This window comes from Kitasatospora sp. NPDC097691 (assembly GCF_040302665.1).
GTDB lineage: Bacteria > Actinomycetota > Actinomycetes > Streptomycetales > Streptomycetaceae > Kitasatospora.
On the sequence record NZ_JBEORY010000018.1, the window covers coordinates 1 to 56878 of the forward strand.

The 56878-nt window shown below is 74.1% G+C and carries 49 protein-coding genes (1 of these 49 cut by a window edge); 27 read left to right on the forward strand and 22 right to left on the reverse strand.

The annotated features are described in order from the left end of the window. The 3 genes from ABTY56_RS15280 to ABTY56_RS15290 form a co-directional block, all read left to right on the forward strand. On the forward strand, positions 1 to 2293 hold a 2293-nt coding region (locus ABTY56_RS15280), incomplete at its 5' end, for a DUF5682 family protein (RefSeq protein ID WP_350629236.1). Further along, positions 2290 to 4272, forward strand: coding sequence for a hypothetical protein (locus ABTY56_RS15285; RefSeq protein ID WP_350629237.1), 1983 nt, complete (start codon positions 2290 to 2292; stop codon positions 4270 to 4272). The genes ABTY56_RS15280 and ABTY56_RS15285, both read left to right, overlap by 4 nt. A 104-nt stretch (positions 4273 to 4376) precedes the next feature. Further along, a complete protein-coding gene (locus ABTY56_RS15290) occupies positions 4377 to 4829 on the forward strand; it encodes a MarR family winged helix-turn-helix transcriptional regulator (RefSeq protein WP_350629238.1) in 453 nt (150 codons plus the stop codon). A 152-nt stretch (positions 4830 to 4981) separates the two neighbouring features. Here the strand turns inward: ABTY56_RS15290 and ABTY56_RS15295 are convergent, their stop codons facing one another. From ABTY56_RS15295 to ABTY56_RS15315, 5 genes are all read right to left on the reverse strand, one after another. Then, entirely contained in the window at positions 4982 to 5557 is a 576-nt protein-coding gene (locus ABTY56_RS15295; protein ID WP_350629239.1) for a GTP-binding protein, read from the reverse strand. A 149-nt stretch (positions 5558 to 5706) separates the two neighbouring features. Further along, complete coding sequence (locus ABTY56_RS15300; protein WP_350629240.1) at positions 5707 to 6090, reverse strand: DUF742 domain-containing protein; 384 nt, start codon at positions 6088 to 6090, stop codon at positions 5707 to 5709. Further along, a complete protein-coding gene (locus ABTY56_RS15305) occupies positions 6087 to 6518 on the reverse strand; it encodes a roadblock/LC7 domain-containing protein (protein ID WP_350629241.1) in 432 nt (143 codons plus the stop codon). The genes ABTY56_RS15300 and ABTY56_RS15305 overlap by 4 nt, the downstream gene beginning before the upstream one ends. Next, on the reverse strand, positions 6518 to 8800 hold the full coding sequence (locus ABTY56_RS15310; RefSeq protein WP_350629242.1) for a sensor histidine kinase: 2283 nt from the start codon (positions 8798 to 8800) through the stop codon (positions 6518 to 6520). The genes ABTY56_RS15305 and ABTY56_RS15310 overlap by 1 nt, the downstream gene beginning before the upstream one ends. 474 nt (positions 8801 to 9274) lie before the next feature. Then, positions 9275 to 10543, reverse strand: a complete 1269-nt coding sequence (locus ABTY56_RS15315) for an acyl-CoA dehydrogenase family protein (RefSeq protein WP_502893123.1) — start codon at positions 10541 to 10543, stop codon at positions 9275 to 9277. 419 nt (positions 10544 to 10962) lie between these two features. Between ABTY56_RS15315 and ABTY56_RS15320 the strand changes: the two genes are divergently transcribed. From ABTY56_RS15320 to ABTY56_RS15330, 3 genes are all read left to right on the forward strand, one after another. After that, the gene (locus ABTY56_RS15320; protein WP_350629243.1) at positions 10963 to 12039 is read left to right on the forward strand and encodes a GAF domain-containing protein; all 1077 of its coding nucleotides are present in this window, start codon (positions 10963 to 10965) and stop codon (positions 12037 to 12039) included. 298 nt (positions 12040 to 12337) lie between these two features. After that, on the forward strand, positions 12338 to 13924 hold the full coding sequence (locus tag ABTY56_RS15325) for a lipase maturation factor family protein (protein ID WP_350629344.1): 1587 nt from the start codon (positions 12338 to 12340) through the stop codon (positions 13922 to 13924). A 206-nt stretch (positions 13925 to 14130) separates the two neighbouring features. Next, the gene (locus tag ABTY56_RS15330) at positions 14131 to 16368 is read left to right on the forward strand and encodes a hypothetical protein (RefSeq protein WP_350629244.1); all 2238 of its coding nucleotides are present in this window, start codon (positions 14131 to 14133) and stop codon (positions 16366 to 16368) included. A gap of 96 nt (positions 16369 to 16464) precedes the next feature. Here ABTY56_RS15330 and ABTY56_RS15335 read toward each other — a convergent pair whose 3' ends face one another. Further along, positions 16465 to 17310, reverse strand: a complete 846-nt coding sequence (locus ABTY56_RS15335; RefSeq protein WP_350629245.1) for a helical backbone metal receptor — start codon at positions 17308 to 17310, stop codon at positions 16465 to 16467. 317 nt (positions 17311 to 17627) lie between these two features. On the opposite strand from ABTY56_RS15335, the gene ABTY56_RS15340 reads away from it, so the two are divergent. Next, positions 17628 to 18023 carry a TroA family protein gene (locus tag ABTY56_RS15340; RefSeq protein ID WP_502893124.1) on the forward strand — a complete coding sequence of 132 codons (396 nt, stop codon included), beginning with the start codon at positions 17628 to 17630 and terminating at the stop codon, positions 18021 to 18023. Between the two features lie 21 nt (positions 18024 to 18044). Here the strand turns inward: ABTY56_RS15340 and ABTY56_RS15345 are convergent, their stop codons facing one another. Next, positions 18045 to 18608, reverse strand: coding sequence for a sigma-70 family RNA polymerase sigma factor (locus ABTY56_RS15345; protein ID WP_350629246.1), 564 nt, complete (start codon positions 18606 to 18608; stop codon positions 18045 to 18047). Between the two features lie 55 nt (positions 18609 to 18663). Between ABTY56_RS15345 and ABTY56_RS15350 the strand changes: the two genes are divergently transcribed. Beyond that, positions 18664 to 18957, forward strand: a complete 294-nt coding sequence (locus tag ABTY56_RS15350) for a zf-HC2 domain-containing protein (RefSeq protein WP_350629247.1) — start codon at positions 18664 to 18666, stop codon at positions 18955 to 18957. Between the two features lie 279 nt (positions 18958 to 19236). Here the strand turns inward: ABTY56_RS15350 and ABTY56_RS15355 are convergent, their stop codons facing one another. After that, positions 19237 to 20154: a hypothetical protein gene (locus ABTY56_RS15355; RefSeq protein WP_350629248.1), complete on the reverse strand. Its 918-nt coding sequence runs from the start codon at positions 20152 to 20154 to the stop codon at positions 19237 to 19239. Positions 20155 to 20634: 480 nt separating this feature from the next. Here ABTY56_RS15355 and ABTY56_RS15360 point away from each other — a divergent pair, with 480 nt between their 5' ends. Next, positions 20635 to 21822 (forward strand): cytochrome P450, encoded by a 1188-nt coding sequence (locus tag ABTY56_RS15360; RefSeq protein WP_502893132.1) that lies wholly within the window; start codon positions 20635 to 20637, stop codon positions 21820 to 21822. 134 nt (positions 21823 to 21956) lie between these two features. On the opposite strand, the gene ABTY56_RS15365 is transcribed toward ABTY56_RS15360, so the two are convergent. Then, positions 21957 to 22643: an N-acyl homoserine lactonase family protein gene (locus ABTY56_RS15365; protein ID WP_350629345.1), complete on the reverse strand. Its 687-nt coding sequence runs from the start codon at positions 22641 to 22643 to the stop codon at positions 21957 to 21959. 339 nt (positions 22644 to 22982) lie between these two features. On the opposite strand from ABTY56_RS15365, the gene ABTY56_RS15370 reads away from it, so the two are divergent. Both ABTY56_RS15370 and ABTY56_RS15375 read left to right on the forward strand, forming a co-directional pair. After that, positions 22983 to 24461, forward strand: coding sequence for a CoA transferase (locus ABTY56_RS15370; protein WP_350629250.1), 1479 nt, complete (start codon positions 22983 to 22985; stop codon positions 24459 to 24461). A 175-nt stretch (positions 24462 to 24636) separates the two neighbouring features. Further along, on the forward strand, positions 24637 to 25275 hold the full coding sequence (locus ABTY56_RS15375; protein ID WP_350629251.1) for a DUF6461 domain-containing protein: 639 nt from the start codon (positions 24637 to 24639) through the stop codon (positions 25273 to 25275). A gap of 89 nt (positions 25276 to 25364) precedes the next feature. On the opposite strand, the gene ABTY56_RS15380 is transcribed toward ABTY56_RS15375, so the two are convergent. Continuing rightward, a complete protein-coding gene (locus tag ABTY56_RS15380) occupies positions 25365 to 25964 on the reverse strand; it encodes an HdeD family acid-resistance protein (protein ID WP_350629252.1) in 600 nt (199 codons plus the stop codon). Positions 25965 to 26116: 152 nt separating this feature from the next. Between ABTY56_RS15380 and ABTY56_RS15385 the strand changes: the two genes are divergently transcribed. Continuing rightward, positions 26117 to 27934: an NAD-binding protein gene (locus ABTY56_RS15385; protein WP_350629253.1), complete on the forward strand. Its 1818-nt coding sequence runs from the start codon at positions 26117 to 26119 to the stop codon at positions 27932 to 27934. Positions 27935 to 28089: 155 nt separating this feature from the next. Here ABTY56_RS15385 and ABTY56_RS15390 read toward each other — a convergent pair whose 3' ends face one another. From ABTY56_RS15390 to ABTY56_RS15420, 7 genes are all read right to left on the reverse strand, one after another. Further along, entirely contained in the window at positions 28090 to 28875 is a 786-nt protein-coding gene (locus ABTY56_RS15390) for an enoyl-CoA hydratase (RefSeq protein WP_350629254.1), read from the reverse strand. Between the two features lie 138 nt (positions 28876 to 29013). Next, the gene (locus tag ABTY56_RS15395) at positions 29014 to 30114 is read right to left on the reverse strand and encodes an enoyl-CoA hydratase/isomerase family protein (protein WP_350629255.1); all 1101 of its coding nucleotides are present in this window, start codon (positions 30112 to 30114) and stop codon (positions 29014 to 29016) included. Positions 30115 to 30483: 369 nt separating this feature from the next. Further along, positions 30484 to 31704 (reverse strand): fumarylacetoacetase, encoded by a 1221-nt coding sequence (gene fahA / locus ABTY56_RS15400; RefSeq protein WP_350629256.1) that lies wholly within the window; start codon positions 31702 to 31704, stop codon positions 30484 to 30486. Further along, positions 31701 to 32591: a hypothetical protein gene (locus tag ABTY56_RS15405; protein WP_350629257.1), complete on the reverse strand. Its 891-nt coding sequence runs from the start codon at positions 32589 to 32591 to the stop codon at positions 31701 to 31703. Before ABTY56_RS15405 ends, fahA begins: the two co-directional genes overlap by 4 nt. After that, positions 32588 to 33790 (reverse strand): homogentisate 1,2-dioxygenase, encoded by a 1203-nt coding sequence (locus ABTY56_RS15410; protein ID WP_350629258.1) that lies wholly within the window; start codon positions 33788 to 33790, stop codon positions 32588 to 32590. Before ABTY56_RS15410 ends, ABTY56_RS15405 begins: the two co-directional genes overlap by 4 nt. A 42-nt stretch (positions 33791 to 33832) precedes the next feature. Next, positions 33833 to 35047: a 4-hydroxyphenylpyruvate dioxygenase gene (hppD, locus tag ABTY56_RS15415; RefSeq protein WP_350629259.1), complete on the reverse strand. Its 1215-nt coding sequence runs from the start codon at positions 35045 to 35047 to the stop codon at positions 33833 to 33835. 241 nt (positions 35048 to 35288) lie between these two features. Beyond that, complete coding sequence (locus tag ABTY56_RS15420) at positions 35289 to 36773, reverse strand: phosphoribosyltransferase family protein (protein ID WP_350629260.1); 1485 nt, start codon at positions 36771 to 36773, stop codon at positions 35289 to 35291. Between the two features lie 424 nt (positions 36774 to 37197). On the opposite strand from ABTY56_RS15420, the gene ABTY56_RS15425 reads away from it, so the two are divergent. From ABTY56_RS15425 to ABTY56_RS15440, 4 genes are read left to right on the forward strand one after another with little or no spacing between them, the layout of a single operon-like run. Further along, a complete protein-coding gene (locus ABTY56_RS15425) occupies positions 37198 to 37626 on the forward strand; it encodes a hypothetical protein (RefSeq protein ID WP_350629261.1) in 429 nt (142 codons plus the stop codon). Next, a complete protein-coding gene (locus ABTY56_RS15430) occupies positions 37623 to 38030 on the forward strand; it encodes a pirin family protein (protein WP_350629262.1) in 408 nt (135 codons plus the stop codon). Before ABTY56_RS15425 ends, ABTY56_RS15430 begins: the two co-directional genes overlap by 4 nt. A gap of 48 nt (positions 38031 to 38078) precedes the next feature. Further along, positions 38079 to 38744: a hypothetical protein gene (locus ABTY56_RS15435; protein ID WP_350629263.1), complete on the forward strand. Its 666-nt coding sequence runs from the start codon at positions 38079 to 38081 to the stop codon at positions 38742 to 38744. A gap of 53 nt (positions 38745 to 38797) precedes the next feature. Then, a complete protein-coding gene (locus ABTY56_RS15440) occupies positions 38798 to 39019 on the forward strand; it encodes a hypothetical protein (protein ID WP_350629264.1) in 222 nt (73 codons plus the stop codon). 144 nt (positions 39020 to 39163) lie between these two features. Here the strand turns inward: ABTY56_RS15440 and ABTY56_RS15445 are convergent, their stop codons facing one another. Beyond that, complete coding sequence (locus tag ABTY56_RS15445; protein WP_350629265.1) at positions 39164 to 41257, reverse strand: sensor histidine kinase; 2094 nt, start codon at positions 41255 to 41257, stop codon at positions 39164 to 39166. Between the two features lie 326 nt (positions 41258 to 41583). Here ABTY56_RS15445 and ABTY56_RS15450 point away from each other — a divergent pair, with 326 nt between their 5' ends. Then, entirely contained in the window at positions 41584 to 42276 is a 693-nt protein-coding gene (locus ABTY56_RS15450; RefSeq protein WP_350629266.1) for a response regulator, read from the forward strand. 133 nt (positions 42277 to 42409) lie between these two features. On the opposite strand, the gene ABTY56_RS15455 is transcribed toward ABTY56_RS15450, so the two are convergent. Further along, on the reverse strand, positions 42410 to 44110 hold the full coding sequence (locus ABTY56_RS15455) for an acyl-CoA dehydrogenase family protein (RefSeq protein ID WP_350629267.1): 1701 nt from the start codon (positions 44108 to 44110) through the stop codon (positions 42410 to 42412). A gap of 57 nt (positions 44111 to 44167) precedes the next feature. Further along, the gene (locus ABTY56_RS15460; protein ID WP_350629268.1) at positions 44168 to 44722 is read right to left on the reverse strand and encodes a PadR family transcriptional regulator; all 555 of its coding nucleotides are present in this window, start codon (positions 44720 to 44722) and stop codon (positions 44168 to 44170) included. Between the two features lie 236 nt (positions 44723 to 44958). On the opposite strand from ABTY56_RS15460, the gene ABTY56_RS15465 reads away from it, so the two are divergent. Beyond that, positions 44959 to 45414, forward strand: a complete 456-nt coding sequence (locus ABTY56_RS15465) for an SPW repeat protein (protein WP_350519052.1) — start codon at positions 44959 to 44961, stop codon at positions 45412 to 45414. A 118-nt stretch (positions 45415 to 45532) separates the two neighbouring features. On the opposite strand, the gene ABTY56_RS15470 is transcribed toward ABTY56_RS15465, so the two are convergent. Further along, the gene (locus ABTY56_RS15470) at positions 45533 to 46939 is read right to left on the reverse strand and encodes a class II fumarate hydratase (RefSeq protein ID WP_350629269.1); all 1407 of its coding nucleotides are present in this window, start codon (positions 46937 to 46939) and stop codon (positions 45533 to 45535) included. A 403-nt stretch (positions 46940 to 47342) separates the two neighbouring features. Between ABTY56_RS15470 and ABTY56_RS15475 the strand changes: the two genes are divergently transcribed. Beyond that, positions 47343 to 49325, forward strand: coding sequence for a cholesterol oxidase substrate-binding domain-containing protein (locus ABTY56_RS15475; RefSeq protein ID WP_350629270.1), 1983 nt, complete (start codon positions 47343 to 47345; stop codon positions 49323 to 49325). Positions 49326 to 49361: 36 nt separating this feature from the next. Here the strand turns inward: ABTY56_RS15475 and ABTY56_RS15480 are convergent, their stop codons facing one another. Then, complete coding sequence (locus ABTY56_RS15480; RefSeq protein WP_350629271.1) at positions 49362 to 49952, reverse strand: helix-turn-helix domain-containing protein; 591 nt, start codon at positions 49950 to 49952, stop codon at positions 49362 to 49364. Positions 49953 to 50187: 235 nt separating this feature from the next. Between ABTY56_RS15480 and ABTY56_RS15485 the strand changes: the two genes are divergently transcribed. From ABTY56_RS15485 to ABTY56_RS15520, 8 genes are all read left to right on the forward strand, one after another. Continuing rightward, positions 50188 to 50985 (forward strand): AzlC family ABC transporter permease, encoded by a 798-nt coding sequence (locus ABTY56_RS15485; protein ID WP_350629272.1) that lies wholly within the window; start codon positions 50188 to 50190, stop codon positions 50983 to 50985. After that, on the forward strand, positions 50985 to 51293 hold the full coding sequence (locus ABTY56_RS15490; protein ID WP_502893133.1) for an AzlD domain-containing protein: 309 nt from the start codon (positions 50985 to 50987) through the stop codon (positions 51291 to 51293). The genes ABTY56_RS15485 and ABTY56_RS15490 overlap by 1 nt, the downstream gene beginning before the upstream one ends. Before the next feature lie 226 nt (positions 51294 to 51519). Next, positions 51520 to 52707: an acyl-CoA dehydrogenase family protein gene (locus ABTY56_RS15495; RefSeq protein ID WP_350629275.1), complete on the forward strand. Its 1188-nt coding sequence runs from the start codon at positions 51520 to 51522 to the stop codon at positions 52705 to 52707. 75 nt (positions 52708 to 52782) lie between these two features. After that, positions 52783 to 53157 (forward strand): ADP-ribosylation/crystallin J1, encoded by a 375-nt coding sequence (locus tag ABTY56_RS15500; protein WP_350629276.1) that lies wholly within the window; start codon positions 52783 to 52785, stop codon positions 53155 to 53157. Between the two features lie 41 nt (positions 53158 to 53198). Continuing rightward, complete coding sequence (locus ABTY56_RS15505) at positions 53199 to 53993, forward strand: ATP-grasp domain-containing protein (RefSeq protein WP_350629277.1); 795 nt, start codon at positions 53199 to 53201, stop codon at positions 53991 to 53993. Between the two features lie 207 nt (positions 53994 to 54200). After that, positions 54201 to 55079, forward strand: a complete 879-nt coding sequence (locus tag ABTY56_RS15510) for an alkaline phosphatase family protein (RefSeq protein ID WP_350629278.1) — start codon at positions 54201 to 54203, stop codon at positions 55077 to 55079. Positions 55080 to 55611: 532 nt separating this feature from the next. Continuing rightward, positions 55612 to 56094 carry a hypothetical protein gene (locus ABTY56_RS15515; RefSeq protein ID WP_350629279.1) on the forward strand — a complete coding sequence of 161 codons (483 nt, stop codon included), beginning with the start codon at positions 55612 to 55614 and terminating at the stop codon, positions 56092 to 56094. A 327-nt stretch (positions 56095 to 56421) separates the two neighbouring features. Then, a protein-coding gene (locus ABTY56_RS15520) for a multidrug effflux MFS transporter (RefSeq protein WP_350629280.1) crosses the window boundary here: on the forward strand, positions 56422 to 56878 show its beginning. 818 nt of this gene lie beyond the right edge of the window; the window shows 457 of its 1275 coding nt (coding positions 1-457); the start codon lies at positions 56422 to 56424; its stop codon lies off the right edge, out of view.

A 56878-nucleotide genomic window follows, 5' to 3' on the forward strand; every position in this document is an offset into this window, starting at 1 on the left:
GCTCACCGTCGCCGGCACCCGGGGCGTCACCCCCGCCCAGGCCGCCGAGGGCGCCCTGCGCACCCGCCTCACCGCCGACCCGTCCCCGCGCGAGATCATCGACGGCCTCACCGCCGCCGCCTCCTGCGCCCTCCCCACCCTCACCGAGACCCGCCTCACCCAACTCACCACCACCCTCCCCGTCTCGGCCACCCTCCCCGACCTCCTCGACGCCCTCTCCCTCCTGGACCGCCTCGCCGCCGGCCACTTCCCGGTCCGCACCCCGAGCGAGGAGAAGGCACCGACCGAGGCCCTCGGCGAGTGCACGGCCCCGGGTGACGCGGGCGATGCGGGTGATGCGGGCGATGCGGCGGTGCCGGGCCCGGGAGAGACGGCGCCCACCACGCCCGATGGCCCGGTCGATGCCGATCACGCCCCGGCGTCCGGCTCCTCCTCCCGCTTCTCGGCCGCCTCCTCCCAGGCCATCTCACCGGCGGCCACCTCACCGGCGGCCACCTCCCTTTCGGCCGCCGGTGAGGTCCTGACGGTCGCCGCCGTACGGCAGTTGGAGGGGCTGGGCGGGTCGGACGATCCGCAGGACGCCCGGGCACTGGTGGAGCTGGTGCGGCGGGCGGATCGGCTGGGCGGGGTGCGGCTGGCGTACGTGCTGGCCGAACTCGCCGAGCGGGGAAGTCCGTTGGTGCGCGGTGCGGCCGGCGCGGTGCGGGTGCTGCTCGGGCAGGACGCCGCCGGGGCGCTGGGCGGCCGGGCGGCCTCCTGGGTGGACGGCGCGACCGGCCCGGAGACACGGCACGCGCTCGGGCGGGCGCTGGTCGGGCTGCTGACGGCGGCGGAGGGGCTGTTCGACTCCGCTCCCGAGGCGCTGGAGCCGGTGCTGGAGCGGGTCACCTCGCTGCCCGACGACGCCTTCCTGGACCGGCTGCCCGCGCTGCGCGGCGGCTTCGACACGCTCAGCCCGGCCGCCCGCGACCGGCTGCTGGCCCTGGTCGAGGAGCGCCTGGGCACCCGCCTCACCGCGCTGCCGGAGGAGGCCGGACCCGCCGTGGTCGCCGGCTGGGTGCGGGCGGACCTCGCGGCCCGCGCCGCGCTCGCCCGCCGCGGCCTGCTGCCACCGGCACCGGCGGCCCCCGGACCGGCCCCGGCACCGCAGCCCACCCCCGTCGTGGACGACCCGGCCCGGCACACCCTCACCCCCGCCGAGCGCTGGCGGCTGCTCCTCGGCCGCCCCGGAAACGGCGGCCTGAGCGGCCGGAGCGCCCGACTCGCCACCGCCCTGGACGAGTTGTACGGCAGCGGGCACGGCGAGGGCTCCGGCCCCGGACTGGAGAGCCGGGGCGGCCGGGGCGGCCGCGAGGCCCCCTACCCCGGGGTGCGGGAGTGGGCCGAGGAACTGGAGTCGCTGTTCGGGCCCGGCCTGCGGGAGGAGGTGCTGGCCGCCGCCGTCGCGCAGGGCCGCACCGACGTCCTGGAAGCGATCGACCCGTCCGCCGTCCGCCCGTCCGTCGACCTGCTGCGCACCGTCCTGGAGCACGCGGGCGCCCTGCCCGAGGCCCGGCTGGCGCGACTGCGCCCGCTGGTGCGCCGGCTGGTGGACGAGCTGACCCGGCAACTGGCGACCAGGCTGCGCCCGGCGCTGACCGGGATCGCGGTGCCGCGCCCGTCCCGTCGTCCGGGTGGCGGGCTGGACCTGGACCGGACCATCCGGGCCAATCTGGCCACCGCCCGTCCCTCGCCCGACGGCGGCACCCTGATCGTGCCCGAGCGCCCGGTGTTCCGGACCAGGGCGCGGCAGGCCAACGACTGGCGGCTGATCCTGGTCGTGGACGTCTCCGGATCGATGGAGGCCTCCACGGTCTGGGCGGCGCTGACGGCCTCGATCCTGGCCGGCGTGCCCTCACTGAGCACCCACTTCGTCGCGTTCTCCACCGAGGTGGTCGACCTCACGGAGCGCGTCGAGGATCCGCTGAGCCTGCTGCTGGAGGTGCGGATCGGCGGCGGCACCAGCATCGCGAGCGGCCTGCGGTACGCGCGGGAGCTGGTGACGGTGCCGTCCCGCACGCTGGTCGCGGTGGTCAGCGACTTCGAGGAGGGCGGGCCGGTCTCCGGGCTGCTGGCCCAGACCCGGGCGCTGGTGGACTCCGGTGTGCACCTGCTGGGTTGCGCGGCGCTGGACGACACCGGGACGGCCCGCTATTCGAAGGCGGTCGCGAGCCGGTTGGTGGCGGCCGGAATGCCCGTGGCGGCGTTGAGCCCGCTGGAACTGGCCCGCTGGGTGGGGGAGAAGGTGCGATGAGCGTGACTGCGCGGACGAATGACTGGCCGGGTGTGCGGCCGGAGGTGGTCGCCGAGGTGGTGGCGGGGCTGAGCGCCCGGCTACAGAAGCGGCTGGACGGTGCGGCGGCGAAGCTGGCGGAGCGTCCGGTGACGCGCGAGGGCGACGAGTGGCGGGTGGAGGTGGACGAGGAGACGGTGCTCGTCCTGCACGCCCCGGGCGGTACGGTCGCCGACCAGGCGGACGTCCGCTGCGGCTGCCTGCTCGCCCCGGCCTGCGTGCACCGGGCCGCCGCCGTCACCCTCTGCCCCCTCGCCGAGCCGACAGCGGAGCAGGAGCCGACCGAGGCCACCGAGCCGCCCGGGGCGCCCGGAACGACCGAGCCACCCGGAGGGACCGAGCCACCCGGAGCGACCGGGCCGACGACGGCCCCGCCCGCAGGCCCGGAGCACGCCGAACCGCAGGCCGCCCCTCTCGCCGCCCCCGAACTCGACGCCGCCCGCCACCTCCACCGGGCCGCGGCCGCCGTCCTCGCCGCCGGGGTGAGCGGTGCGGGCGCCGTCTCCCAGGCCGAACTCCTGCGCGCCGCCCACCGGGCCCGGCTCGCGGGCCTGCACCGACCGGCCGCGGCGGCCGTCGCGGTGGTGACCAGGGTCCGGGCGGCGCGGTCCGGCGCGCCCGACCACCGGCTGGCGGACCTGGTGGCGGGCCTGCGCGAGCTGCTCGGCCTCACCACCGCGCTGACCGCGGGCGTCGGCCCGGTCGCCGAGCTGCGCGGCACCGCGCGCCAGGCCTACCGGGAGGAAGGCGGCCTGCGGCTCTACGGGCTGTTCGCCGAACCGGTGCTGACGGCGACCCACGCGGGTGCGGTCAGCTGGGCGGTGGACGCCGACGGGCGCCTCAGCACGCTCGCCGAGGTCATGCCGCACGACGACGCGGCGGCGGCCGCCCCGCAGGCGGTCGGGGCGGGCAACCGGACGGTCCGGCTGGGCGACGCCGCGCTCAGCCACCGCGAGTTCAGCCGAGCCGGGCTGGTCGTCCAGGGCGCGACCCGGTCCGCCTCCGGGCGGCTGGGGGCCGGCGCCGCCGTCCGGGCCGTCCGTGCTTCGGGCGCGGCGTGGGCGGCCGAGCCGGCGGCCCGGCTCTGGTCCGAACCGGCGGCGGCCCAGGTGGCGCGGGCGCTCGCGGCGCAGGACCTCCCGTACGACAGCCGGCCGGCCGGGAGCGATCTGCTCTTCCTGGACGTCACGCTGCTGGGCACGGCCCCCACCGGTCCGGGCGGGGCGCCGCAGCTGCTGGCGCGGTGCGCGGAGGACGGGCCGGTGATCGCCCTGCACGCGGCGCACGAGCACCCCGACCTGCCGTTCCGGGCGAACCTCGCGCTGCTCGCGACGGTGCCCGGACTGCGGCTGTGGGTGGTCGGCCGGCTGGAGCGCACGGACCGCCCGGAGCTGCGCCTGCTCGCGATCGGCACGCCCCCGCAGGGGCCCGACCCGCTGGCCGCGGCCGACGGCGAGGGCCGGGTCAACCTCGGCCTGGAACGCCTCCAGACCGCCGACCTCGCCGTCCCCGGAGCAGCAACCCGAACGACTTCCGACCCGCTCCCCGAGCCGCTCCCCGGTGCGACACCGGACCCGCTCCCCGGTGCGACGGACCGTACGGTTCCCGAGCGCCCCGACGCCCCCGCGCCGTACGGACCGCCCGTGCCCGTGCTCGGCCGCCGGGTGGAGCAGACGGTCACCACCGGCCGGCACGCCCTCGGCCCGAGCGGGGCCACGGCGGCGGCCGACCGGGGCCTGCTGCGTGCCGCCGGGCTGGCCACTGCCGCCGAGCTGCTGGACGGCCTGCGGGCCGCCGCGGCCGACCAGCAGCGAGACGTGTTCGGTCGGATCGTCGCGGACGACCACGACGCCTTCGCCACCGCCTGGTTGGCGGCCGCCTGGTACACGGAGGAGCTGGCCACGGCGCTCTGCGAGGCGGCCTGGACCGGGGAGGGGTGAACCACGAGCCGAACTGTTTGCAGGGACCGGTAATCCGCGCTGACTGGCATACTTGTCGCAAAGGAGGCACCGACCACGCGGTGCAGCGGAAAGGACGGCGCCCCATGGGGATCCGGGACGACGCGGCCGAAGTCCGGGCCCGCGGCTGGCGCACGCTCGCCGCGCTGCACGGGATGATCGACACCGCGCTGGAGAAGGCGCTCCAGGCCGAGTGCAAGCTCTCGGTGGTCGAGTACACGGTGCTGGAGGCGCTCTCGCGCCAGGACGGCTGGCACATGCGGATGCAGCAGCTGGCCCGCGCGGCGGCGCTGAGCAGCAGCGCGACAACCCGGCTGGTGAGCCGGCTGGAGGACCGGGGCCTGTTGGGCCGCTACCTCTGCGCGGACGACCGGCGAGGCATCTACACCGAGCTGACGCCGGATGGCCGTGACCTGCTGGCGGTCGCCCGGCCGGTGCACGACGCCGTCCTGGAGGCGACCCTGGCCCGGGCCACCGAGGTCCCCGAGCTGGCCCCGCTGGTGGACTCGCTCGCCGAGCTCGACCCGGCACACGCCTAGCCGCGCGCCTCCGCGGCCGGTCCCGACCGCCCGCGCAGCCCACGGCCGACGGCCTACCCGCAGCCGCCCGCGGAGCCCACGGCCGCCCACGGCCGCCCGCGTCGCCCCGGCCGACGGTGTACCCACAGCCGCCCGCGGAGCGAGCGACCGCCTCACCGCCGCCCGGTGGCCAGGGCGTTGCGGTGCACCCGCTCGAGCAGTGCGAGCAGCAGTTCCTTGCTGGACGCCCGCTCCCGGACGTCGCACAGCACGACCGGGACCTCCGGTCCGAGGTCGAGCGCGCGGCGGACCTCACCGGGGGTGGCATCGCGGCGGCCGTGGAAGCAGTTGACGCCGATCGCGAACGGGATGCCGCGCTGCTCGAAGAAGTCCACGGCGGCGAAGCTGGATTCGAGCCGTCGGGTGTCGGCGAGGATGATCGCCCCGAGGGCGCCGAGGGCGAGGTCGTCCCACATGAACCAGAACCGGAACTGGCCCGGCGTGCCGAAGAGGTAGAGCACCAGGTCCTCGCGGACGGTGATCCGTCCGAAGTCCATGGCCACCGTGGTGGTGGACTTGTCCTGGACGCCGTCGAGGCTGTCGACCCCGATGCTGGCGCGGGTCATGCGTTCCTCGGTCTGCAGCGGTTCGATCTCGCTGACCGAGCCGACCATGGTGGTCTTCCCGACGCCGAAGCCGCCGGCGACGAGGATCTTGACCGCGCCCGGCACCAGGCTCTGGGTCGTCAATTCGGGTCTCCTGGAAGGGAACTGGGAGAACGGGGGGCAACTGGGGCAACTGGGCCGCCGGCGGAAACGGGGCCGTCGGCGCGACCGGAGTCGCGTCGGACGGTGCCCCCGCCGGCCGTCGGTAGGACCGCGGCGGGGGCACCCTCCCCTCAGAGTCTGCGGACTCCCTCGATCACGGCCTGGATCAGCGAGATGTCCGGAGCTTCGGCGAGCTGGACCGGGGCGCGGGTGAGGATCAGCCGGGCCTCGGCCAGGTCGTCCAGCAGCACCTTGACGACGCTGACCGGCAGGTCGAGGGTGGCCGCGATCTCGGCCACGGCCAGCGGGCGTTCGCGGCACAGGTCGATGATCGCGGCCGGTTCGGGTGAGAGCCGGGTGGTGTCGGTGCGCGGGTCGGCGGTGACCACCAGGGTGATCAGCGCGAAGCCGTCACGGACCGGCCCGGTGCGTCCGTTGGTGATCGCGTAAGGGCGGACCAGGTGGCCGGCGTCCTTGTCGTAGAACCAGCCCTCGTCGGCGTCGGCGGTGGTCACGCACCGCCACCCACGCCGACCTGGCCGGCATCGCTGCGCGGCGCCGCGGTGAGGTACTGGCCGACCTGCTTGACCAGCATGTTGATCTCGTAGGCCATCAGTCCGGCGTCCACCTGCTCGCTGGTCAGGACGGCGAGCCGGGCGCCCTGCCCGGCGGTGGTGACGAACAGGAACAGCTGGTCCATCTCGACCACGGTCTGCCGGACCCGTCCGCCGTTGAAGCGGTGCCCGGCGCCGCGGGCGAGGCTCTGCAGGCCGGAGGCGACGGCGGACAGGTGCTCGGCGTCGGCCCGGTCGAGGCCCTGGGACATGCCGACCAGCAGGCCGTCCTCGGAGAGGACGATGGCGTGCTGGGTCTCGGGGACCCGCGCGACCAGCTGGTCCAGCAGCCAGTTGAGGTCGCGCTGGGTTTCGGTGTGCTGCGTCATCACTGCTGTTCCTTGGCTTCCTGAGCGGCGGAGGCTTCCTGTGCGGCGGAAGGTGCGGCCGGCGTGCGGGGGGCGGCGGGCGCGGGGGAGGCCGGGGCGCCCGGTTCGGTGGCGGCCGCGCGGGCGGTCCGGGTGCCGCGCTGGATGGCGGCCATGGTGGCGCGGGAGCGCTGCGGTGACGAGTCCTCGACGTCGGCTTCGGCGCCGCCGTACCGGGGCGCGAGCGGGGCGGCCGAAGCGGCCGGGGCGCTCGACGCGGCAGGGCGGACGGCGCCGCCGGGGCCCGGGTGGCCGGGGTGGCCGGGGTGGCCGAGGGACGGCGGGAGCAGGGGGCCGGGCGCGTGGGCCTCGCGGAGCTGCTCGGCGAGGCTGGCGTTGCGGACCCGCTGCGGCAGGACCCGCGGGGTGCGCAGTTCGCCGTCCGGGCCGTGCTCCACGCGGTCCTCCTGCGGGCGGTCGTGGGTGGGCGCGGAGTGGTCGGCGGGGACCCCGTCGAAGGGCACCGCGGCCGACTCGGCGGCGAGGCCCGTGCCGTGGTGGCCCGCCGAAGCACCCTCCGCGAGCGCGTCCGCGGGGACGTCGCCGTCGGCGCCGCCCGGGATGTCGTACCGGCGCGGCAGGGCGGGCCGGGGGACGACCACGGCACCGGGAAGTCCGGGGATCCGGGCGCCGACGGGCAGACCGCCGTTGGCCGGCCCCGCGGGAGCGCCGTCCAGCAGCCCGCTGTCCCGCAGCCCGCCGTCGAGGAACCCCCCGTCGATCAGCCCGCTGTCCAGCAGCCCGCTTTCCAGCAGGCCCCCGTCGATCAGCCCGCCGTCGAGGAGCCCGCCGTCGAGGAGACCGCCCTCGAGGAGACCGCCGTCCGCCCGGCCGCCGTCGGCGGGACGCGGGTCGAGCAGCTCACCGGCGATCACGACGCCGTCGTCCGCGACGGCCCCCGTGATCGTTCCCGGAGCACCGTCGAGCGGCCCGGCCTCCGACCCGGCCGGCCCCGTCGGCCCGTTGCCCAGCAGCCCGCTGAGCACTCCGGCGAGCGCGCCCGACAGCTCCTCGTCGACCTCCCCGGGGTCGCCGTCCGCCGTCGGCGGGGCGTCCGGCACCGGGGTGCGGGTGACCCGGGCGCCGGACGGCAGTCCGGGCACCGAGGCCGGCTGCTCGGCCTGCTCCAACAGGGCCGAGGGCACCAGCACCACGGCCCGGGTGCCGCCGTACGGCGAGGGCCGCAGGGTGACCTGGATGTCGTGCCGGGCGGCCAGCCGCGCGACGACGAACAGGCCGAGCCGCAGGTCGTCGCCGAGCGCGGAGACGTCCAGCTCGGGCGGGTTGGCCAGGTACTCGTTGAGCCGCTCGTACTCCTCCTGGCCCATGCCGAGGCCGCGGTCCTCGACCTCGACCGCCAGGCCCTTGGGCACCTCCTGCGCGGAGACCTGCACCTGGGTGTACGGCGGGGAGAAGGTGGTGCCGTTCTCGATCAGCTCGGCGATCAGGTGGATGACGTCGGCGACGGCCTGTCCGCTGAGCGAGGCGCGCGGCACGCCCTGGACGACGACGCGGGCGTAGTTCTCGGTCTCGGAGACGGCGCTGCGCAGCACGTTGACCATGGGCACGGCGTTGCGCCAACGGCGGGCGGGCAGCGCGCCGCCGAGGATGACCAGGTTCTCGGCGTTGCGCCGCATCCGGGTGGCCAGGTGGTCGACCGCGAACAGCTCGCGCAGCAGCTCGGGTTCCTCGTGCTCGCGCTCCAGCGCGTCCAGCATGCTGATCTGTCGGTGGATCAGGATCTGGGTGCGGCGGGCGATGTTGAGGAAGACCTTCTTCGTCCCCTCGCGGCCCTGGGCCTGGTGGACGATGGCGGCGACGGCGGCCTGGCGGACGGCGGCGAGGCCGTCGGCGGTCTGCTGGACCTCGTCGCCGAGCCGGCGGGAGGGCGCCCAGGCGGGCGGGGTGGGCACCGGTTCCCCGGCGCGCAGTCGCCCGACCACCTCGGGGATCTCCTGCTGGGCGAGCGAGAGGGTGTCGGCGCGCAGTCCGGAGAGGCGGCCGGACAGCGTCCGGGCGGCCCGGATGCCGCGGATCAGGCTGAACAGCAGGACGACGGCGACGACGACGGTGCCGATCAGCACCGCGGTGCGGTTTCCGGCGTCGCGAAGCAGGTAGGCGGCGTAGCCCCAGGCCGCGGCGAGGCCCAGGCTGGGGACCAGCACGAGGGCGAGGAGTGAGCTGCGGAGGGAGCCGGACCGGCCGGCGCGGTGGCCCGTGCGGGGGGCCGATATGCCTGGCATCTGATTCCTTGTTGCAGGGCCGAGTTGCAGGCCGGGTCGCGGGTCCGAACGACGGGTCGGCCCGTGCGGCCCGGGCGGGCTTCAGGGCGCCGAGGCCGGGGTCGCCGGACTGGGTGACGCGGTGTCACCGTCCGGGCGGTGTACAGCCACGGCCGCCGACGGCAGGAAACCTATCAGTCCCAGGTGGCCTCATCGCAACATCAACTGACGATATGTGAACGGCTGATGACCCGGGAGGATCTCGGCGGCCGGGGCGTTCGCCGACGGATCTCCGCAGCTCAGCGCCTTCGTCGCGACACGCGGACGGCCCTCCGGGAGGCGGTGTGCGCCTCCCGGAGAGCCGTCAGGAACAGGTCAAACGATCGTATGCTGAGCGGTCGCCACCGTCCGGTCCGGCCGGGCCCTGGCCGAAACGACGGGTGCCGGTGTGATCAGCCCGGTCAGGTACGGGGGAGCCCGGACCGGTACCGGTGATCAGCCCGCCAGCGAGATCGGCACCACCCGTCCGTCCTGCTCGTCGCGGCCCTCGGCCTCCAGCTGGTTCAGCTCGGTCCACGCCCAGCTCGCCAGGTCGGACAGCTCGGCCGACCACTGCTTGCCGTAGGTGCCCGAGGCGACCTGCCCGAGCCGGAGCTTCTGGACGTCCGAGGTTCCGGCCGGGGCGTAGATGTGGGTCGCGTCGCGCAGGTAGCGGATGATGTTGAACTCCTCCTGGGTGCCGCGGGCGGCCAGGATCTCCATCGCGCTGCGCGCCGAGTCCATCGCGTACTCGGTGTTGATGAGCTTGGCGTTCATCAGCTCGGCGTCGCAGGGCTTGCCGTGGTCCAGCAGGTGCGAGGCGTGGTACGCGGCCAGCTTGGCGGTCATCAGCTTGGACTGCAGCTCGCCGAGCTTCAGCGCGACGCTGTTCAGCTGGTTGAGCGGCTTGCCGTACAGGACCCGCTCCTCGGCGTAGCGCACGACGTCCTCGACGATCGCGACGTGGATGCCGAGCGCGACGGCGCCCAGGTTGAGGCGGCCGTAGAGGGTGGAGGAGGAGTAGGCGACGTCCAGGCCCTGTCCCTCCTCGCCCAGCCGGTTGTCGGCCGGGATGCGGCAGTCCTCGAATATCAACTCGCCGAAGCTGAAGCCGTGCAGGCCGCCCTGGGTGCCGAGCGTGCCGGTGCGGAAGCCCGGGCGGTCGCTCTCGACCAGGAAGGCAGAGAGCCCCCCGCTGCCCTTGTCGGTGCGGAACACCACGCCGTGCACGTCGCCGATGTGGGAGTTGCCGACGAACCACTTGCGGCCGTTCAGCACGTACTCGTCGCCCTCGCGGCGGGCGGTGCCGGCCATGCCGAGCACGTGCCCGCCCGACTCCGGCTCGGTGACAGCGATGGTCGGCAGGGACTCGCCCGAGGCGAACTTCGGCAGCCACTCGCGCCGTTGCGCGTCCGACCCGAAGTGGATGACCTTGGCGACGCCGAGCTGGGAGGCCTGCGCCATGGCGCCCATCGCGCCGCTGACGCGGGCCAGTTCCTCCACGATGATGGTCTTGGCCAGGTGGCCCAGCCCCAGGCCGCCGAACTCCTTGGGGATGGTCACGCCGATCCAGCCGCGGCGGGCGATCTCCCGGGAGAGCTCGAACTCGACCTCCCGGTCGGCCTCCATTCTGGCGACCTGCGGACGCACCTCCTTCTCCGCGAACTCACGGACCTCCGCCCGGAGGCTCTCGTGTCGCTCGTCGGTGAAGTAGTCCATAGCCATGCTTGGTCCTCTCGTTCCAGTGGGTGTCGTGCCTCCGTTCATGCCGTCGATGCCGCTCCGGCCGCTCCCCGGGGAATCGGTGGGGGTGTGGAGGTGTGGCGGCCGATCGCTCCCTTGCAATCGGTGCATGCGGACCCTGGCGCGGTTTCCCGGGGGGAGAGGAATACCGTCCGTGTCTTCGGCAGGGCTCATTGTCATATGTGAACTCCCCCTTCACACCTAGTTGATCTTGGAATGGCGAGATTCGGCTCGTCGTTGTTACTCGCGGGTTTGGTTCCCGTGCGGACCGGGGAATGATCTTTCCCCCCTTGCAACCCGGCTGAGCGCCCGTTCACATGCGGCTTTGACTGTGCATCAGCAACGGTGGTGACCGGTACCGGTAGCACCGAACGGCCCGGATGTCTGATTACATGTGCGCCATGACTGATGTGATGAGCACTCAAGGCCAGTTCCCGGGTGCCGCCGGGGAGTCCGAGCGGACCCGCAGGCTGCGCAGCCTGGGTCTGAACGAACCGTCCGCGGACGAGGCCTTCGACCGCTTCGCGCACCTGGCAGCCAGCATCACCCGCGCTCCCATCGCGATGGTCAACTTCATCAACGACGAGCGCCAGATGTTCCGGGGGCTCTACATTCCGCCAAACTCGGCCGAGGTCGCGGCCGAGGAGGGAGCTTCGTGGGCGGACCGGGGCATCGCCTTCGACCTCCCCACCCGGCAGATGCCGATGAGTCACGGCTTCTGCCCGCATGTGGTCGCCCAGCGCTCGCCCCTCGCGCTGGACGACATCCTTGCCTACCCCCGCTTCGCCGGGAACCCCGTTGTCGACGAACTCGGCGTCCGGGCCTACCTCGGAGCTCCGCTCGTCGACGACACCAACACCGTCATCGGCACCGTCTGCGTCCTCGACCGGGAACCCCGGCAGTGGGGCCGCGAGCGGCTGCGCGACATCCAGCACCTCGCCGAGGCGCTGCTCTCCGAGATCCGGCTGCGCGACAACCTGCTCGCCCAGCAGCAGGAGATGTTCGCCGCCTTCGACGGCTCCCCGTTCCCCATCATGCTCACCGACGGACCCGGCCAGGAGATCCGCTACGCCAACGCCCAGCACGCCGACACCTTCGGCGCCCCGGTGGCGTACGGCGCGATCGGGCAGGCCTACCCGCAGCTCGGCGTGGCCGGCCTCCAGCAGGCCGTCTCGGAGGCGTACCGCACCGGCCGCACCACCGTCCTCAACGAGGTCCGGGTGCAGTCGACCAGCCCCGACGCCCAGCGCATCCAGCAGATCTTCAGCTTCACCTGCACCCCCCTGCGGGCCGCGCGCACCGGCCAGGTCAACGGTGTCCTCACCGTCGGCATGGACGTCACCGCGCAGTCCCGCACGGAGGAGGAGCTCGGCACGCTGGCCGCGCTGCTGGTCGACCGGCTGCAGCAGAACGGCTCCGCGACCGCGACCGGCCGCCCGGGCATCGCCGGCGGGTCCGGACTCGTCCTGCCGGGCTGAGCGGCCGACCGGTCGCCGGTGTGCGGCACCGAGGCTCGCGTCCGCACCGCTCGCTCTACTCGCACCACCCGAACCGCCCGCACCGCTCGCTCTACTCGCACCACCCGCACCACCCACCGCCGTGGCGGGGTGCCTCTCACCCCCGAGGAGAGGCGCCCCGCCACAGTGCCGTCCGGGGGCCGACGGAACTCCGCCCCCACGGCGCGGCGCGGTTCGGCCGGGCCGAGCGGGTGAACCGTCCTCCACCCGCGCCCCGGCCGGGCCCTCCCGCCGGACAGCGGTGGTAGGCATGGGCCGCATGGACTGGTTCGCCGCCCCCGACTACTGGCTGAGCCGGCTGCTCGTCCAACGCCTGCTCGCCGCCCTCTACCTGATCGGATTCCTCAACGCCGCCGCGCAGTTCCGCGCCCTCATCGGCGAGAACGGCATGCTGCCGGTGCCCCGCTTCACCGCCCGCGTCCCGTTCCGGCAGTCGCCCGGCCTCTTCCATCTGCACTACAACGACCGCTTCTTCGCCGCCGTCGCCTGGAGCGGGGCCGCCCTCGCCGCCGCCGTCACGGCCGGGCTCGGCGACGCGGTGCCGCTCTGGGCCTCGATCCTCTTCTGGGCCGTGCTGTGGGCCCTCTACCTCTCCATCGTCAACGTCGGGCAGACCTGGTACTCCTTCGGCTGGGAATCCCTGCTGCTCGAAGCCGGCTTCCTCGCCGCCTTCCTGGGCAACTCGGACACCGCGCCACCCGCCCCGGTGCTGTGGCTGATGCGCTGGCTGGTCCTCCGCGTCGAGTTCGGCGCCGGACTGATCAAACTGCGCGGCGACAGCTGCTGGCGCGACCTGACCTGCCTCCGCTACCACCACGAGACCCAGCCGATGCCCGGACCGCTCAGCTGGTTCTTCCACCACCTGCCCGACCCGCTGCACCGCGTCGAGGTCGCCGCCAACCACGTCGTCCAACTCGTCGTACCGCTCGCCCTGCTGCTCCCGCAGCCGGTCGCGAGCTACGCGGCCTGCGCCGTCATCGCCACCCAGCTGTGGCTGATCGCCTCCGGCAACTTCGCCTGGCTGAACTGGCTCACCGTCACCCTGGCCCTCGCCGCCGTGGCACCCGCCCGCCTCGGCCTGCCCGTCCACGCCCGCGCCTACCCCGAAACCCCGCTCTGGTACGAGGCGCTGGTGATCGCGCTGACCGCGGCCGTCGTCGTCCTCAGCTACTGGCCGGTGCGGAACATGGTCTCCCGCGGTCAGGTCATGAACCGCTCCTTCAACCGCCTCCACCTCGTCAACACCTACGGTGCCTTCGGCAGCGTCAACCGCCTCCGCCAGGAGGTCGTGGTCGAGGGCACCGACGAGGCGGTCCTCACCCCGCGCACCGTGTGGCGGGAGTACGGCTTCAAGGGCAAGCCCGGCGACGTGCGCCGCCTGCCCCGTCAGTACGCCCCCTACCACCTGCGGCTCGACTGGCTGATGTGGTTCGCCGGCATCTCGCCCGGCTACGCCCGTCCCTGGTTCCTGCCCCTCGTCGCCCGCCTGCTCGCCGGCGACCCGGCCACGCTTCGGCTGCTGCGCCACAACCCCTTTCCCGACGCCCCACCGACCCACGTCCGGGCGACCCTCTACCTCTACCGGTTCACCGATTGGCGCGAACTGCGAGAAACCGGTGCGTGGTGGCGCCGCACCGCTCTGAACGAGTACCTCGCGCCGGTCGACCTGCCCGCCCTCGGCCGGGCCGGGTACCGGCCACCGCCCGGCCGACCGGGCCGCGGCGTCCGCGAGGTCCCGCTGGAGCGGCTGCGACGGCCCGGCCGCCGTCCCGGTCCGTCCACCGTTCGTAGGCCCGGACACCCGTCCGGACCAGCGCCGGACCACCCGGGCGGGTCCCCCGAGTAGCGGCCAGGCGGGCGGTATGGCACACGACACCGGCTCGTCGGGGCGGTGGGTGCGTGCAAGGCTCGAACGGGCACCCGTATTCTGGGCCTCCACAACCGGCGGCCCGCCCGCGCGCCCCCTCGCCCCTCCCCGGGGCACCCCCGCGCAACCGGTCCGCCGCCCCCTCGCCGCCAGCCCCGCCGTCGTCGCCCAGAACCGGACCTCACATGACAGTGCTTCACTCGCGCAACGCCGACGCAGCCGACCCGGCGGACGTCGCCGACGCCGCAGACGTCAAGGACCCCCAGGACGCCGCCGCGGAGCCCGACCTCCGCGAGGACCTCGGCCGCTACGCCGAGCTCGGGGCCTTCACCCTCACCGCCGACACCCACGCCTGGTACGCGGCCCTCGACACCGTCGCCACCCCGGAGGACGCCCGCGCCGCCTCCACCGCGCTCGCCGAGCTGCGCGGCCGCGACCTGCAGCAGACCTGGGAGGCCGTGACCGCCCTGGCCACCGAGGTCAAGCTCGACGAGCCGGACACCGTCGCCAAGACCGCGCTGCTCGTCGAGATGCTCCAGCGGGTGCACCGCACCTCCGCCACGCTCACCACCGCCGCGTACGACGCCGACCTCGGCGCCCTCGCCGCCGCCACCGCCGACAGCGCCTGGCGCCGCGAGAACGGCGTCAAGCTCTCCTGGCTGCGCGGCCGCTCGCTGCGCAAGCAGGCCACCGCCCTCGCCACCGACCGGCGCGTCCGCCGCGAGGACCTGCACGAGGCGCTCACCTCCGCCGAGATCGAGCGCCGGGCCTGGGCCGCCCTCGCCCCGGCCGGCAGCCTCCCGGCGGCGCCCGCCGACGGCGCCCTGGTCGACCGCACCGCCCAGGCCTTCGAGGCGATCAACACCGGTCTGCGCGAGCTCGCCCGCGTCCTGCCCGACCACGACCTGGACGGGCTGCCCTTCGCGGAGCTCATCGACCTGGTCGAACGGCTCGCGGCCGACGAGGGCACCCTCTACCGCCTCCCCACTATCCGCGGCCTGCGCGCCGGCCTGGAGGAGGCCGGTCTCGGCGAACTGCTCACCGAACTCGCCGCCGCCAAGGCCGACCGCCGCGCCGCCGAGGCCGCGTACTCGGCCCGCCAGGCGCTCGCGGGCGGGCAGCGGGACGGGCTGGCGGAGGAGGCCGCCGCGGAGGAGACGACGGTCGAGAAGCCGGTTGCCGACGCCGAGGCCCGCGTCGAGGCCGACGCCGAGGCCGCAGCTGAGGCCGACGCTGAAGCGCTTGCACGTCAGGCGCTCGCCGGTGGGCAGCGGGACGGGCTCGTGGAGGAGGTCCCGGCTCCGGTGACCGCTCCCGCCGAGGAGGCCGTCGAGGCCGCTGCTGCTGTCGAGCTCGAGGCCGAGCTCGAGGCTGAGATCGAGGACCTGACCGAGACCGAGACTGAGGCCGAGGTCGAGGCTGAGGCTGAGGCCGAGGCGGTGTCGGGCTCGGACTCCGACACGGACGCCGCCGACGTCGAGACGGTTGCCGTGGTCTCCCTCCCGGCCCCCTCCCCGGCCGCCGACGACCTGGTTGCCGCGGCGACCGCCGCGCTGGCCGAGGTCGTAGCGGTGGAGGAGACTGCGGCCGAGGAAGCCGAGTCGGCCATCGAGGTCGAGGAGTCCGCTGCAGAGGCAGAGGCAGAGGCAGAGGCCGACACCGAGGCCGAGGCCGACGTGACGGGGACCGAGGTCGTCACCGAGGAGCCGGTCGCCGAGGTGGAGACGGCCGGGACCGAGGTCGAGGTCGAGGTCAAGGCCGAGACCGTGGTCGTTGAGGAGTCCGCCGAGGCGGAGACCCTGGTGGCCGAGCCCGAGGTCGAGGCCGTCGTCGAGGAGCCGGCTGCCGAGGTGGCCGTGGCTGCTGACGACGTTGCCGAAGCCGAGCCGGTGGCCGAGGCCGTCGCCGAGGAGCCGGCTGCCGAGGTCGAGGTGTCGGACGCCGAGCCCGAGGCCGTTGTCGAGGAGTCGGCTGGCGAGGTTGTTGAGGCGGAGGCTCCGGTGGCTGAGCCCCAGGTGGAGGCCGAGCCCGAGCCCCAGGCCCTCGCCGTTGAGGCGGAGGCCCCGGTGGCTGAGGTCGAGCCGGTGGCCGAGGTTGTTGCCGAGGAGTCTGTGGTCGAGCCCGAGGCCGTTGCTGAGGAGCCCGCCGCCGAGGTTGTCATCGAGGAGCCCGCCACCGAGGCGCAGACGTCCGAGTCCGAGCCCGCTGCCGGTCGCGTGAAGCCGGACTTCACGCCCGGTCGTCCCGTGACCGCCTACTCGGCCGACGAGCTGCTCGCCGTCGTGCGCTGGCTGGACGGCGACGGGGTCGAGCGGAGCGACGAGGAGCTGCTGCGGGCGGCCATGAAGGAGCTGGGCTTCGCCCGCCTCGGCCCCCGCATCAAGGAGGCGCTGGGCGCCGCCGTCACCGCCGCACGCGGCTGACCTCACCTTGCCCCACAGGGCCCGGGACGCGAGTTCGCGTCCCGGGCCCTTCCATATCGTCGCTGGTCCCTCGGTGCCGAGGGGGACCGCTGGCTGTCAGGCGCCGGCCCCGTCCGGCGTGAACGGGTGGTCGATCGCCTGCCGCAGGACGGTCGGTGCGGTGACGAGGGACGGTCCGTACCAGGTCAGGTGCCGTCCGCTGACCAGCGCGACCGGCGTGCCGGGGAAGGCCTCGGGGCCGTCCTCGGCGGTGAAGCGGTACGGCTCGTCCGGCAGGACCACCAACTCCACTCGGCAGCCGATCAGTTCGGGCAGTGGGATGGCCGGGTAGCGCTCGGGGTGGTCGGCGTGGACGAGCTGCAGGCCCAGGCGGCGCAGCAGGTCCCCGGCGAAGGTGTCGCGGCCGAGGACCATCCACGGGCGGCGCCAGATCGGCACGATCGCCGTCGGGCCTTCGGAGCCTTCGGAGCCTTCGGAGCCGTCGGGGCCGCGGCCCGCCCGGCTCGGCCCGACCGCCGCCCAGGCTGCCTCCGCCTCGTCCAGCCAGCCGGGGCGCGGCAGTCGGCAGGCGACGCTCAGCAGTCGGTCCAGCGACCGGAAGGCGTCGTCCAGGGTGCGGATGTCGGTGACCCAGACGGGGACGCCCGCCGCTCGCAGTGCGTCCAGGTCGGGGCGCCGGTTCTCCTCGTCGTTGGCGATGACGAGGTCCGGTTCGAGCGCGAGGATGCGGGGGACGTCGGGGTTCTTGGTGCCGCCGATCCGGGTGACGGCGAGGTCGGCCGGGTGGGTGCACCAGTCGGTGGCGCCGACCAGCAGTCCGGGCGCGGTGGCGGCGACCGCCTCGGTCAGCGAGGGCACCAGGGAGACCACGCGGCGGGGCGGGCGCGACCCGAGCCGGACGGGGAGGTCGAGGTCGTCGCGCGGGGCGGTGGGGGCGGCCATCCGGCCAGCCTACGTCTGGTCAGCCTACGTCCGGGCTGCCACGTGCGGTTCGGGACGGCGCCGGTCGCCGGGCCGTGCGTGCGCTCTTTCCGGTGGATTTCCGGGAACCCGACGTCCGTATCGTCCGACTACGTGGTCCGGGTCCACAGCACGGGCCTGAGCACGGACCGCCGACCAGGAGAATTGTCAGGCGCCCACGCGTTGTCTGCGGAACCGCGGCCGCCGCTGCCCTGTTCGCCACGGCCTGCGGAAGCGGGGGCGGGGGCCGCCAGGGTGCCTCCGTCACGGCCCAGGCCGCCCCGGCCGGTGCCTACCCGGTGAAGGTCGCGGACAGTGCGGGCAAGGAGAGCGTCGCAGCCAAGGCGCCGACGAAGATCGTCACCAGCAACGCGTCGAGCCTGGAGATGCTGCTCCGGCTCGGTGCCGGCGACCGGGTGATAGGTACCGGCTTCCCGCCCGGCAAGGGCACCCTGCCGGCGGACCTCGCCGAACAGGGCGCCAAGGTGCCGGTGTTGGGGGAGATGGTGATTCCCAAGGAGAAGCAGCTCGGCTCCGGCGCCGACCTCTACGTGGACACCGTTGGTGGGTCGGACGGGGCGGCGCGGGTGACAGATGACAGATTTCAACATCTGTCATCTGTCGGTTGTTCTCCGTCATCCGTCGGGTGTCATCGATCGGGTGCCATCGGTCGGGTGTGGCCCACCGCCCGTTAACCCGCCGCCCGTCGCGACCGCTCAGCAGGCGGCCGCGAGCTCCCCGGCCTCGGCCGCCCGCAGCCGCGCCACCAGCTCCTCCCGCGCCCGGGCGACCCGGGAACGGACGGTGCCGACCGGGCACCCGGCGACCTCGGCCGCCTCGGCGTAGCTCAGCCCGACCACCTGCGTCAGGACGAAGGCCTCCCGCCGCTGGGCGGGCACCCGGTCGAGCAGGTCGCCGAGTGCGATGCCGTCCTCGAACCCGGCCTCCGGAGCGCCGCCCTGTCGCTCCGCCGCCTCCTGCCAGTCCGGCAGCGCCGCACAGCGAGGCCGGGCGGCGGCCATCCGGTACCGGTCGACCACCGTGCGCCGGGCGATCGACAGCAGCCAGGTGCGGGCCGAGGAGCGCCCCGCGAACGCGGGCAGGCCGCGCAGCGCGCGCAGGAAGGTCTCCTGCGCGAGGTCGTCGGCGGACTGCACGTCGGTCAGGTGGGCGACGAAGCGCCAGACGTCGCGCTGGGTCGCCCGGACGAAGGCCTCGACGTCCGCTGCCCGGCCGGAGCGGGCGGTCAGTGCGAGTGCGGTGAGCTGCTCGTCATCCACGGCGGCCTCCGGCCCGGCCGGTCCCGCCGCGGTGGCCGTGCGGGACGATGGTCACATGAGATGCGCGCAGTTCCGTACCGCTCTGTCCGCCCGCCTCGACGGCGAACCGAGCGGTCTCGCGGAGGCCCGGCTGGACAAGCACGTCGCGCGTTGCACCGGTTGCCGGGAGTGGCTGGACCGGGCTGAGCGGCTGAGCGGGCTCGTCCGGGCGGCTGCCGGTGACGGGCCGTCGACGGAGTGGTCGGTCCGCCTGCCGGCAGGGCCGGAGAGGCCCGGGGCGAAGGGTGGCGGTCCGGTGGAGGGGGCGGGCGGTCCCGCTCCGGAGGGCCCACAGGCCGCGGAGCGGTAGGACGGTGGCGCGGGCCGCGGCCGACGCGTCGTCGTGGTCAGGCATGGAAGGGTCCCGAGGGGAAGGCGGGGAGCGGCACCGCTCAGCGCGGCGCCGTCGGCGTCCGTGGGCAGCCGCGCGGCACGCCGTACCTCCCGGGGAACCGGGGGTGCGGCGGCGGACGCGGGCCCGCGCCCTGGCGTCACGGCGGCGGAACGCGCGGCGGTACGGCAGGGCGACCTGCCCGTCGCGGGGCCCAGTGCGGCCGGAGGAGGCCGGGGGGAAGCAGCGGCGGGCGCGTCAGCAGGCGAGCGCGAACGCAGGTGGCCCGCGCCGGACCACGGCATGCGTGAGCAGCACCGACCGGGGTGGCCGGGCGCTGCCCGGGGCGGGTCGGGGCGGTGCCGGGGCCCGGTAGCCGAAGGGACGTGAGAACAGCGCCAGCAGGGGGAGCAGCAAGGCCCCCGCGACGACGGCGCCGAGCGCGCCGAGCAGCTCGAAGAGCCGCACCAACGCTGCCTCGCCGCGCCAGAGCAGCAGCGCGCAGGCCAGCGCGGCCAGCACGTGGGCGACGGCCATCCCCGGCGACATGGCGTGTGACATGCCGTGTGACATGCCGTGGGAGAGGCCATGGGGCAGGCCGCCCGTCGCGGCGTCGGGCATTCCGCCGGGCACCGGGTGGGACATGCCGGGCATCCCCGTCATCCCGGGCAGGCCCAGGTCCACGGTCGCCCCGTCGGCGGATGCTCCCGCCCCAGCGGCCCCGTGGTGCATCCCGTGCATTCCGGCCATCGGGCGCAGTCCGCCGGCGGTCGGCGGGACGTCCGGGTCGATGCCCGCCATCCGCGCCAGCTCGACCGGTGACAGCCCGCCGGGCGCACGGTCCGGGTTGCAGAGCAGCAGGGCTGCCCAGTCCGTGGTGGCGAGCCGCGCGAGGCCGCGGCCCCCTGGTCCGAGCGCTCCGGCCTGCTCGAACAGCTGGTGCAGCGCGGCCTGCGCGGCGATCATCCAGATGCTGATCGCAACGAGCCCGCGCCGTTTCCCGGCGAGCAGCCAGGTCAGGCCCAGTACCGCTCCGAACGCGCCGACCAGCACCGTCGGCGAGACCCCGGATCCGGCCATGGCGACGTGCGCGGTGGCGGCCATTGCCACGCACAGCGCGGCGAAGACCACGGCGCGCAGCAGGCGGATCCGGTCGGTCATCACGATGGCACTCATCGTCGCACCCGCCCCGCCCGCTGAGTACCGCACCCTCCGGACATGGCCGGTTCCGCCCCGTGAGACCATGCCCGGCTGCTCGCCCGGTGGCCCGCCAGGCGGGCTGTCAGGCGGACCGCTCGGAGGCGCTCCCGCCGGTCGTCCCGCCCGGTGCGCTGACCCGAACAACCGCTCGTACGACCATCAGCACGGTTTGACAGGCGGTCACCTTTTGCTCACTAAATGTGACGACCCGGTGCGTTCCGTGCGTGCGTGTCGGAGCGATGCCGTCCAGAAGCAGGAGGTCCGGCCTTGGAGACCCCGACGCAAGCCGCCGAGCCCGTCGCCGACCGTGCCGAGCCGGCCGACCCCGGTGCGCCCGCCGAGCAGGCCGAATCCGCCGAGCCCACCGAGCAGGCCGAGCCCACCGGGCCCGCCGGGCGCGCCGGGACCGCCGACGCACATGGCGCCCCCGACCTCGCCGACCCCGGCTTCTGGCGGCTGCCCGCCCCTGCCCGCGCCGCCGCCTTCGCCGAGCTGCGCCGCCTCCCGGGCCCGTTGTTCTTCGGCGACCGGGCCACCGGCAAGGGCTTCCACGCCCTGGTCCGCCACGCCGACGTGGTCGAGGCCAGCCGCACCCCCGCCGTCTTCCTCAGCGGCCCCGGCGTCACCACCCCGGCCCCGGCCCGCTGGGTCCGGCTGCTGTTCGGCGACTCGATGGTCAACCTGGACGACCCGCGCCACGCCCAGTTGCGCCGGATCGTCTCGCGGGCGTTCACCCCGCGGCTGCTCGGCCGGGTCGAGGAGGACGTCCGGCGGATCAGCGTCGCCCTGGTCGACCGGGTCGAGCGGGACCGGCCGGCGGACTTCGTCTCCGCGGTCGCCGCCGAACTCCCGTTCCAGGTGATCTGCACCATGATGGGCATCCCCGACCAGCCGCGCCGCGCCATCCTCGACCTGGTCAACCGCACCTCGGCGGACATCGGGGTGGCCCGCTCGCTGCGCGACCGGCTGCGGGCGCCCGGGCGCGGGCTGCGGGCGCTCGCCCGGATGCAGGCCATCGTGGCCGGGATCGGTCGGGAGCGGCGCCGCCGACCGGCCGAGGACCTGATCTCCGCGCTGGTCACCGCCGACGTGGACGGCCGCCGGCTCACCGGCCGCGAGCTCGGCGCCTTCTTCACCCTGCTGCTGGTCGCCGGGGTCGAGACCACCCGCAACGCGCTCGCCCACGGTCTGCACCTGCTCACCGTCCACCCCGAGCAGCGCGCCCTGCTGCTGTCGGACCTGGACGGGCGGCTCGGCGGCGCGGTGGACGAGATGGTCCGCCACGCCACGCCGATCATCCAGTTCCACCGGACCGTCGCCGTCGACCACGAGCTCGGCGGCCCGGGCGGCACGCTGCTGCGCGCGGGGGAGAAGGTCGCGCTCTTCTACGGGTCGGCCAACCGCGACGAGGCGGTCTTCCCCGATCCGGACGCCTTCGACATCACCCGCACGCCGAACCCCCACCTCGGCTACGGCGGCGGAGGCCCGCACTACTGCCTCGGCGCGCACCTGGCCCGGCAGGAGATGACGGCGCTGTTCCGGGAGCTGTTCACCCGTCTGCCCGAGGCGCGCTCGGTCGGCGAACCGGAGCTCGTCCCGTCCAGCTTCGACCACCGGGTCCGCTCGCTGCGCTTCACCTGCTGATCGTCCCCTGAAGCGCTTCGGGGCTGAGGTGTCCCGGTGCCCGGTGCCCGGTGCCCGGTGCCCGGTGCCCGGTGCCCGGTGCCCGGTGCCCGGTGCCCGGTGTCCGGCGCCCGGTGCCGCGGCATGGGGCACCGCTACTCGCCCGGCTCCCACACCGCGTGGTCGTGCGCGAACAGCACCCGGCGCGGACGGTGCTCCGCCACCCGGTCGAGCCAGGCCCGGTAGCCGGGCAGCGGCGCTGCCACACCCTCGCGCGCCGCCCGCCGGGCGAGCAGTGCCTGCCCGTACTCGGAGGCGAAGTCGTACGCCTGCCCGGCGAGCAGGACCGGGCCGCCGCCCGGGCGTTCGACGAGCAGGGACTGGTGGCCCTCGGTGTGGCCGGGGGTGGGCAGCACCCGGACGCCGGGCCAGACCTCCGCCTCGCCGTCGAGCTCGCGGTAGTCGGCGCCGGGGAAGTCGACCAGCGCGTCGATGGTGTAGCCGCCGCGCCGGGCGGCGGCCAGCTCGCTCGTCTGGACCAGGACGGTCGTGCCGGTCAGCAGCGGGTTCCCGCCGCAGTGGTCGAAGTGCAGGTGGCAGTTGACCACCAGGTCGATGTCGGCGACGGAGACCCCGGCCGTGGCGAGGGCCTCCGGCAACGGGCGGCGGACCGGCCGGTAGTGCGCCTCGGTCTCCGGCTCGCAGCCGCCGATCCCGGTGTCGAACAGCAGCAGCCCCTCCGGGTGCCGGACGAGGTACGCGAGCACCGGCTCCACCCGCGGCTCCGGGCCGCCCACCTCGGAGGCCGGTCGGACGAAGTACCCCAGGTCGAGGCGCCGGATCACGTGCACTTCATCCCCCCATGTCGCGGTGCGTCGCGCTGCCCCGGTACCGGCGGCACCCGTACGGGCGGCTCCGGTACGGGCGTTCCCGTACGGGCGGTTCCCGTTCGCCCTCCGGTCGGCCTCCCGCCGGCCCGCGTTCGCACCCTACCCGCCGCTTACCCGCCCGCCACCCGCCCGCCGCCCGCCGGTCGGCGGACCCCGGTCCGTCCGCACCCTGCGCCCCGGCGCCGGAGCAGGCGGCACGTGCGCCGTCCGCGGATCACCGCGGCCCCGGTGCCACCGATGGTGGTGACTGGCGTCACGGCGATCGACCAAGAAGGGGAGCACAATGTCGACATGACTGATCGTCCGCTGCCCGCAGGAACCATCGGCCCCTCCGGATCCGGCGGGGGTGAGCCCGCCGACCGCCCCACCGCCGACGCCTGGGCGGCGCTCGGCGGCCCGGCCGACCTGCTGTCACGGGTGAGCTTCCACGGCCCGGACGGCGTCCTGCCCTCCCGACTGCCGGTGCGACGCCTCGCCCGGGCCACCGTGGCCGTCTGCTCGCTCGCCGCCGCCGAGTTGGCCGCCCTGCGCGGCGGCGGCCCGGTCCCCGCGGTCCGGGTGGACCAGGGCGCGGTGGCCACCGCCTTCGTCAGCGAGCGGCACCTGACGGTCGACGGCCGCACGCCCGTCAGCTTCGCCCCGCACTCCGGCTTCTGGCGCACCGCCGACGGCTGGGTCCGCACCCACGCCAACTACCCGCACCACCGCACCCGGCTGCTGGCGGCCCTCGGCCTCGCCGCGGATGCCGGGCCCGAGCGACTCGCGGAGGTGCTCGCCGGGTTGCCGGCCGAGCAGGTCCAGGAGCGCGCGTACGCGGCGGGGGCGCTGGCGGTGGCCGTCGCGCCGGTGAGCGACACCGTGCACCCCCTGGTGGAGCACCGGGAACTCCCTGCCACCGGCGGCGTCGGCACCACCGGCACGAACGGCACCACCGGCACGAACGGCACCACCGCAACCGCGTCGGCCCGTCCGCTCGGCGAGGCCCCGGTGGACCGGCCCGCCGCCGGGCTCCGGGTCCTCGACCTCACCCGGGTGATCGCCGGACCGGTCGCCACCCGTACCCTCGCCCTGCTCGGCGCCGACGTCCTGCGCATCGACTCGCCCAGGCTGCCCGAGGCCGAGGACGCCCACGCCGACACCGGCTTCGGCAAGCGCTCCGCCCGCCTCGACCTCGCCGAGCCCGCGGACCGGGCCGTCTTCGAGGAGCTGCTCGCCACCGCCGACGTCGTGGTCAGCGCCTACCGTCCCGGCGCCCTCGACGCCCACGGCCTGGCGCCCGAGGCACTGTTCGCCCGCCGCCCCGACCTGATCGTCGTCCAACTCTGCGCCTGGGGCTGGACCGGCCCGTGGGCCGGGCGGCGCGGCTTCGACAGCCTGGTCCAGGCCGGCGTCGGCATCGCCGCCCACGAGGCCGCCCCCGACGGCCGCCCCGGCGTCCTGCCGGCCCAGGCGCTGGACCACGGCACCGGCTACCTCATTGCCGCCGCCGTCCTGCGCGCCCTCTCCGACCGGCACACCCGCGGCCCCGGCGGTCGGCACCTGCGCTTCTCCCTCGCCGGCACGGCCTCCTGGCTGCTGCACGACATCGAACGGGAGGCCCCGTCCGAGGCCCCGTCCGAGGCCTACGACCCGTCGAGGTGGCTCACCGAGACCGACTCCGCGTACGGGAAGCTGCGCCACGTCCTGCCGCCGATCGGCTACGAGGGTGCGCCTGCCGACTGGTCGCGCCCACCGGGGCGTTGGGGGACGGACGCTCCGGTCTGGCTCTGAGTCGGGAGGGCCCGGGACGGCCGGGGACGGCCCGGCGAGCGGGACAGCCCGGGACGGTCCAGGACAGTCCAGGGAGCCCGGGACAGCCCGGAACAGCCCGAGCGCGGGCCGGGACGAGCCCGGATCGAGGGCCCCCGGCCCCGGTGGTGTCGGTGCGGTCCGGCATCATCGGGGCATGACCCCCGCACACGCCACCGACTACACCTGGTTCGAGCAGCGCTACCCCGTCCTGGGCGAGGCGCACTGCTTCACCCGCGTCCAGGGGATCCCCGTCGACGACCTGCTGCGCCGCTTCGACGCCCTGCCCGGCCGTGAGGTCACCGGCCTGGACGCGGTGATCGAGGCTTGGGAGACGTTCGAGGACGGAGCGGACGAGGCGGCCGAGGCCCTGCTCGGCGAGGACGACGACCGGCTGCTCGTCGCCGTCACCGAGCTGGGCGGCTGGTCCCTTGCGGTCGAGCCGTACGGGTACCTCGGCAGCCTCCACGAGCTCGTCCCCCGGCTCGCCGACGACACCCGGCTGGTCTCCCACTTCCGGAACGTCAACGCCGCGGACAGCTTCCACTGGTGGGAGCACGGCAGCTGCCGCCTCCACTTCGAACCGCTCTTCGCCGACCAGCGGCACGGCTCGGACGCCGATGCCCCCGGCGTCCCCGAACTGCTGACGGCCTGCGGCTTCGACCTCGGCGGGGAGCGGCACGAGCTGCACACCGAGGCCGCGTTCGCCCTGGCCGAGCGGCTGACCGACGTCCGGCTCGACCCGGAACGGCTGGAGGCCGCCACCTTCCGGCTCGGTTACGCCCCGCGCCCGTGACGGCGGCGGGCGGCCCCGGCCGGAGGCGGCGGCCTCCGCGATCCGCCGGAGCTCCGGCCGGCGGATCCGCCGACCGGAGCTCCGTGTGCTCAGACCCCTGACGGGATGTGTTTGGCGCGACTGCGCATCTGGAACGCCGTCACGATCTCGACCAGGCCCAGGATCACCAGCCAGCAGCCGGCCAGCACGGCCAGTGCTTTGATCGACCCGACCGGCCAGACCATCAGCAGCACGCCGGCCAGCGTGTTGGCCACGCCCGCGAAGGCCTGCCAGCCGCGGGCCGGCATCATCGGGTCGGAGATCGCGGCCGCCAGCTGGGTGATGCCGCGGAAGAGCCAGCCGATCCCGATCCAGAGCGCGAGCAGCAGCAGCGACTGCGCCGCACTGCGGAAGCAGAGCAGCCCCAGCATCACGCAGATCGCGCCGCTGATGAAGGCCAGCACGCGCAGCGCGGTGGTGGCGTGGGTGCCGAACGCGGCGACCAGCTGCACGACGCCGATGACCAGCAGGTAGAGGCCGAACAGCACCCCCACCACCCGCAGGGTCTCCTCGGGCCAGGCGAAGACCACGATCCCGAGGGCGAGCGAGATGAGCCCGGCGACGAGCAGGACCTGCCAGGCGGCCTTGGCGAGCATGCCGAGCGGGCCCTGGACCGGGGAACCGTCGGGGGTGATGATCGGAGAGACCACGGTGCCGTAACTCCTCGGGCGGGGGTAGAAGACGAACCCCAGCCTCTGCGCGGCGCCGCCGGACCGCGCGCCGGATACGGCCGTTCGGGGGATCCGCCGCGGTCACCGGAATGACATCCTCCGGACACCCGTCGTCGATATCATCCGGCGGTATGACTTCTGAAGGGTGGGGGACCCCTCCGGTCGAGCCGATCAGCCAGCACTACATCGTCTGCGGGGGCAACGCGCTGGCACACCGACTGATCCTGGAACTCGTCGAACACTACGAGGTCCCGGTCGTCGTCCTGGTCGCCGACCGGTCCCGCGACCACGCGCCGCAGATCGAGCAACTGGACGGCGTCGCCGCGGTCGTGGAGTACGCCGGCATCACCGACGAGGCCCTGCGCGCGGTGTCCATCGGCACCGCCCGCGGACTCGCCCTGGTCGAGGGCAGCGACCAGGAGAACATCCACGCCGCGCTCAGCGCCCAGAACCACAACCCGGACATCCGCATCGTGTTCCGGATGTTCAACCAGCGACTCGGCGAGAACATCGAACGGCTGCTCAGGAACGGCGCCGCACTCTCCGGCTCGGCCACCGCCGCCCCGGCCTTCGCCGCAGCCGCGCTCGGGCGGCCCAACTCGGTGGAGATCGACGGACGTTACCTGCACATCGCCTTCGACGACGCCATCACCTCCGACCGGATCTGCGTGGTCGCCGACCAGATCGACCGGCAGGACCTCGGCAGGATCCGGCTGCTGCCCGCGCAGCAGGGCGACTCGGCCGAATTCGTGCGGCTCGCCACCGAGTTCGGAGACGACGGGCCGATCCGCCCCGGCGGCGTACGGCGCGAACCGGCGCCCGCGGCCGACCCCGGGCCGGAGGAGGAGCCGGGCGGCACCGCCGCACTGCAGGTGCTGCCGATCGAGCCCCGGGAACCGATCGACTGGCGGCGCCGGGTGCGCTGGCGGCTGCTCGACACCATGCGCTTCTTCACCAGCGCCCGGATGCGGCTGGTGCTGCTCACCGCCCTGGCCGCGGTGCTGATGTCCTTCGGCGTGCTCTGGTACCTCAGCCGGGACTTCGGCTGGACGGTCTACATCTCGCTGCTCGACCTGGCCGGTGCCGCGCAGCCCGACCAGCTCTCCGACATCGCCGCCGGGACGGGTACCGGGGGGTTCTGGCAGCGGGTCGCACAGGTGGTGATCACCATCTGCGGGATCACCTTCGCACCGGTCGCCACCGCCATCGCGGTCGAGGTGCTCGGCTCCGGACGGCGCGGCCAGCCGCGCAACCCCGGGGCGGGCACCCGGGACCACGTGATCGTCGTCGGGCTCGGCAACGTGGGCACCCGCGTCGCGGCCCAACTGCACGACCTGGGCGTGCCGGTGGTCTGCATGGAACGGGATCCGCAGGCGCGCGGGGTCGCCGCCGTCCGGGCGCTCGGGATCCCGGTCGTGATGGGCGACGGCCCGTTCGAGGAACAGCTGCGCCGGGCGCGACTGAAGCACAGCCGGGCGCTGGTGGCGGTCAGCGGCGACGACGCCACCAACCTGGAGGCGGCGTTGGAGGCGCGGCACGGCAATCCCGAAGTGCGGGTGGTGGTGCGGCTGTTCGATGACAACTTCGCCGGGCACTTCTACAAGACGCTGGACAACGCGGCCTCGCGGTCGGTCTCCTACCTGGCCGCGCCGGCCTTCGCGGCGGCGCTGATGGGGCGCGAGGTGCGCGGGACGCTCTCGGTGTTCCGGCACGCGCTGCTCATCGCCGAGCTGACGGTGGAGGACGGCAGCGGGCTGATCGGCCTGAACCGGCACGACCTGGAGGACCCGGGTGGCGTCCGGGTGATCGCCGTCCGCTTCGCCCACGGCTCGCAGCTGCAGTGGGGCCTCCCCGACCGCACCCGGCAGCTCGCGCCCGGCGACCGCATCGTGGTCGCGGCCACCCGCAGCGGGCTCGCCCGGCTGAACACGGTGGCGGTGGAGGAGTGACCGCGCGGAACGGGTGACGGGTGTGACAGGTGACAGCTGACAGGTGACGGCCGACAGACTTCAGCTGACAGATTTCATCATCTGAAATCTGTCAGCTGTCGTCCGTCGGCCGTCGATGGCCGTCCGTCCGCCGTCGATCAGCGGTGGGCCGTCGGTCAGCGGTTGGTGAAGGACGGCGGGCGCTTCTCGGCGAAGGCCGCCATGCCCTCCTTCTGGTCCGCCGTGGCGAAGACCGCGTGGAAGAGCCGGCGCTCGAAGCGGACGCCCTCGGCGAGGGTGGTCTCGAACGCCCGGTTGACGCTCTCCTTCATCATGACCGCCGCCGGGGCGGACATCGCCGCGACGGTCTCGGCGGTGGCCAGGGCCTCGGCCAGCAGCTGGTCGGCGGGGACGATCCGGGAGACCAGGCCGGCCCGCTCGGCCTCCTCGGCGCCCATCATCCGGCCGGTCAGGCACAGCTCCATCGCCTTCGCCTTGCCGACCGCCCGGGTCAGCCGCTGCGAGCCGCCGATGCCCGGGATCACGCCGAGCTTGATCTCCGGCTGGCCGAACTTCGCGGTGTCCGCGGCCAGCAGGATGTCGCACAGCATCGCCAGCTCGCAGCCGCCGCCCAGCGCGAACCCGGCCACCGCCGCGACGATCGGCTTGCGCACTGCACCGAGCCGGTCCCACGGGCCCAGCCAGTCGTCCAGGTAGACGTCCGGGAACCGGTTGCCCTGCATCTCCTTGATGTCGGCGCCGGCCGCGAAGGCCTTCTCCGAACCGGTGATCACCAGACAGCCGATCTCCGGGTCCCGGTCGAAGGCGGTGGCGGCCGCGACCACCTCGTTCATCAGCTGGGTGTTCAGCGCGTTGAGCGCCTTGGGCCGGTTGAGCGTGATCAGCCCCACCCGGCCCTTGCGCTCGACCAGGATCGTCTCGTAGGTCTCGGTCTCGGTCATCGCCGTCGACTCCCATGTCCGCTGCTCGGCGCCGCGCGGGCGCGCCCTGACCACCCAACGATCTACGACGTGCCCCGTTCCGCGCCAGTCTTGACATGCGAGACGCCGGTCACGGGGCCGGGGGCGCCGCCAGGAGAGTCAGGCCAGGCCCAGCTCGTCGCCGTCGCGCGGGGCGAGGAAGCGGGCGACGTCCACCTCCGTCACCCCGGCGAGGGTGGCGGGCTCCCAGCGCGGGTTGCGGTCCTTGTCGACCACCTGGGCGCGGATACCCTCGACCAGGTCGTGGCCGTCCAGCGCGGCGCAGGAGACGCGGTACTCCTGGTCGAGCACGGCCTCCAGGGAGGGGAGCGTGCGGGCCCGGCGCAGCGCGGCCAGGGTGGCCTTGACGGCCGTGGGGGAGTTCGCCAGCACCAGTCCGGCGGCCTCCTTCGCCTCCGCGACACCGGAGTTCAGCAGGCGCTCGACGATCTCCTCGACGGTGTCGGCCGCGTAGCAGGCGTCGATCCAGGCGCGCTGCCCGGCCAGGGCGGCGGGCGGTGCGGGCTCGGTGTGCGCGGTGACGACTGCCGTGACGGCGGCGGTGGCGGCGTCGGCGGTGTCGCCGTTCGAGGCGTCCGCGCCGTCCGCGGCGGTGCTGCGGGCGAGGGCGTCGAGCAGCTCCGGGATCCGGGCCGACGGCACGTAGTGGTCCGCGAACCCGCACAGCAGCGCGTCGCCGGGGCCCATCGCGGCCGAGGTGAGCCCGAGGTGGGTGCCCACCTCGCCCGGCGCGTGGGCGAGCAGGCGGCTGCCGCCGACGTCCGGGACGAGCCCGATCCGGGTCTCGGGCATCGCGACGGTGGAGCGCTCGGTGACGATCCGGATCGCGCCGTGGGCGGACAGGCCGACGCCGCCGCCCATCGTGATGCCGTCCATCACGGCGACGTACGGCTTCGGGTACCGGGCGATCAGCGCGTTCAGCCGGTACTCGTCGCGGAAGAACGCCCGGGTGCCGGCCCCGCCCGCCTTGGCGTCGTCGTGCATCGCGCGGATGTCGGCGCCCGCACAGAGGCCGCGCTCGCCCGCGCCGGTCAGCACCACGGCGCGCACCCGGTCGTCCGTGGCCCAGTCGTCCAGCAGCGCGCGCAGGGCGCCGATCATGCCGTGGGTCAGCGAGTTGAGCGCCCGCGGACGGTTCAGCACGATCCGCCCGACCCCGCCGTCCAGGAATGCCTGGACCTCTGCCACCTCTGCGCTCATCGGGCCCGCTCCCGTCCCCTCGGTGATGGACTTTCGCCGCCCACCGTACCGGGGCGGGCGGGCCGTTGTGATCACCGGGCCGGAGATCGGGCCCGCCCGCGGCCCCGGGCTCGGCGACTCCGCCGGTTCGATGGCTCCGGCGGCTACGGCCAGGCGCGCAGGGCGAGTTCGGCGGCGCGGGCCCGGCCGACGGCGGCGGCGCCGTCCCGGGGCTTCGGTTGCCGCGCCGGGCTCTGAGCAGGCGGGAGAACGGATGACGGATGACAGCTGACAGATGATGAAATCTGTCAGCTGTCATCCGTCGTCTGTCAGTCGTCGCCTGTCGGCTGTCATCCGTTGTTCGTCACGTCCCGGGGAGGGGCGCCGTCGTTACCCCCGCACCCGCCCGGTCACCTCGCCGAAGCCGACCACGGCCCCGTCCGGCCCGGGCGCGGTGGCGGTGATGGCGACCTCGTCGCCGTCCTCCAGGAACGTCCGGGTCGTGCCGTCCGGGAGCTTCAGCGGCTCCTCGCCGTTCCAGGTCAACTCGATCAGCGCGCCCCGGGTCTCCGGCTCCGGCCCGCTGACCGTCCCCGAGGCGAACAGGTCGCCGGTGCGCAGCGAGGCGCCGTTGACGGTCATGTGGGTCAGCTGCTGCTGCGCCGTCCAGTACATCCCGGCGAACGGCGGGCGGGAGACCGGGTGCCCGTTCAGCCGGACCTCCATCGCCAGGTCCAGGCCCCACGGCTCGCCGTCCCGGTCGTCCAGGTACGCCAGCGGCTCGACGTCGCGCTCCGGCGGCGCGACCCGGGCGTGCTGCAGGGCGTCCAGCGGGACGATCCACGGCGAGATCGAGGTGGCGAAGGACTTGCCGAGGAACGGGCCGAGCGGCACGTACTCCCAGGCCTGGATGTCGCGCGCCGACCAGTCGTTGAGCAGGCAGACGCCGAACACGTGCTCGCGGAAGTCGGCCAGCGGGACCGGCTTGCCCAGCTCGGACGGCGTGCCGACGACGAAGCCGACCTCGGCTTCGATGTCCAGCCGACGCGTCGGCCCGAAGCTCGGCGCCGGGTCGGCGGGCGCCTTGCGCTGCCCGTGCGGCCGCACCACCGGTGTGCCGGAGACCACGACCGTGCCCGCCCGTCCGTGGTAACCGATCGGCAGGTGCTTCCAGTTGGGCGTGAGCGGCTCCGAGCCCGGGCGGAAGATCCGGCCCAGGTTGGTGGCGTGGTGCTCGGAGGCGTAGAAGTCGACGTAGTCGGCGACCTCGAACGGCAGGTGCAGTTCGACCTCGGCCACCGGCAGCAGCGCCGGCGACAGGGCCTCGCGGAAGGACTCGTCCGTGAGCCACGTGGTGAGGTCCGCCCGCACCCGGGTCCAGACCGGACGTCCGGCCGCCATCAGCGGGTTGAGCGAGTCCGCGTCCAGCAGCGCGGACGGTGCACCGGCCGCGCGGGCGGCCGCCCCGGCGTCCAGGACGAAGTCCCCGACGCGCACGCCGATCCGGCGCCGCCCGGGCTGGTCGGCGGCGGTGAAGACGCCGTACGGCAGGTTGTGCACGCCGAACGGCGAGTCCTGGGCGCTGGCGAGCCAGGTGCGGGGGGTGGTCAACGGTCCTCCTGGTGCGGTGGAGTGGGCGACGACAGCAGGCCGAGTACGGCCAGGTCACCCAGGGGTTCGGCGATGCTGCAGGTGCCGAACGCGGTGAACGAGTTGCGAATCACGGTAACCTGACGATCCGTCAGTGCACGTACCGCCTTGGCCAGCGCCTCACCGTCGCGTTCCGCCAGCACCTCCGCGGCCGCCGCCGGGTCGGTCTCCTGTGCGGCCAGCAGCACGTTCAGGAAGCCGTGGTGCTCGAAGCCGGTCTCCGGGTCGGTGTGCCGGACGGCGTTGTGCAGTCCGGCGGTGCACTTGTAGGGGAGTCCGCGCTGCGCGCAGCCGGCGAGGAAGGCGGCCAGTTCCGCCTCGTCCGGGAACGCTTCGGCGACCAGCCCGCCGGTGCGGAACTTCGCCCGGTACGGGCTGTCGACCAGGACGTCCAGGACGGCGTCCAGGTCGTCCCCGTGCAGGAGTTCGCGCGGCAGCTCGACGGCGGCCGGGACGTCCGGCGGCAGCAGCCGGTCCAGCTCGGCGACCGCCTCGGCAGCGTCCCGGGTGGCCAGTTCGACGCCGGCCAGCTCGAACGGCGCGGCTGCGGCGAGCGCCTGGGCGAGCTCGGCGCTGCCCCCCGGCAGCACCAGCCCGATCCTGAGCGCCGAACCGCCCACCCCCGCCGACGTGCCCGCGGCGGCGTCCACCGCCGCGGCCAACTCGCCCAGTCGGCCCGCCCCGCACAGCAGCGGGCCGACCGCCTCGGCGTACCAGGCCGCGCGGTGGACGCGGTGGGCGGGCACCGCCTCGGCGACCGGCAGGTTCCCCGGGGGGAACACCGCCGCGTCGTCGAAGAGCCCGTGGAACAGCTCGGGGACGACGCCCCCCGACGGCAGCCCGCTCATCGTCCGGGCCCCCGACCGGCCCAGGTCCAGGCGTAGTTCGCGTCCTCACTGGCCCGGCCGCCCTCGCCGAGCTCCAGCGGGCGGAAGGTGTCCACCATGACGGCGAGCTCGTCGAAGAACTCCGCGCCGATGCTGCGCTCGTACGCGCCCGGCTGCGGCCCGTGGGTGTGCCCGCCGGGGTGCAGCGAGATGGAGCCCTGGGCGATGCCCGAGCCCTTGCGCGCCGCGTAGTCGCCGCCGCAGTAGAACATGACCTCGTCGCTGTCCACGTTGGCGTGGTAGTAGGGCACCGGGATCGACAGCGGGTGGTAGTCCACCTTGCGCGGGACGAAGTTGCAGATCACGAAGTTGTTGCCCTCGAAGACCTGGTGGGCCGGCGGCGGCTGGTGGATCCGGCCGGTGATCGGCTCGAAGTCGCTGATGTTGAAGGCGTACGGGTAGAGGCAGCCGTCCCAGCCGACCACGTCGAAGGGGTGGTGCGGCACGGTGTAGCGGGTGCCCGCGATCCCGTTCGGGCCGCGGTGCTTGACCAGCACGTCGACGTCCCCGGAGGCGTCCACCAGCAGCGGGCCGACCGGCCCACGGAAGTCCCGCTCGCAGTACGGCGCGTGCTCCAACAGCTGCCCGTACTTGGACAGGTACCGCTTCACCGGGGTGATGTGGCTGTTCGCCTCGATGCAGTACGCGCGCAGCGGCTCGTCGCCGGTCGGCACCCAGCGGTGGGTGGTGGCGCGCGGGATGATCACGTAGTCGCCCTGGCCGACCTCGATCGAGCCGAACACCGTCTCGACCGTGCCCGCGCCGGACTCCACGTACACGCACTCGTCGCCGAGCCCGTTGCGGTACAGCTCGCTGGGGGCCCCGGCGGCGACGTACGAGATCCGCACGTCGCCGTTGCCGAGGACCAGCCGACGGCTGCCGACGACGTCCGCGGACTTCCACTCCTGGCCCGCGAACAGCTCGTGCAGCTTGAGGTGACGGGGGAGCAGCGGGTGGTTGGGCACCGTGGACTGGTCCGGCAGCTCCCAGGACACCGCGTTGACCACGGCCGAGGGGATGCCCCGGTGGTAGAGCAGCGAGGAGTCCGAGGAGAACCCCTCCTCGCCCATCAACTCCTCGTAGTACAGCCCGCCTTCGGGGGTGCGGTGCTGGGTGTGCCGCTTGGGCGGGATGCTGCCCAGCTGCCGGTAGTACGCCATCTCCGTGGTCCTCCTCGACCGTTCGTCAGAGCTCTCCGACGCTCACAGGTTGCCGCGTCGGTCCTGCTCGCGCTCGATCGACTCGAAGAGCGCCTTGAAGTTGCCCTTGCCGAAGCCCAGCGAACCGTGCCGCTCGATGAACTCGTAGAAGACGGTCGGGCGGTCGCCGATCGGCTTGGTGAAGATCTGCAGCAGGTAGCCGTCCTCGTCGCGGTCGACCAGGATGCCGCGCTTCTTCAGCTCCTCGATCGGAACGCGCACCTTGCCGATCCGCTCGCGCAGCTCCGGGTCGTCGTAGTAGGCGTCCGGCGTGTCGAGGAACTCGACGCCGCGCGAGCGCAGCACGTCCACGGTGGTGAGGATGTCGTTGGTGGCGAGCGCCATGTGCTGGCAGCCGGGGCCGGTGTAGAACTCCAGGTACTCGTCGATCTGGGACTTCTTCTTGGCGATGGCCGGCTCGTTGAGCGGGAACTTCACCCGGTGGTTGCCGCTGGCGACGACCTTGGACATCAGCGCGGAGTACTCGGTGGCGATGTCGTCGCCGACGAACTCGGCCATGTTCACGAAGCCCATGACGCGGTTGTAGAACGACACCCACTCGTCCATGCGGCCCAGCTCGACGTTGCCGACGGCGTGGTCGAGGGCCTGGAAGAGGCGCTTCGGCGAGCCCTCCGGGTGCTTGACCTTGCTCTGCGCGACGACGTAGCCCGGCAGGTACGGGCCGTGGTAGCGGGAGCGGTCGATCAGGGTGTGGCGGGTCTCGCCGTACGTGGCGATGGCCGCGCGGCGCACGGTGCCGTTCTCGTCCGAGACGTCGTTCGGCTCCTCCAGGACGGTGGCGCCGGTCGCACGGGCGTGCTCGATGCACTTGTCGACGTCCGGGACCTCCAGGGCGAGGTCGACGACGCCGTCGCCGTGGCGGCGGTGGTGGTCCAGCAGCGGGCTGTCCGGCTGGACGCCGCCCTTGATCACGAAGCGGCAGGAGCCGGAGCGGAGCACGTACGCCTTGCGGTCGCGGCGGCCGGTCTCCGGGCCGGAGTAGGCGACCAGCTCCATGCCGAACACGACCTGGTAGAACTGGGCCGTCTGGGTGGCGTTGCCGACCACGAAGACGACTGCGTCCTGGGCCGTCACCGGGAACGGGTCGGCGGCCTGGTCGTGCTCGACGAGGCCGACGAGGCGGCGCAGCTGGTCGGCGTCAAGACCGGCCTCGCGCTCCTCGGGGGTCAACTCAAGGGCGTGGGACTGCGTGGTCATCGCTCGTTCCTCCACTTCGGGCCTCGCCTTCGAGGCTTCCGCTGGATCGCGGCCGCACCGCGGATGGGTGGGCGGTGTGGTTGCGGAGAGCTTGCTACTGTCGGGGTGGTTGGGCAACAGGTCGGTTTTTCACTGCTCAATGTGTACAAGCTGGTCAGGATTTCCCGCCTTGCACTGCGCAAAATGTGCTGCCACTTCCCGGTGATACACGAAGTCTGCGCAATCACCGTCGACGGGTCGTTCACGGGTTCCCGGCCTCGGAGCCGCTCGCGGGGAGGTGGCGCAGGAACCAGTTCCGGGCCAGCTCAGCGACCTGATCCAGGGTCCCGGGCTCTTCGAAGAGGTGGGTCGCGCGCGGCACCACCGCCAATTCACTCTCGCAGCGCAGCCGACTCCCGGCCCGCCGGTTGAGGTCGAGCACGGTGGTGTCCAGGGAGCCGACGACGAGCAGCGTCGGGGCGCTCACCCGGCCCAGCACCTCGGCCCCGGCGAGGTCCGGGCGGCCGCCCCGGGAGACCACCGCGCGCACGGCCGGGCCCAGCTCGGCGGCGGTGTGCAGCGCGGCGGCGGCCCCGGTGCTGGCGCCGAACAGGCCGAGCGGCAGTCCGCGGGTCTCGGGCACGGTGCCGGTGTCGGGCACGATCCCGGTCCCGGTCCCGGTGTCGGGCACGATCCCGGTCCCGGTCCCGGTGTCGGGCACGGTCCCGGTCCCGGTCTCGGGAGTGGTGCCGTCCTCGGGGTTCAGCTGCCGGGCGACGGCGGTCAGCCGGGAGCCCAGCAGTCCCACGTCGAAGACGTTGTGGCGGTCCGGTTCCTCGGCCTCGGTCAGCAGGTCGAACAGCAGCGTGGCCAGCCCGGAACGGTTCAGGTACTCGGCGACGTACCGGTTGCGCGGACTGTGCCGGCCGCTGCCGCTGCCGTGCGCGAAGACCACCACGCCGCGCGCGTGCGGCGGGACGGTCAGCCGGCCCGCGAGGCGGACCCCGTCGGCGGGCAGGACCAGCTCGCGATCGGTCCCGGCGTAGGCCGCAGCCGGATCCCCCGGGTCCGACTCCCGCTGCTGCTCCCGGACCCGGGCCTCGGCGAGCAGCCGAAGCACCTCCGCGTCCTCGGTCTGCGAGAAGTCGGCGTAGAACTCGCCGATCGCGAAGAACGGGGACGGCGTGTCGACGCAGACCAGCTCGTCGGCGACCTCCTCAAGGCGGTCCGTCCAGTCCCGGGGCGCCACCGGCACGGCGAGCACCACCCGGGCCGCGCCCCGCGCCCGGACGATCCGGCAGGCCGCCCGGGCGGTGGACCCGGTGGCGATGCCGTCGTCCACCACGACCACCGTGCGGCCGCGTACGTCCGCGGGCGGGCGGTCGCCCCGGTAGCGACGGGCCCGGCGCTCCAGCTCGGCGCGCTCGCGCCGCTCCACCTCGGCCAGTTGGCCGTCGGTGACCGAGGCGAGCCGGATGACCTGCTCGTTCAACACCCGGACGCCGTCCTCGCCGATCGCCCCCATGCCCAGCTCGGGTTGGTAGGGCACGCCGAGCTTGCGGATCACGCAGATGTCCAGCGGCGCACCGAGCGCCTTGGCCACCTCGGCGGCGACCGGCACCCCGCCCCTGGGCAGCGCCACGATGACGATCCCGGGGCCGCCCACGTGACCGAGGCGCGCGGCCAGCTGCCGGCCCGCCTCGGTGCGGTCGGCGAAGTGGGTGAAGTGGGTTCCGGTGACGTGCATGACACGGCCTCCGGTTCCACCGTACGTCGTTCCGGGCGGCGTGCACGGTGCGGTGGCGGACGCGTGCGGCCCGGGTGGTACGGCGCGGACAGCGGTCGGCAGCGCGGGCCGGGCTCGTACCGGAGGGGCCCTGACCGGGACGGGAGCGACCCGGGACGGGGCGGGGGCGGCCCGGGATCCGCCCGGGATCGGGCCGGGCGGGCCTAGGGATCCGCCCGGGATCGGGCCGGGATGTGGCCGGGCGGGCCTAGGGATCTGGCCGGGATCGGGCCGGGCGGGCCTAGGGATCCGCCCGGGATCGGGCCGGGATGTGGCCGGGAGCGGGACGGGACGCAACCCCCGTGTGGGCGGGACAGCGGGCGGCGCACCGTGGATCGCAGAGGCGGACCGAAGGGCCCGCCGGTGACCGGAAGGAGCGCTCGACATGCCGGGCACCGTCATCACCGATCTCCGCCGACGCGGCGCCGTGGACCCCGGCCGGCTGCTCGCGGGACCGCTGCGCGGCGTCGGCCTGCAGCGGCTCGAACCGGGCCACAGCACCGAGGTGGCCGCCGACGGCGTCGAGCACGCGCTCTACGTCACCGCCGGCTCCGGCCTCGCCGAACCGCCCGAGAACGCGGTACGGCAGGACGCCCCGCCGGAGGACCACGACGCCGAGCCGTGCGACACCGAGCCGTGCGACGCCGGACCTCGCGACGCCGGCATCCCCCTCGTCGAGGGCACCGCCGTCGTCCTCCCGCTCGGCACCCGGACCGTCCTCACCGCCGGCACCGCCGGGATGGAGTACTTCCACGCCGTCCTGACCGTTCCCGCCGACGCCCGCACCTCCACCGGCGGAGATGAACCCGCATGATCGTCACCACCGACACCGGCGCCGCCATGGTCGTCCTCGGCCCGAACGGCGAACGCGTCCGGATCCGCCCCCTGGCCCGTCGCCCGATGCTCACCAGTGCCTGCGAGGCCTTCGACCACCTGCGGCTGAGCCCGGGCGCCCACCACGTGCTGACCGGCCGGCCCGACGCCGAGACCGTCCTGCACGTGCTGCGCGGCGCCGCCGTCGTCGGCCGACTCTCCGACGAGCCCGACCACCTGGCCTCGGAAGGCGATCTGCTGCTGGCCCGCCGTGGTCGCACGCTGCACCTCGAAGCCGGCCCGCTCGGCGCCGAACTGCTCTGCCTCACCCTCGCCGTTCCCCGGCACCGCGCCGGCACCCGGGCCGCCGTGGCCCGCCGCGCCGCCCGCCGCGACCGGCCCTGACCCTCCTGCCCGTCCCGGACCGTTCGTCCTCCGTCCGAGGAGCCTCTCGTGATCGTCGTACCCGCCGCCGTCCCCCGCACCGCGCCCGTCCTCCGGCGGCTGATCGACCCGGAGCAGCGGCCCTTCGTCCGCGCCGGACTGACCGTCGAGACCCTGCCGCCCGGCGTCCGGGTCGACCAACGTCCCCACGGATGCGCGGAGTCGGTCACCGTGGTGCTCTCCGGCCGCCTCGCCGCGGCCGGCCGGATCCTCTGCCCGGGCGAGGCGCTGCACCACCGGCCCGGCACCGGCTACCGGCTCACCGCCGTCCGGGGCGCGCCGACCGCCGTGCTCACCGTGCGCCCCACCCCGCCCCGGGGCGACATCCCGGCCCAGCGTTCGGGCCCGGAGCCCGCCCGCGCCTGGCGGCAGGTCGACGTGGGCACCGTGGACCTCGACCCCGGCGGCCTCTGCGGGCCGTACGAGGACCGGGCGGCCGACGCGTTCCTGCTGGTCCTCTCCGGGACCGGCGCCTTCCTCGGCGAGCTCGGCGAAGTGCCGCTGTTCCCCGGCGACTTGGTCTACGTCCGGGCCAAGGAGCGGTACGGCCTGCGGGCCGGGTCGCGCGGGCCGGTCACCGCCGTGCTGGGCCGGATCGGCGCACCGGGCGCCGAATCGGGACCGGAATGGGACACCAGGCCCATGCGGTCGGGGCGTGTCCGTCCGCAGAGTTGAACGTGATCGATCGACCGCGACCGGTCACTCGGAAGAATCGGGAGTACCTCCTCATGGCAACCGACACCACGACCACGGCGATCTGCGCGGCCGGCGTGCTGGCAGGCCTGATCGCGGCGGCCATGGCGCTGCGCAGCGCGTGTTCCGCCTCCACCTCGACGTCCCGTAGCCGTTCTGCCCTGTCCCCCGTCGTGACACCGGACAGCGGTGGCGGCATCGGCTGCAAGCTCGGCAACTGCGAAGGGCCGCCGACCCCTCCCGGACCGGCCGCCTGACAGATAACAGATGACAGATAACAGGGAACAGATGACAGATTTCGAAATCTGTCATCTGTCCCCTGTTGTGTGCACATCGCCCCCTTCTGCCCGCTCGCGCCCGCGCCTGCCGCCTGCCGCCTGGCACCGATCACCGGTCACCGGTCACCGATCCGACGCCGCCGAGCGCGGCAGCACCGCCAGCACCTGGGTGCCGCCGTCCGTCGGAAGCGCGCGGACGGTGCAGTGCCCGCCGATCTCCGCCGCCCGGTCCGCCATCGACCGCAGCCCCACCCCGCTGCCGTCGGGCGGGGAGTCGCCGTCCGCCCGGTACCCCACCCCGTCGTCCTGCACCGTCAGCGTCAGCGCCTCCGCGTCCACCCGCAGCGTGATCAGAGCCGTCCGTGCCCGGGCGTGCCGCAGCACGTTGTTCAGCGCCTCCGCCGTGATGCGGTACGCCGCGACCTCCACCGCCGCCGGAAGCTCCGGCAGCGGGTCCGGCGACAGCACCGCCGTCACGGTCAGCCCGGCCCCGCCGAAGGTGTCCGCCAGCTGCCGCACCGCCCGGGTCAGCCCGAACTCGCCCAACGGCGCCGGCCCGAGCCGGTCGGTGATCCGGCGGACCTCCTTGATCGTCAGGCCCAGGCCGTCGGAGACCCCGCGCAGCGTGTCCGCGAGCCCGTCGGCCGCCGAGGTGGCCGCGTTGTCCACCCGTAGCCGCAACCCGGCCAGTGCCGGCCCGAGCCCGTCGTGGATGTCCCGCCGCAGCCACCGCCGCTCCTCCTCCCGCGCGGCGACGATCTGCTCCCGACTGGCCTGCAGGTCCTCCTGGAGCCGCAGCGAGGCGACGGCGGGCGACGCCTGGTCGGCGAGCGAGCGCAGGATGTCGATGTCGCTGGCCTCCAGCCGTTCCTCGCCGGCGCGCAGTCCGACGGTCAACTCGCCGATCGGCAGCCCGTTGTGGACCAGTGCGAAGTCCTGGCTGCGCCCGTCCAGCCGTCCGGCGGTGGCCAGGGTGCGCCGCCCGGCCCGGGTGGTGACGGCGAGCGTGACCCCGGGCAGCCGCAGCTCCTCGGCGACGGTCGCGCACAGCGTCTCCGGCAGCCGCGCCGGGTCGACCACCTGACGCACCCGCCCCGCGAGCGTCCGCAGTACCTGGTACGGCTGCGCGCGCTCGCCGTAGTACAGCCGGTCCACCAGGGCGACGACCCGCCGCGCCGCCCGCGGCAGGGCTGCGCCGAGCGCGTACACCAGGGCGATCAGCAGCAGTGCCGCCCCGCCGCGCCCCGGCAGCAGCCAGGTGGAGAGCACGGCGGCGGCGACCACGAACAGCCCGGTGACCCCGGTGCCCAGCAGCAGCCCGATCAGGACGCTGCGGGCCGCCCGGTCGAGCCGCCAGCCGTGGTCCCGGATGACCAGGAAGGCCACCGCGACCGCCCAGACCAGTCCCGCGGCGGCGAACAGCGAGTAGCTGAGCCAGTAGTGCTCCTCGAAGTTCCGCGAGTACAGGTCCTGCATGCCGGCCCAGAGCAGGTAGGCGCCGAGCATCGCCGCCACCCGCAGCCGGTGCCGACGAAGCTCGCCCTCGTCGCCCGCCCGCCGGCGGGGACGCAGCAGCCGGGTCAGCAGGACGACGGTCACGATCCCGATCAGGCATTCGCCGACCAGCAGGTCGTGGCCGCCCAGGGCGTCGGTCGCGACGCCGAAGAAGTGCGCGGGCGGGTTGCCGGCCAGCGGGTTGGGCCGCCCGAACAGCTTCGGGCGGTCGAGCCGTTGGGACATCTCCGGGACCACGAACAGCGCGACGGCGCCGATGTACCACCACCAGCGCCGGGTCGTCAGCCGGCCGTCGGGCAGCCACAGCGGGAGCACGTAGAAGATCGTGACGTTCACCGAGCTGCAGAGCGCGGCGAAGGCGGCGACGGCGCCGACGATGCCCGGGTCGGTGATCTCGACCGAGACGGGTGCGGCCGCGGCGTCCGGCAGGATCTCGGTCAGTGCGTAGACGAGCAGCACCCACCCGAGCGGGTTGCCGGGGCGGTGGGCGTGCAGCAGCATGCCCGCCCCCGCGGTCGGGAGGGCGTAGATCAGGTTGCCGAGTTCGTCGCGCGGTTGCTGTACGCCCGGATCGCCGAGGTGGACGAGCACGTAGCAGATCCACAGCGTCGAGGCGACGACGCAGAGCGCCGTGGCGAACGCGGCGGCGGTCAGCTGCCGTTGGGCCGGTGTACGGCGCCGGACGGAGGTCACCGTGGTCATGGCACCACCTCGCAGACGGGCTGGGGCCGGGTGGGGCGGACTCCGGTGGTGCGAACCCCCCGGCGGTACGGACTCCCGGTCGGCGAGCCGGCCGGCGGCGTGAACCGAGCCAGGTTCCAGTCTCGACGGCCCGGTGTCCCGGGCGCGTGAGGCAGCGGTCTCGGATCCTGCCCCGACCGCCGGTCCCGGTGCCGGGTCGACCCTCGCCCGGCCCCGGATCGACCGCCGGTTCCGGCGCCGGATCGGCTTCCGCCTCGCCCGCCACGCGGACGACTTCCGAGCATGTCACGGAAAGTAGCCGATTTGCTGCTGGTAGTGTCGGCCGTGTGGATGAAGAACAGCCGTTGGCACCCTCGGGCCCGGGTGGCGCACCGCCCGTCCGTGTACTGATCGTCGACGATCACCCCCTCTTCCGGGAGGGGCTCAAGGCCGCACTGGAGAGCGCCGAGGGCGTCCTCGTGGTGGCCGAGGCCGAGCGGGTCGCCGATGTGCCGGAGGCGGTCGCCCGGCACCGCCCGAGCGTGGTGATCATGGACCTGTCGCTGCCCGACGGCTCCGGGCTGGAGGCCGTCCGCCGGCTCGCCGGCCAGGAGGCGCCGCCGCCGGTGCTGATGCTGACCATGTCGGACGACGACGGCAACCTGCTCGCCGCGCTCCAGGCGGGCGCGCGCGGCTACCTGGTCAAGGGCGCCGGGCGGGAGGAGGTGCTGCACGCGGTGCGGACGGTCGCCGCGGGCGGCGCCGTGTTCGGCGGCGAGGTGGCCGGACGGATCACCGCCCTGCTGGCCGGGGCCCGGATGCGCGAGGCGGGGCAGCTCTTCCCGGACCTCACCGCCCGCGAGGCGGAGGTGCTGGACCTGGTGGCGCGCGGGCTCGACAACCGGCGGATCGCCCGGGAGCTGGTGGTCGCGGAGAAGACCGTGCGCAACCACATCACGCACATCTTCGAGAAGCTGCACGTCGCCACCCGCGCCGAGGCGGTCGCCCGGGCCCGCGACATGGGGCTCGGCGACGGCTGACCCCGGCGGTGGCGGGCGGACCCGCGGACGTGGAACCGGGGGTGCCGGTCCGCCGACCGGCACCCCCGGGGGTCCCTTCGATGACTGCTGCCGCAGTCGCTCTACCGCAGGGCTCGCCCTGCCGCAGCCGTCGCTACGGCTGCATCTCGTACGTGCCCGAGAGCGCCTCGACCCGCTCCCACACCCGCGCGGCCCGCGCCGCGTCGGACACCGGGCGGCGCACGTTCGCCAGCGCCCAGGCGGCCTGCTCCTCGGTGGTGGAGGCCTTGCCGTGCAGCTCGGTGGCGTGCGCGGAGAAGTCGCGGACCAGGGCGTCGAAGACCTGGTCCAGGACGTCCGCGTCCAGGCCGGTCGCCTCGGCCTGCTCCAGCACCAGCTGGCCGTAGACGATCAGCGCGAACAGCTGGCCGATCTCCAGCAGGAAGTCCAGGTCCGCCTGCTGCTCCTTGCTCGGCGCGTGGCTGAGCAGCAACTCGCAGAAGCCGTCGGCCTGTTCGCGGAAGCGGGCGACGTTGGGCAGCTGCGCGTGGCGGTCGTAGGCGGCGCGCCAGTCGTGGAAGCGGATCGCGCCGAGGCCGCGGGCCGGGCCCTGGCGGAACAGGAAGGCGTCGTCGGCGGCGTCCAGGCGGGTCGGCACCGGGGCGTAATCGGCCGGGGCGAACAGGTAGTTGCCCATGAACTTGAGGATCAGCGCCAGGTTGACGTGGACGGTGCCCTCCAGCTTCGGCAGGCCGCGGATGTCCTTCGCCGCCTTGTCGAAGTAGGTGTCCGCCTCGAAGCCCTTGGCCGCGATGACGTCCCACATCAGGTCGATGACCTTCTCGCCCTCGGTGGTGACCTTCATCTTGGTCATCGGGTTGAACAGCAGGTACCGGCGGTCCTCGGGGGAGGCGGTGCGGAAGTAGTCCACGGCCCGCGCGCTGAACAGCTTCATCGCCACCAGGCGGACGTACGCATCGGTCAACTCCCGCTTGACGTGCGGGAAGTCGGTGACCTTCCGGCCGTACAGCACCCGGTTGTGGGCGTGCGTGACGGCCTCGTACATCGCGTGCTCGCAGATGCCGACGGAGGCGGTGCAGAGGTTGAACTTGCCGACGTTGACGGTGTTCAGGGCGGCGTCGAAGGCGGCCTGGCCGGTGTGCAGCACGTCCTCGGCGCGCACCGGGTAGTCCTCCAGGCGGAACTCGCTGACGTACATCTGGGCGTTCACCACGTTCTTGACCAGGTGGTACGCCTCGTGGCGGCTGTCGGCGGCGAAGAAGACGTAGCCCTCGGGCCCCTCGACGTCCGAGCGGCGGCCGAACACCGAGACCAGGCCGGCCACGTTGCCGTTGCCGATGTAGTACTTGGAGCCGGTCGCGGTGAAGCCGCCCTTGCCGTCCGGGGTGAGGATCATGTCGGTGGAGTAGATGTCGGCGCCGTGGGTGCGCTCGGAGAGGCCGAACGCCATGACGTGGCCCTCCGCCAGGAGCTTGGCGGCGCGGGCCCGGACGGCCTCGTTCTCGCTCTGCCAGACCGGGCCGAGGCCCAGGATGGTGACCTGCCAGGTGTACCAGTAGCCGAGGCCGTAGAAGCCGAGGATCTCGTTCAGCTCGGCGATCCGCGCGGTGTCCCAGCGCTTGTCCGGGTCGGCCGCGGACGGGGTCAGGAACTCCGCGAACAGGCCTTCCTTCGCCGCGAATTCGAGGAAGTCGGCGTACCAGCTGCGGTCGATGTAGGTGTCGATCAGCGCCTTCTTGCCGCGGGACTCGAACCAGTCCACGGTCGCGCGCAGCAGCCGACGGGTCGGCTCGTCGAACTGTGCGGGGTCGTAGGTGCGCGGGTTGAAGAGCATCGAGGGCTCCCTGGGGTCGAGGGTGTGGGAAGCGGGTGGAAGGTTCGTGCCGACGGGTCAGGACGGCCGGTCGGCGGCGAGGCGGCGCAGGGTGGCGAGCACGTCGTCGAGCCAGGCGAGGGTCATCCGCTCGTACTCGATGCCGCCGCGCAGCACCACGTGCTGCAGCTCCTGGCGGGCGTCGAGCGCGTCGAGGTCGGGGAAGTCCCGTTGCTCGCCGTGCAGGTAGCGGGCGAGCAGGGCGGCGTGCCCCTCGCGGTGACGTTCGACCTCGGAGATCAGCGCCGCCGGGTCGTCGAAGGCGGCGGCCCGGATCTTGACCGCGAGTTCGTGCCGGACGGTCTCCGGTTCGACCGGCTCCCGCAGCCAGTCGGCCAGCGCGCTCCGTCCGGCCTCGGCCGCCGAGTAGACCTTCTTGTCCGGGCGTCCGTCCTGCGCGACCTCCTGCGCGGCCACCCAGCCGTCCGCCTCCATGCGCCGCAGCACCCGGTAGATCTGCTGGTGGGTGGCGGTCCAGAAGCGTCCGATGGAGCGGTCGAAGCGCCGGGCCAGCTCGTAGCCGGAGCCGGGCTGCTCCAGCAGTGAGACGAGGATCGCGTGCTCCAGTGCCATGACCCGAATCCTGCTATGCAACGAGTTGCATAGGCAATGGCGCCCTGCGGGGTTGAGACGCAGGTCACCGGCGTGATCGGATGGTTATCGATCATTCCGGACTATCGGGTGCAAAACAGTAGAGAAGGGACAGAATGGGTACGGGGCATGCGCCTTCCGGGTGACGGAGGACAATGCACCCCGCAGATTCCGGACCACAGGAGGTGGTATCGGTGGCAACCCATATCCCGACGGGCATGGAGCACCATCCGGACATCGTCGAACTACGAGAACACTACGAGCGGGTCACCTCGACGCCCCGGGCCCAGGGCGTCGAAGCCCTGGCCGTACTGGCCGGCCTCTTCCTGGCGGCATCGCCGTGGATCGTCGGCTTCACCGCGTTCAGCACCCTGACCGTGACCTGCCTGATCGTCGGACTGGCCTACACGGTGCTGATGGCCGGCTACGGCACGGCCTACGAACGCACCCACGCGAGGGCCTGGGCGGCCACGGCGCTCGGCGCCTGGACGATCATCTCTCCCTGGGTCATCTCCGGATCGGTCGCCCGGGGCAAGAACATCGTCACCTGCATCATCGTCGGCGCAGTGATGTTCCTGCTCGGACTCGCGGCGATCTCGATGGCCACGATCACGGCGAACGGAGCAGCGATGCGGCTCGGCCGGGCCGGTCGGGCCGGCGGAACCAGGGGCTGATCTTCCCCGCAGCCCTTCGTCCGGGGCGCGGCGGGAGCACCTCCCACCGCGCCCCGGCGCACGTCCCGCGCACCTCGTGGCCGTCTCCGGGCGCCCGGGTACCCCGGGGCGCTCCCGGCTACGGGCGCGTCATCCGCAGCACGTCCAGCGCCGCGTCCAACTGCTCCTCGGTGAGCTTGCCCTGCTCGACGTAGCCGCGCTCCAGCACCACCTGACGGATCGTCTTGCGCTCGGCCAGCGACTGCTTGGCGACCTTCGCGGCCTCCTCGTACCCGATGTACCGGTTCAGCGGGGTCACCACCGACGGCGAGGACTCCGCGTACTCCCGGGCCCGCTCGACGTTGGCGGTGATGCCGTCCACCGTCCGGTCCGCCAGCAGCCGGGCGCTGTTGGCCAGCAGCCGGACCGACTCCAGCACGTTGCGGGCGATCACCGGAAGCATCACGTTCAGCTCGAAGTTGCCGCTCGCACCGGCCAGCGTCACCGTCGCGTCGTTGCCGACCACCTGGGCGGCCACCATCAGCACCACCTCGGGCAGTACCGGGTTCACCTTGCCCGGCATGATCGACGAACCGGGCTGCAGGTCCGGCAGGTTGATCTCGCCGAGCCCGGTGCGCGGGCCGGACCCCATCCACCGCAGGTCGTTCGCGATCTTCGTGAACCCGACCGCCACCGTGCGCAGTTGACCGCTCAGCTCGACCAGGGCGTCCCGCGCGCCCTGCGCCTCGAAGTGGTCCCGGGCCTCGGTCAGCGGCAGGTTGGTGACGCGGGCCACCTCCTCGATGACCGCGGCCGGGAAGCCGGGCGGCGTGTTGATGCCGGTGCCCACCGCCGTACCACCGAGCGGGAGTTCGGCCACCCGGGGGAGCGTGGCCAGCAGCCGCTCCCGCCCGTGCCGCACCTGCGCCGCGTAGCCGCCGAACTCCTGGCCGAGCGTGACGGGCGTGGCGTCCATCAGGTGCGTGCGGCCCGACTTGACCACCTCCGCGAACTCGGCGGACTTGCGCTCCAGCGCCTCCGCGAGGTGCTCCAGAGCCGGGATCAGGTCGTGCGTCACGGCGGCGGTGGCGGCGATGTGGATCGAGGAGGGGAAGACGTCGTTGGACGACTGGCTCGCGTTGACGTGGTCGTTCGGGTGGACGGGCCGGCCCAGCCGCTCCCCGGCCAGGGTGGCGATCACCTCGTTGGTGTTCATGTTGGACGACGTGCCGGAGCCGGTCTGGAACACGTCCACCGGGAACTCGTCGTCCCAGCGCCCCTCCGCGACCTCCTCGGCCGCCGCCACGATCGCCTCCGCGGTCTCCTCGTCCAGCACCCCGAGGCGGGCGTTCACCCGGGCCGCGGCCGCCTTGATCCGGGCCAGCGCGGCGATGTGCGCGCGCTCCAGCCGCTGGCCGGACACCGGGAAGTTCTCCACCGCCCGCTGCGTCTGCGCCTGCCACTTCGCGGCGGCCGGCACCCGCACCTCGCCCATCGAGTCGTGCTCGACCCGGTACTCCTGCGGCTTCGTCTGCTCGTCACCCATCGCGCGCTGCACCTCCTGTACGGGCCGGCCGGCCCGGAACGGATCTCCGATCACGACAGCCGCGCGCGGGGCCCGGGTATTTCCGCCGGGAGCGGTCGGGTTCTCGACCGCTCCCGGTGGGGGCGCCGCGGGTGGTTCCCACCGCCGCGACAGCGGCGCGGACCGGTACGCCCGGGGCCGGGATTCGGCGCAACACACGGAGGCGCTCGCCCCGGCCGCCCCGCGCCGAGGCCCCGGGGGCCGATCGGGCCGGACTCACTCGAACGAGTGAGTCACCGGGCGGACCGCTTCAAACCGGCGTGCGGTGCTTCGTACGCTCCTCCCCGGGCCGAACCGACAGTCGGCCCGGCCCGGACAGCCGCAGCTCGGCCCGGGGGGACCAGTGCGAAGGGTGGACGGACGGATGACCAGCGGACACGGCACGACGGGTGAGACGGGCGCAGCGGGCCCGACGGGCGGGGCTGCCCCGGCGGGTGGCAGCGGTGGTGCGCCGCACCGGGGCGGCGGCACCGGGAGCGGCCTCACCCGCCGGCAGCTGCTCGGCGCCTCGGCCGCGCTCGGCGGCGCGGCCTGGATACTGCGCGGCACCGTAGGGCCGGACAGCGCCCGGGCCGCCACGCCCGTACCACCCGGGCTCCCCGCCGACACCGAGCTCTTCCAGCGGGTCTTCGAGAACTGGTCCGGCGAGGTCCGCACCGACCAGCTGTGGACCTGCGCGCCGCGCACCCCCGAGGAGGTCCCGGTCCTCGCCGACTGGGCGCACGCCAACGGGTGGCGCCTGCGGGCCACCGGGTACCGGCACACCTGGGCACCGCTCACCGTCGCCGACCGGACCCCGGAGAGCGCCCGCGTCCTGCTCGTGGACACCAGTCGACACCTCACCACCGTCATCGCGGACTCGCCCACCACCGTCCGGGTGCAGACCGGCGCCACCATGGAGGCCCTGCTCGCGCACCTGGCCGACCGCGGCCTCGGCCTGACCGCCTGTCCGGCCCCCGGCGAGATCACCGTCGGCGGTGTGCTCGCCATCGGCGGCCACGGCACAGCCGTCCCCGCGGCGGGGGAGGTGCGGCCGGACGGGCACGGCTACGGCTCGGTGAGCAACCAGGTCGTCCGGCTCACCGCCGTCGTCCTCGACCCCGCAAGCGGCCGCTACACGCTGCGCACCTTCGACCGCTCCGAGGCCGACAGCGCCGCCTTCCTGGTGCACCTGGGCCGCGCCTTCCTCACCGAGGTCGTCCTCAGGGCGGGCGCCGACCGGCCGCTGCGCTGCGTCAGTCGGCTCGACATCCCGGCGAGCGAGCTCTTCGCCCCACCGGGAGCCGCCGGTTCCGCCGGGGGCACCGCGTCCGCCGGGGGCGCCGGCGGGCTGCTCGGTGGGTTGCTGGGCGGCTTGCTGGGCGGCGACGGCCCGCGGACCTTCGCCGAGTTCGTGGAGCGCGACGGCCGGGCCGAGGCGATCTGGTTCGCCTACACCGACTACCCCTGGCTCAAGACCTGGACCGTCGCCCCGACCAAGCCGCTCGGCTCCCTCACCGTCGACCGTCCCTACAACTACCCCTTCTCCGACAGCGTTCCGGAGCCGGTGGCCCGACTGGCCGGCCAAATCGTCGGCGGCGCCTGGGGATCGGCGCCCCTGTTCGGCCAACTCCAGTACCTGGTCGCGAAGGTGGCGCTCACCGGTGACATCACGGACGTTCTGCTCTCCGGCGGGCTGATCCGCGGACTGCTCACCGGTGACGTGCTCACCCACCTGCTCGCGGGCGGCCTGCACTCCGACCTCTGGGGCCCTTCGCGCACCCTGCTGCAGTACGTCCGCCCCACCACCCTGCGGGTCACCGCCAACGGCTACGCGATCCTCGCCCGGCGCGCCGACCTCCAGTGGGTGGTCAGCGAATTCGCCGCGTACTACCGGGAGTTGCTCGCCGAGTACCAGGCCCGGGGCGAGTACCCGGTGAACGGCGCGGTGGAGATCAGGGTCACCGGCCCGGACGATCCGGCGTACTCCGGCGTCCCCGGTGCCCGGCCCCCACTGCTGTCCGCGCTGCGCCCGCGCGCCGACCGCCCGGAGTGGGACACGGCGGTCTGGCTCGACGTCCTCGCCTTCCCCGGCACGCCCGGACTGGAGCGCTTCGCCCGGGACCTGGAGCAGTGGCTGCTGCGCACCTTCGACGGCACCAGGGCGGGCCTGCGGGTCGAGTGGTCCAAGGGCTGGGCCTACACCGCCGACGCCGCCTGGTCCGACCCCGACCTGATCGACCGGGTCATCCCCGGCAGCCTGCGGGCGGGCGGCGGGCCCGGCTGGGACGAGGCGGTCGCCGTCCTGGACCGGCACGACCCGCACCGGGTGTTCGGAAACCCCTTCCTGGACCGCCTGTTGAAGTGACGCGAGCCGACGGCCACGCCGCCGACTGACGCAGCGTCAGATGTGTTCCATCACGATCACCGCCAGGGTGTCCGGAGCCAGCGCGCGGAACACGTGCGGAGCGTCGCCCGGGTAGCTCACGTAGTCGCCCGGGCCCAGCTCGACCGGCGCCTCCGCCGGCCCGACCAGCGCGCGTCCGGAGCCGATCATCACGTGCTCGACGGTGCCGGGCATGTGCGGGTCGGAGGCCCTCGTCTCGCCCGGCTGCGCCTCGATCCGGTAGATGTCGCGCCGGGCGTTGGGCGGGCAGGAGGAGAGCACGGTGGCGGCGTAGTCGGCGCGCTCGGAGTGGGTCACCGGGCCCTCGCCGGCCCGGATCACCTTGACCGCGGGGCGCGGCGGGTCGACGAGGCGGCTGAACGGCACGTTCAGTGCGACCCCGAGTGCCCAGAGCGTCTCCACGCTGGGGTTGCCCGCGCCCGACTCCAGTTGGGAGAGCGTCGACTTGGCGATCCCCGCACGCCGGGCCAGCTCGGCCATCGACAGTCCGCTGCGCTCGCGTTCGCGCCGGATGGAGGCGGCGATCTGGCCGATCAGCTCGGTCCCGGAGCCGCCGGCGGCGACGGCCGGGGTGGTCTGGTCACTCATGCTCGCCACTCACGCTTTCCTCTGGCTCCTTCGCTGCCCGCCGGCTTCCGTGGCCGGCCGGACCCGTGCGGCCGCCCGTGCGGCCGGTAGCAGCGGTACGACCGGTACGACCGGTGCCGTTCATGCTGCCACGACCACCCGGGCCTGCGGGGATGCTCGGGGCGACCGCCGTTCGGCCTGTCGGTCTCATCGTTCGCCTTGACGAACGCGGCGAAGTGGGTTCACTCTAATGGACATGCGTTCGCTACTCCGAACACTGGAGCATGCCACCCTTCGTGACATCGCCCTGGTCTGTCTGGCCGACGCCCTCGTCGGCGCTTCCTTCGGCGCGATCAGCGTCTCCGGCGGTCTGCCGCTGTGGGTGCCGATCGCACTCTCCGTCCTCGTGTTCGCGGGCGGCTCCCAGTTCGCGGCGGTCGGCGTGGTGCTGTCCGGCGGCGGCGTGCTCGCGGCCGTCGCCACCGGACTGGTGCTCAACGCCCGGCTGCTGCCCTTCGGCTTCACGGTGGCCGACGTCCTCGACGGCCCGTGGTGGCGGCGGCTGCTCGGTGCGCAGCTGATCACCGACGAGACCGCCGCCTTCGCCCTGCAGCAGCGCGAACCGCGTCGGCGCAGGGCCGTCTTCTGGCTCTGCGGGATCGCCCTGTACGCGGTGTGGAACGTCTCGGTGCTGCTCGGTGCCGTCGCGGGCGGGCTGATCGGCGACACCGACGCGCTGGGCCTGGACGCGGCCTTCCCCGCGGTGCTGCTCGCGCTGGTGCTGCCCTCGCTCGTGGACCGCCGCACCCGTACGGCCGCCGTGGCGGGCGCGGTGGTGGCGGTCGCGGCGACGCCGTTCGTGCCGGGCGGGCTGCCGGTGCTGCTCGCCCTCGTCGGGCTGCTGTTCGCCGGCCGGCCGGGCGCGGGAGTGGCGCCCGAGGGGGAGACGCCCGAGGGGGAGGCGCCCCATGGGCAGGCGTGCGTGGAGGAGACGCCCGCGCCGGCCGGCCGGGCGGTCCGGACGGATCCGCCGATGAAGGAGGCGGTCCGATGATGCCGCTGTACGCCGTGCTCTCACTGGCCGTCGGGACGTACGCGTTCCGGCTCGCCGGACCGCTGCTCGGGCGTCGGATCACCCTCTCGGAGCGGGTGCGGCAGCTGCTGGCGGTCGCGGCGGCGGTGCTGCTGGTCGCCCTGGTGGCGACCGGGGCGCTGACCCAGGGACACGGCTTCGCGGGGTGGGCCCGCCCGGCGGGGGTGCTGGTCGCGGGGGTGCTCGCACTGCGTCGGGCGCCGTTCCCGCTGGTGGTCGTCGCGGGCGCGGCGACGACGGCGGTGCTCCGGCTGTGTGGGGTGGGGTGAGCCTCCTCAGCCGCTCAGGGCCTTGAAGAAGATCGTCGTCGGGCGGGGGACTCCCGCCGGGCCGATCGCGTACCCGCCGCCGGCCACCGAGCCGTCCATGTCGCTTTCCTCACTCGCTCGCGCCCACCAATGCCCTGCCGCGTGCGGAATACTCGCCGGTACTCCGCAGACCACGCCGGGACCGGGCGCCGAGACCGGTTCTCCGCTGAGACTACAAGGAGCTTCGATGACGAAGCCGACCCGGATCGACCCGTCCGACCTGCTCGCCGTCGGCGACCTCCTCACCGACGAGGAGCGGCTGATCCGCGACACCGTCCGCCGGTTCACCGAGGAGCGGATCCGCCCGCACATCGGCGACTGGTTCGAGCGCGGCGTCTTCCCGGCCCGTGAACTCGCCCCCGAACTCGGCGCCCTCGGCGTGCTCGGCATGCACCTCGACGGCTACGGCTGCGCGGGCGCCGGCGCGGTGGCCTACGGCGTGGCCTGCATGGAGCTGGAGGCGGCGGACTCGGGGCTGCGCAGCTTCGTCTCCGTCCAGGGCTCGCTCGCCATGCGCTCGATCCACGCCTTCGGCTCCGAGGAGCAGAAGCAGCGCTGGCTGCCCGGCATGGCCGCCGGCGAGCTGATCGGCTGCTTCGGGCTCACCGAGCCGGACTTCGGCTCCGACCCGGCGAACATGCGCACCCGAGCGGTCCGCAAGGGCGGCGAGGGCGGCGACTGGGTGCTGTCCGGCAGCAAGATGTGGATCACCAACGGCAGCATCGCCGACGTCGCCGTGGTCTGGGCGCAGACCGAGGAGGGGGTGCGCGGCTTCCTGGTCGAGCGCGGCACCCGCGGCCTGACCGCCACCGACGTGCACGGCAAGCTCTCCCTGCGCGCCTCCGTGACCAGCGAGCTCGCCTTCGACGAGGTGGTCCTGCCCGCCGATGCCGTGCTCCCCGGGGTGGTCGGCCTGCGCGGGCCGCTCTCCTCCCTCAACGAGGCCCGCTACGGCATCCTCTGGGGCACCGTCGGTGCGGCCCGCGACTGCTACACCGCCGCCCTGGACTACGCCAAGGCCCGGATCCAGTTCGACCGTCCGATCGCCGGCTTCCAGCTGACCCAGCAGAAGCTGGTCGAGATGATGCTGGAGGTCGAGAAGGCCTACCTGGTGGCGCTGCGGATCGGCCGGCTCAAGGAGGAGGGCGCGGCCCGCGCGCCGCACGTCAGCTTCGGCAAGCTCAACAACGTCCGCGCCGCGCTGGAGATCGCCCGCAGCGCCCGGACCGTCCTCGGGGCGAACGGCATCACCACGGAGTACCCGGTGCTGCGGCACGCCAACAACCTGGAGTCGGTGCTCACCTACGAGGGCACCAGCGAGATCCACACCCTCGTCCTCGGTGAGGCCATCACCGGCGAGTCCGCGTACCGCTGACGGGCCGTCCACCCCGGGGTGAGCAGGAGAAATCCGGTGGCCGGGCGCGCGGCGACCCGGCTACCGTTCCCTGCCATGACCGGTCAGCACGTCCAGACGCCCCCGACCACCACCCTCTGGCGCCCCACCGGGCCCCAGGAGCTGGCGCTGGTCGAGGCCGCCGAGTGGCGTGCCTGGCCGCCCCGCCTGCCCGACCAGCCGATCTTCTACCCCGTCCTCGACGAGGACTACGCGATCCGGATCGCCCGGGACTGGAACGTTCCGGCCTCGGGCGTCGGCTACGTGACCCGTTTCGAGGTCGAGACCGAGTTCCTCGCCCGCTACCCCGTGCAGCAGGCCGGCGGCCGGACGATCCTCGAACTCTGGGTGCCCGCCGAGGAGCTGGACGAGTTCAACCGGCACATCGTCGGCCGCATCGAGGTGGTCCACGAGTTCCGGCCCGAGCCGTGACGGCGCCGGACGTGACGGCGCCGGACGGGTCGGGGCCCGCCGTGACGGAGGCGGCCGACCGCGTCCTGCTCACCTCGGCCCAGCCGACCAGCACCACCGCCCTGCTCGTCGAGGCCGCCGCCCGACGCGGCCTCACCACCGCCGTCCTGCACGGCCCGGAGACGGTCCGGCAGCTCGCCGGACGGCCCGTCCACTGGTACGGCGGGCCGCTCGTCGCCGCCCGGATCGCCGCGCCGCTGGGCCTGGCCCTGCTCGAACCCGAGGACGACTGGCTCGCCCGGCTCCCCGAGGAGTTCACCCGCCGCCGGATCGAGCTCACCACGCTCGCCGAGGCCTGGACGCTGCGCCACCCGGCGTTCGTCAAGCCGCCCGCCGACAAGTCGCTGCCGCCCGCCGTCTACCCGGACGGCTCCCGACTGCCGCGCACCGGGGAGCGGATCGGCCCGGACACGCCCGTCCTGGTCAGCGAGCCGGTGACGTTCGCCGCCGAGTACCGGCTGTTCGTCCGCGACGGCGAGGTGCTCACCGGCAGCCGTTACGCCCGCTTCGGCCGGCTCGACCCCGCGCCGCTCACCCCCGAGGCCGTCGCCTTCGCCCACCGTCTGCTCGCGGCCGTCGGCGACACCCTGCCCGGGGCGGTCGCCCTGGACGTCGGCCCGATCGCCGACCCGTACGACCCCGCCGAGCGGTGGGCCGTGGTCGAGGCCAACCTGCCGTGGTTCGCGCACTGCTACGCCGCCGACCCGGAGCGCGTCCTGGACGTCGTGCTGCGCGCCGCCGGCCCGGCCGTCGAGCTCGCGGAGGCCGACCGCCGCTTCGTCCGCACGGCCGTCTGACCGCGGGTCGCCCGGACGGCCTTCCGGCTTCGGGTCCGTCCGGACAGCCGTCCGACCGCCGATCGGCGATCTCCCGACACCCGGCGGACACCTGCCGTTCGACGGTGCGACGCCGGACGGTACGGCGGCCGGTGAAGCATGGCGCGGTCGGCGGCGGCCCCTGACGGGCGCGGCCGACCGCGTGCACGACCGAAAGGAACCCCCGCCATGTCCGCTGTCCAGTGGCCCCGCCCCCGGGTGCTCGTCGTCGGGATCGACGGCGTCCGCCACGACTACCTCGCGCAGGTGCCGATGCCGCGCCTCCAGGAGGTCGCCGAGGCCGGGTTCCTGGTGCCGGTCACCGTGGCGGACACCACGCCGACGATGTCCGGGCCGTGCTGGGCCACCATCGTCACCGGCGTCGAGCCCGCCAAGCACGGCGTCTGGGGCAACCACCTGGCCGGCAACCGGCTCGACGTGTTCCCCGACTTCGCCACCCGCCTCAACCGCGGCGACCGCCGCCGCACCTTCGTGGCGGCCGGCTGGGACCCGCTGATGATCAACGAGTCCGGCGGTCCGCTCTTCCGCGCCCCCGGCCGGCTCTCCTACATCGCCCCGGCCGAGGACACCCCCGAGGCCTGGGAGGTCGTGGACGAGGAGGTCACCCGGGAGGCCGTCCACGTCCTCGGCACGGCCGACCCCGAGGCGTCCTTCGTCTACCTCGGCGCCGTCGACGAGACCGCCCACTTCCTCGGCTGCGGCGACGAGTACCGCGCCGCGATGCGCGCCGCCGACGAGCGCCTCGGCCGCCTCCTGGACGCCGTCCGCGGCCGCGCCACGTACGCCGAGGAGCAGTGGACCGTCATCGTCGTCACCGACCACGGCCACGTCGACGCCGGCGGTCACGGCGGCCGCACGGTCGAGGAGCGGACGGCCTGGGTCGCCTGCGCCGGGCACGGCATCCCGGCCGGACCGCCCGCCGGCGAGATCCGCCACCCGGACGTCGCCGCCCAGGTGTACGCCTCCCTGCTGCGCCCGATCGACCCGCACTGGACCCTCGACGGACGCCCCTTCCCGGTCGCCCGCCCGGTGCCCGTGACGGTCTGACCCGCGGAGCGGACCCGCGGGACCACTCCGGCTCGCGGGCCCGGCCGACTGCGGCCGGACCCCGACGACGCCCCGATGCTCCGGCGCTCCCGATGCTCCGGTGCTCCCGATGTCCCGGGGCCCGGATGCCCCGGGTGCAGCACGCCGGGCTGCGGCGGCGCCGGGCTTGAGCGAGGCTCGATCGGGGCTCGGGCGGCGCTCGACCAGGGTGTGCCAACCTGAGCGCCGGACCGGCACGTACCCGGTCTCCGGAGTTCAGCGCCTCTGCCGGAAGACATACGCCTGAAGGTGGAGACGGTACCCCGTGGGTTGGAGACAAGATCGCGACTTGGTGGTGACGCTCCGCCGGAGCGGTACGGGCCACGATGGTTGCACCGGACGGCGCAGCGCGTCGCCCGGGTCGGCGGCGCAGAGGTGAACGGCTGTCGGCGACGGACGCGGGGCAGCGGAACGGCACGGACACCGGACACCGGGCACGGGTACCGGCCGAGGGCACCGGTCACGGACACGGACACAGAGAGGACAGTCGGGCATGAAGGGCATCGTGAGCAAGGTCGCGCTGGGAGTCGCGGGCACCGGCATGGCCGTGGCCGTGGCGGCTGTGGCAATCGGCCCGAGGGTGTCCGACTGGTACGACGGCCGCCACCAGGAGCAGGCCTCGTACGAGTCCGGCACCCAGGCCAAGGCCGAGCGCCGCTCGGTGCCGGACTGGCTGCCCGACAACGCCTCCGGCGTGAAGTACCTGATGTCCACCACGGGCGACGACCGCCTGCTGCGCGCCACCCTCCCCGAGGGGCGGCTGCCCGTCGGCTGCACCACCAGGCTGCCGGGCAAGTCCGCGCACCCGGTGCCGATGACGCTCAAGGCCGGCTGGTTCCCGGAGGGCGTCGCAGCCAAGGTCAGCGGTGTTTGCGGGCACTACAACGTGGCGCTGACCGGCAACCAGCTCTACGCCTGGCAGGACGGCGCGGCGGTGCAGGCGGCGCTCCGCGCCGAGCACGCCGCCAAGCACTGAGCACCCACCGGGCACTGTGCACCCACCGGCTACCAAGCACGCACCGTGTACCAAGCACGCACCGTGTACCAAGCACCCACCGTGTACCAAGCACCCACCGAGCACCGAGGCGGCGGAACGGCCTAGCCGGTCGGGGAACAGACGGACCGCCAAGCGGCCCGCCGGGCACCGGGAGGTGCGGGCGGGCCGCCCTCGTGTGTGTACGGTACGTCCGTGTGCGGGAGCGGCGACCGCACTCGGGCGCGTCCCCCGCTGTCGGAACCGGACCGGGCTGCGATAGGACGGAGCGCGAACGACCCCCTCGTCGCCCCGTCCGTGAGGAGAGCCATGCCCGGCCCGACCGTCGGCCCCACCGATGACACGTCGACCGCTGCCGCCACCACACCCGCCACCGGCCAGGCCGGCACCGGTTGGGCCACGATCGCCGTCCTGGGCGGTCTCACCGCACTCGGACCGCTCACCACCGACCTCTACCTCCCGGGTCTGCCCGCGATCGCCGACGACCTGGTGGCCGAACCGGCCGCCGTCCAGCTGACCCTCACCTTCTCGATGTTCGGGGTCGCGGCCGGGCAGTTGCTCTTCGGGCCGCTCAGCGACCGCTTCGGGCGCCGCCCACCGCTGCTCGCGGGACTCGTCGTCTACACGCTGTCCAGCGTGGTGTGCGCGCTCGCGCCGAACCTGTCGGTGCTGATCGCCGCCCGCTTCGTCCAGGGCGCGGCGGGATCCGCCGGGCTGGTGATCGGGCGCGCCGTCTCCAGGGACCGATTCCAGGGCGTCGCGCTGC

Bases quoted from the DNA above. Each gene is read 5' to 3' on its own strand.
- ABTY56_RS15350 (WP_350629247.1), top strand. From the start codon at position 18,664: ATGAGATGCGCGCAGTTCCGTACCGCTCTGTCCGCCCGCCTCGACGGC.
- ABTY56_RS15355 (WP_350629248.1), bottom strand. From the start codon at position 20,154: ATGAGTGCCATCGTGATGACCGACCGGATCCGCCTGCTGCGCGCCGTG.
- ABTY56_RS15405 (WP_350629257.1), bottom strand. From the start codon at position 32,591: ATGAGCGGGCTGCCGTCGGGGGGCGTCGTCCCCGAGCTGTTCCACGGG.
- ABTY56_RS15420 (WP_350629260.1), bottom strand. From the start codon at position 36,773: ATGCACGTCACCGGAACCCACTTCACCCACTTCGCCGACCGCACCGAG.
- ABTY56_RS15445 (WP_350629265.1), bottom strand. From the start codon at position 41,257: ATGACCACGGTGACCTCCGTCCGGCGCCGTACACCGGCCCAACGGCAG.
- ABTY56_RS15480 (WP_350629271.1), bottom strand. From the start codon at position 49,952: ATGAGTGACCAGACCACCCCGGCCGTCGCCGCCGGCGGCTCCGGGACC.
- ABTY56_RS15510 (WP_350629278.1), top strand. From the start codon at position 54,201: ATGTCCGCTGTCCAGTGGCCCCGCCCCCGGGTGCTCGTCGTCGGGATC.
- ABTY56_RS15425 (WP_350629261.1), top strand. From the start codon at position 37,198: ATGCCGGGCACCGTCATCACCGATCTCCGCCGACGCGGCGCCGTGGAC.
- ABTY56_RS15495 (WP_350629275.1), top strand. From the start codon at position 51,520: ATGACGAAGCCGACCCGGATCGACCCGTCCGACCTGCTCGCCGTCGGC.
- ABTY56_RS15370 (WP_350629250.1), top strand. From the start codon at position 22,983: ATGACTGATCGTCCGCTGCCCGCAGGAACCATCGGCCCCTCCGGATCC.
- ABTY56_RS15485 (WP_350629272.1), top strand. From the start codon at position 50,188: ATGCGTTCGCTACTCCGAACACTGGAGCATGCCACCCTTCGTGACATC.
- ABTY56_RS15410 (WP_350629258.1), bottom strand. From the start codon at position 33,790: ATGGCGTACTACCGGCAGCTGGGCAGCATCCCGCCCAAGCGGCACACC.
- ABTY56_RS15395 (WP_350629255.1), bottom strand. From the start codon at position 30,114: ATGAGCGCAGAGGTGGCAGAGGTCCAGGCATTCCTGGACGGCGGGGTC.
- ABTY56_RS15310 (WP_350629242.1), bottom strand. From the start codon at position 8,800: ATGCCAGGCATATCGGCCCCCCGCACGGGCCACCGCGCCGGCCGGTCC.
- ABTY56_RS15385 (WP_350629253.1), top strand. From the start codon at position 26,117: ATGACTTCTGAAGGGTGGGGGACCCCTCCGGTCGAGCCGATCAGCCAG.
- ABTY56_RS15305 (WP_350629241.1), bottom strand. From the start codon at position 6,518: ATGACGCAGCACACCGAAACCCAGCGCGACCTCAACTGGCTGCTGGAC.
- ABTY56_RS15290 (WP_350629238.1), top strand. From the start codon at position 4,377: ATGGGGATCCGGGACGACGCGGCCGAAGTCCGGGCCCGCGGCTGGCGC.
- ABTY56_RS15475 (WP_350629270.1), top strand. From the start codon at position 47,343: ATGACCAGCGGACACGGCACGACGGGTGAGACGGGCGCAGCGGGCCCG.
- ABTY56_RS15390 (WP_350629254.1), bottom strand. From the start codon at position 28,875: ATGACCGAGACCGAGACCTACGAGACGATCCTGGTCGAGCGCAAGGGC.
- ABTY56_RS15440 (WP_350629264.1), top strand. From the start codon at position 38,798: ATGGCAACCGACACCACGACCACGGCGATCTGCGCGGCCGGCGTGCTG.
- ABTY56_RS15515 (WP_350629279.1), top strand. From the start codon at position 55,612: ATGAAGGGCATCGTGAGCAAGGTCGCGCTGGGAGTCGCGGGCACCGGC.
- ABTY56_RS15285 (WP_350629237.1), top strand. From the start codon at position 2,290: ATGAGCGTGACTGCGCGGACGAATGACTGGCCGGGTGTGCGGCCGGAG.
- ABTY56_RS15330 (WP_350629244.1), top strand. From the start codon at position 14,131: ATGACAGTGCTTCACTCGCGCAACGCCGACGCAGCCGACCCGGCGGAC.
- ABTY56_RS15325 (WP_350629344.1), top strand. From the start codon at position 12,338: ATGGACTGGTTCGCCGCCCCCGACTACTGGCTGAGCCGGCTGCTCGTC.
- ABTY56_RS15455 (WP_350629267.1), bottom strand. From the start codon at position 44,110: ATGCTCTTCAACCCGCGCACCTACGACCCCGCACAGTTCGACGAGCCG.
- ABTY56_RS15430 (WP_350629262.1), top strand. From the start codon at position 37,623: ATGATCGTCACCACCGACACCGGCGCCGCCATGGTCGTCCTCGGCCCG.
- ABTY56_RS15320 (WP_350629243.1), top strand. From the start codon at position 10,963: ATGACTGATGTGATGAGCACTCAAGGCCAGTTCCCGGGTGCCGCCGGG.
- ABTY56_RS15470 (WP_350629269.1), bottom strand. From the start codon at position 46,939: ATGGGTGACGAGCAGACGAAGCCGCAGGAGTACCGGGTCGAGCACGAC.
- ABTY56_RS15460 (WP_350629268.1), bottom strand. From the start codon at position 44,722: ATGGCACTGGAGCACGCGATCCTCGTCTCACTGCTGGAGCAGCCCGGC.
- ABTY56_RS15335 (WP_350629245.1), bottom strand. From the start codon at position 17,310: ATGGCCGCCCCCACCGCCCCGCGCGACGACCTCGACCTCCCCGTCCGG.
- ABTY56_RS15315 (WP_502893123.1), bottom strand. From the start codon at position 10,543: ATGGCTATGGACTACTTCACCGACGAGCGACACGAGAGCCTCCGGGCG.
- ABTY56_RS15465 (WP_350519052.1), top strand. From the start codon at position 44,959: ATGGAGCACCATCCGGACATCGTCGAACTACGAGAACACTACGAGCGG.
- ABTY56_RS15490 (WP_502893133.1), top strand. From the start codon at position 50,985: ATGCCGCTGTACGCCGTGCTCTCACTGGCCGTCGGGACGTACGCGTTC.
- hppD (WP_350629259.1), bottom strand. From the start codon at position 35,047: ATGACCACGCAGTCCCACGCCCTTGAGTTGACCCCCGAGGAGCGCGAG.
- ABTY56_RS15500 (WP_350629276.1), top strand. From the start codon at position 52,783: ATGACCGGTCAGCACGTCCAGACGCCCCCGACCACCACCCTCTGGCGC.
- ABTY56_RS15375 (WP_350629251.1), top strand. From the start codon at position 24,637: ATGACCCCCGCACACGCCACCGACTACACCTGGTTCGAGCAGCGCTAC.